Below are 57,671 nucleotides of genomic sequence, written 5' to 3' on the forward strand. Positions count from 1 at the left end.
AATCATTTGAGGTTTTGGCAATTCTGAATTTCTTTGAAATGAAATCTGCTTGAATATCTGCGGAATGTGGGTTATATAGTGCCACAGCCTCTCCGAGATTCAAGCATGATTGCTAATGACAATTGTATGAAAAAAACCCGCACCGGCGGGTTTTGTTTGTGTCGCAACTCGTTTTAAACTGTGGGGATTTGCTCGAAGTTTGCTTAAAGCGATCGATAAACGCGATAGTTGATTTCAGGGAAAATATTGTCAATCTCCTCCACCTTCTCCAACCAACCGGAATCAACTTTTCCTTCTTTGACTTCATCGTACAGCTTGTGAAAGCGCATTAAGTGCGATCGAGTCCGCCGCACTGCATAAGGCACCATCGTTCCTGTACGCATGATAAATGCCCAGTCAGAAGATTGAGCTAGCAGCACTTCCCGCGCCGCCTGGTTCAAAGCCCGCCACTGCAATTCATCCGCAGGTTCCATGCTTCCCAACTCAATCATCCGTTCCGCAGCTTTGTGCAAGTGCGGGTAAATCCAAGCATTGGTATCGTTGAGCCAATACTCGTGGAAACCCCGGAAACCCCAGCTAGACTGAGACGGCCGGCACACTTGCTGAGTCGGATTTGCCCGCAAATAATCGGCTAAGTGCGTCATCTCGTAGGTATTTTGGTCGTACCAACTCTTGCGGAACAGGTAATCTAAGAACCAAGGCCCTTCGTACCACCAGTGACCGAAAAGTTCGGCGTCGTAAGGCGAAACAATAATCGGCGGACGCTGCATAATCCCGTTCAGGTGCTCGACTTGCCGTTCCCGGTTGAAGGCAAAGTTGCTGGCGTGTTCGGCGGCTTTTTCCCTTGCCCAGTAAGGATCGTACAACTGTTTGTCGCCTAAACCCAATCCGCGACCGGTGATTTTGTGATATTTAATCCCGGTATTTTTCCGCTGGCCGTTGGGCATGATGTAGGGCTTAATGTAATCGTAGTCAGCTTCCCAGCCCAAATCTTTGTAGAATTCCCGGTATTCGGCCGCCCCTGGATAGCCAACTTCGGAAGACCACACCTGCTGCGAGGATTCGTGATCCCGGCCGAAGGCGGCTACTCCGCATTCGGTGAAAATCGGGGCGTAGCTGCCGTAGCGGGGGCGCGGGCGGGCGTAGAGGATGCCGTGACCGTCTGTGAGAAAGTAGCGGAGGCCTGCGTCGGCTAACATCCGCTCTAAGCCTTCGTAGTAGGCGCATTCGGGCAGCCAAATGCCTTTTGGTCGGCGGCCGAAGTTTGCTTCGTAGTTGTCGCAGGCTACTTGAATTTGCGCCCAAACTGCCTCGGGGTACATTTTCATCAGCGGTAAATAGCCGTGGGTAGCGCCGCAGGTGATGATTTCGAGGTTGTTGGTGTCTTGGAATTGTTTGAAGGCTTTTACTAAATCTCGATCGTACCTTTCCCAAAAGTTCCGAACTTGAGAGAAGTGGGCGGCGTAATGTTCTGCTAAATAGCGGAGGTGACCGTTTCCGCTGTTGTGTTCGATTTCGAGATCCGCTAGTTCTTCGAGTTTAGCCAAGTGGTCGTCGAAGCGGTCTTGCAGTAAAGGGTCGCGCAGCATTGCCACCAAGGGCGGCGTCATGCTCATGGTAATTTTAAAGTCGATGCCGTCGCGCTTGAGCCCTTCAAAGACTTGCAGCAGCGGAATGTAGGTTTCCGCTATCGCCTCAAACAGCCATTCTTCTTCTAAAACGTAGTCGCTTTCGGGGTGGCGGACAAAAGGCAAGTGGGCGTGGAGAACGAGGGCGAGGTAGCCAATAGTCATAGTGATTTGGATGCCGTAGTTATTAACTGACGCCAGTTAGGGACAGCTTTAAAATATTTTAAGATTTTATGCTGAAACGGGACGCACAAAGTGCCGTGTTTTTTTAATGGCCTTTCTCTAACAAACTAAATGTCAGCAAATTCTGATTTTCTGCTTGCTGTCTGATTAGACTTGCTGCTGTTTGAGAGTCTACTGCCTTTGAAAAAAAGAATCCCTGGGCGTACTCACATTTTAACCCTTTGAGTATAGATAGTTGCGAGGCTTCTTCGACTCCTTCGGCTACTACATCCATGCCTAAATTGTGCGACAAAGTAACGATCGATCGCACAATTTCTGTCGGGTCAATGCCTCCTTTGCTGAAATCGAACTCACCTCCCATCCTGCTAACAAAAGAGCGGTCTATTTTTAAAGTATTTGTGGGGAAGCGGTGCAGGTAGGAGAGCGATGAATAGCCAGTGCCGAAGTCGTCAATGCACAAGTGTATGTTTCGGGCTCTGAGCTGCACCAGCATTGCTGTTACTGATTCGGAATTTTCTATGAGTACGCTTTCAGTAATTTCTAGTTTTAAACTGCTGCCGTCGAGGTGACTTTCTTCGAGAACTTGGTCGATGTATTCGATTAAATCTGGCTGAGAAAACTGTTTGACTGAAAGGTTGACGCTGACACTCAAGGGCGGGTTGCTTGGAAATAGCTGCTGCCACTCGCGGATTTGGTGGCAAGCTGTGCGGAGTACCCACCGGCCCAGGGGTACGATCAAGCCGGTTTCTTCGGCGATTGTGATGAATTCGCCGGGGGAAACTAAGCCGCGTTCTGGATGCTGCCAGCGCACTAGGGCCTCAAAACTGGTAATTGTGCTGTTGGCGATGCTGACTATCGGCTGGTAGTGAAGGATAAACTGGGGCGCTGCGGATAAGGGAGGCAAGCCTGATTGGGCGGATGGGGCCGATTGGGGAGACTCTTCTTCTCTAGCGGGCTCTCTAATTGATTCGATCGCTCGCCGCAGGTCGTTTTCTAGCTGCAACAGCCACAAAGCGTGGGCGTGCATGGAACTATTGAAAACTTCGTGTCGGGCTCTGCCTAGTTCTTTGGCGCGGTACATTGCTGTGTCGGCGTCTCGCAGCAGGTTTGTCGGTTCTAGGTATTCGCCAGAACTCAAAGCAATGCCGATGCTGGCGGTGATAAATACTTCGTGTCCGTCTAGAAGGATGGGGGAAGTAATTTTCTTTTGCAGACGGTTGACAATGTTGGTAGCTTCATTTACGCCCTCGATGTCATCGAGCAAAAGCACGAACTCGTCTCCTCCGAGGCGGGCCACTGTATCTCCTGCCCTCTGACAAGTTTCCAGACGCCGCGCGATCGCTACTAGCAGTTGATCCCCGATGGCGTGGCCGAGGGAATCGTTGACTACTTTAAATCTATCTAAATCGAGAAACAGCACTGCAAACAAGTAGTCTTTGCGCCGTTGTGCCAGCCTCAGAGAGTGTTCCAGCCGATCGGTAAATAGCGCTCGGTTGGGCAATCCGGTGAGGGCGTCGTGAAAAGCGTCGTGCAGCAGTTGTTCCTCCGCGAGTTTGCGCTGAGTGATGTCGTGGCAGTTGATCACGATTCCCTTGACTGCGGGATCGTGCAGCAAGTTGGTGGCTACAGCTTCTACATAACACCACGAACCGTTGCGGTGGCGGACTCGGTACTCAAGAGGGGACTGGCTTCTTTTGGGGTTTTCAATCGCTTTTTGGAGGGTTTGGGCGATCGCGGCGCAGTCGTCGGGGTGAACAGTCCCGAAGGCGTTGCGCCCGATCGCCTGGTGGGGCGAGTATCCCAAAATTCGCTTGACTGAAGGGCTGATGTAGCGGAAGATTCCTTCGGCATCGAGAATAATCGTGATGTCTGTGGCGTTTTCAATCAGCGATCGAAATCGCTGTTCGCTTTGTCTGAGGGCTGATTCAGCTTCTTTGCGATCGCTGATGTCGAGAGCTACTCCGTCTACAATTATGTCCCCGTTTTCGTTCTTGGAAAATCTGGCGCTGTCTTGCACCCACTTGACTTCGCCGGAATTCAACACGATCCGGTACTGGCGGTCGCAGGGCAAAAGACTCGCTCTCGATGCTGCTACGCTGAGGTCACACAAGCTTTTGTCGTCTGGATGGATGATTTCGGTCAAGAGTTCCGGGCGCGCCATTACTTCTTCGGGCCCGATCCCAGTAACTTCGCGCACGCCCGGACTGATGTAGGGCATGGAGGTTGTGCCGTCTGGATGCAGCACCAGGCGGTAGACTGAGCCGGGAATGTTGGCTGCCATCGTGGTTAGCTGCTGCTGAATGCCGCTCACTGCGGCTTCGGCGCGCTTGCGTTCTGCTAGTTCGGTTTGCGCCTGCAGGTATAGTTCAGCTTGGTGGATCGCGATCGCGCACTGATCGGCTATGGCTTTAACTAGCGACTGTTCTTCTGCACTCCAAGTGCGAGCCCGATCGCACTGGTAGAGGCAAATTCCTCCGAAAAATGAGTGCTGGTAGAGTAGGGGTGCGATCGCGATCGCGTGAAACCCTAAAATTTCGGCTGATGTTTGCAGGGACGGATCGAGAGTTGATAATTCCGAGAGCGCGATCGTTTCTCCGCGAGCCAGGGAGGAGCGGTAGTGTTGGGCAAATTCGCAATTTAGCCCGATCGCCCGTTCTCTGCCGACTGCCTTTGAGCTCATGTAGCGAATCCCGATCCCGCCTTCGCTATCTGGCTGCAAAATCGCGCAGCCACTGATTTCTAGAGCTTCATGCAGTTGATCTGCGGTGGTTTGCAGCACTTCGTCGAGTACGAGGGTTTCGCGCATGGCTTGGAGGATGCGGTTGACGATCGCTTCTCGCTGAGCTTGCCGCTGAATTTGAACGATCGCTTCTTGCTGCTGGCGGCGCATTTTGTATTCTTGGAGCGATCGTTCTAAGACGGTTGGCAACCTAAACAGCCGCCCCTTTAATACGTAATCGGTCATTCCGGCTTTGATGCACTCAACTGCCGCTTCTTCTCCCAAACTTCCCGTTACTAAAATAAATGGTATGTCTTGCCCTAATTCCTGCATTAATTTCAACACTTCTAAACCGTTGAATCCTGGCAGGCGGTAATCTGATAGTACAGCATCGTACCTGCAATTTAAGAGTAGTTTTCTGCACTCTTTTGCTGTTTCGGCAGTGTCGCAATTAAACTTTACTCCCCCCGCTTCTAAGGCGAGCATTATTAATTCCATATCTTCTGCCATGTCTTCGACAATCAACAATTTTAATGTTGATTCCGCTACCATTTTTAGTAGATAGTTGGTTTGACTTATATCTAGCATAAGGTATTCGGAAGTTTTTAATTTGTTGTTTTTGTTGTTACTAAATGTCATCTTTTAAATTAAACTTTGTTAATTTGAAGTCGAATATTTTAGTTGTTTTTAGTAAAATTAATTATATACTCTACTCTCCAGACCTTTATTTAGCACCCGGACCCTAGGGCTGACCGAACCGATTGAGGAGCATCCCAATTCTGTTAAAAGCATTTTTTAGGAGTCCGAGCATCTTGCACAGCCTAGATTTTCCGCTGCGATCTCTCAGAGCGAACAGTCCTGTGAAACCAAAATTCGGATGCTCTCACAGATTGTGACTTCTTTAAGTGTATAATAGTTTTAAATTCAAAATTTAAAACTACGATAAAGTTAACTTACGAATCTATATTGGCGTTTGAGATTGTTTGCCCTAGTTTAAAGTAAAACGTGGCTCCTTGACTAGGTACGCTTTCTGCCCAAATCGTGCCGCCGTGACGATGAATAATCCGCTGGACGATCGCCAAACCGATGCCGGTACCTTCAAATTCTCTCTGGGAGTGCAGCCGCTGAAAGGCTCCAAACAGCCGATCGGCATATTCCATCGGAAAACCCACGCCGTTATCTTTGACAAAAATCGTTCCATCCGGTAGCCCATCAATCACTATTGTAGCCGGAGTTCGTCCGCGGCTGAACTTGACGGCGTTGCTAATCAAGTTGCTGAACACCTGTTGCAGCAAGGTTGGATCTCCCGTTACCGTCGGCAAATTGCCGACGGCAAATTCGACGCAGTGGGGAGTTTGGGTTGGATCTGCTACATTTGGGGGTTTAGTCAATTTAATCGCAGTTTGCACCAAACGGGTCAGATCGATCGGAATTTGCATCAACTCGGTGCGAGTCACCCGCGACAGGGCGAGCAAACCGTCAATCAAGAGGCTCATTTTTTGGCTGCTGTCTTCAATTATTTCGATATAGTGAACTATTTTGCGATCGCTCAAAGCCTCTGTTGATTCTAACCGCTGTTTCAAGGCATTCACAAAACCTGAAATGTGTCGCAAAGGTGCGCGCAAGTCGTGGGAAACTGAGTAGGAAAAAGATTCTAATTCTTTATTGGCAGCTTCTAATTGCTCTGTACGTTCTGACAAGGCTTGTTTGGTCTCTACCAACTCAGTAATATCGCGAGCAGTGCCAATTAAAGCATAAACCTCGCCGTCGAGATTTCTCAGCGGAATTTTAAACGTGTCGAAGTAAGAATTGCCGCCGACTCTCACAAATTTTTCCTGGTAGTGCAGAGTTTTTCCAGATTCAAATACTTGGCGATTTTCCCGGCCAAATCGTTCTGATAGGTCGCTGGGGTAGCACTCAAAAATGGTTTTGCCCTCCATCTGCTGCCTGTTGTCGAAGCCCGAAAATTCGGCAAGGGGATGGTTGACAAAAGACAAGCGCATATTGTCCCGTTCTACAACATAAATGTAGTCCGGCAAAGCATCAAAAAAAGTCTCTAATTCTGCGGTACGCTGGGCAACTTGAGCTTCTAAAGTTTCGTTTAGTTCTTTAAGTTCAGCTTCTACTCGTTTGCGTTCGGTGATATCTTGACCGATGCCGATACACCTGCCGTCGGAAAGGCGAACATTTGCCCAAGAAGTGTCGATAGTTCGCCCGTCTCTAATTTTTGTTTTGAAGTCGCTCCAGTTCTGATTTGCTGCTTGAATTTGATCCAAAACGTATTGGCGGTATTCAGGCTGCGGATAAAATTCGGCCCAGATATCGAGCTCTTTAATTTCTGCCAAACTCCAGCCGAGCACTTGTTCCCAGTGGCGGTTTACCCAGTTTACTTCACCGCTGCTTCCCAAAAATCCGAGCATGACCGGCACGTTGTCGAAGATTGTTTGCAGCAGTTCTTTTTGCTGTTTTAATGATTCTTCGGCTTGTTTGCGATCGCTGATGTCGAGTACGGAACCGATAACTTGCTTCATTTGTCCGTCTGGGGTTCTTTTGAAGATTGTAGACCGATCGTGTACCCAGCGCCATTCCCCATTTTTGTGTTTGATTCTATAGTCTATGTCATCGGTTTCATGGGGATTGCTGCTGTGTGTTAGCCGCTCCATACCTGTAATTAGCTTGAACATATCTTCGGGATGAATTAAGTTCACTACAGCATCTGTACCCAAATCTTGCAATTCTTTGGTCGTGTAACCGAGCATGGCTGTGACCGACTCATTTGCATAAATATTTTTGTTTTCTACTGCATCGTAAATGTAGAGAAAGTTGGGGATAGTTTTCATAATGCTTTCTAAAAGTTCTTGATGTTTTTGCAGTTCCAATTCTGCCTGTTTGCGCTCGCTTAAGTCCAGCACAAAACTGACCCCAAACTGCTGCGTTCCTTCTAAAAATGTGCTGCCCAACATTACTGCAACGCGGCTACCATCGGAGCGAATAAATTCTTTTTCAAAGGGAACAACTGTATTCCTATCCTTAAGTTCTGCTACTTTTTCTGTGTCTAAACTTACGTATTCTGGCGGTGTCATTTCTTGCCAGTTAATTCTTCCTGAAAGCAGATCGTCCCGCGTATAGTTTACTGTCTTTAAAAAGGGAGCGTTGGCATCTATAATGCGCCCGTTAATGTCCCAAAATATTATGCCGATCATGTTGGAATCAACTATGGCTCTAAATTTTGATTCGCTTTCTCGCAACTGGGATTCGGCTTGTTTTAGTTCTGTGATATCGCGGGTGATGGATAAAACTGTTTCTACTGAATTGTCTTCAGCAAACTCGGGAATGACTCGACAGTGGTAATATTTTATGCCCTCGGGAGTGGGAAATTCAAATTCTACGGTTTCTTGTTTGCCGGTACCAAAAACTTTCAGAAAAGCCTCGTCCCACAGGTCACACAAGTGCGGTGGTATTTCTGATTCTTGGTTGGTTTTACTAATGAATTCTGCGGGGGGTTTTCCGGTTGCTGATTCTACTGCTTGGTTGACGTACCGGAGGCGCAATTCTCGATCGAACCGCGCTATGATATCGGTAGCATTTTCGGCTAGGGCGCTGAATGCCTGTTCGCGCTGCTGCAGTTCTTCTTGAGTGCGGTGGTGTTCGGTTACGTCTCTGGCAAAAGAGAGAATTGAAACTACTATTCCTGATTCATCGACGAGTGCAGAATTGTACCATTCGCAGTAAATTACCGAGCCATTTTTGGTATAGTTGCGGTTGCGGCAAACGTTGCGGGGTTCTCTGCGGTGTAACAGTTGATTTGCGACGGCGCACACTTGCTCGAAGTCTTCTTGATGAACTATTGACCATTCGTGCCAGTATTTGCCGATTACTTCTGCTGCACTCCAGCCAAATATTTGTTCTGCCATTGGCGACCACCGCACTACCCGCAATTCCCTGTCCCACTCTATAACTGCCATTGGCGAGTTTTCTAGGTGAAATTCCAGTCGCGAGTTGGCTTGTTTTATTTGAGTTTGAAGTTGCTGGCGGAGTTGTTTAGTCCCGGCAAAGCGATGGCTGATTTCCTGTGCGTTTTCTGAGCCAGTTTCGGCAATGTAAGCAATGGTTTCTGCTGTTTGTTTTTCGAGTTCATTCCAAGCTAGTTCGAGGGCTAATTCCGCCTGCTCTAGCTCAGTGATGCTGTTCTGAAACAGTGCGGCACTTTCAACTGGAATTTCAGGCATATTTTTGACACTTACGCAAGTGTTAATTTTAGAATTAAAAATTAAAAGTTAAAAATTAAAAATATGTAATTTCCTGTGAAATTATACATTTTTAACTTTTAATTTGTGGAGAGAGCCGATCGTTAGAGGCGGGCGGTGCTATTAAAGACTCTCAGTAAAAGGGTTTGGGGCGCAGATCCGCAATTGTGGTCGATCGATTTAAAACTATCCTGGGCAAGAGTGCGGGCGGGAGCTGGCGCTAAGTATATTTTTGCACAGGGTTGTTGTTTGGGGGCGATCTCAAGGATATCGGCGTGGGCCGATCGCGAATCTGTAGCAGGGCATTGCGTATGCCGCTCCCCATCGGTCTGAGCTTAAGGCGTCAAACCCACAGTCAGACAGGGGCTTTGACGCCTTAAGTTCAGACCGATGAAACCCCTCCTACCTACAAATAATCTCAAATCGGTTTGGTCAATATACTCCTGGACGCATAAATAGCAAAGAAAGCGGGTTTTTACCAGTGTTAAAGGTCGGGATGCAGTATTTTCGCAATAAAAACAACCCGCTTTCTGACCGCCCGTGCGTAAGTCATACAATAAAAAGCTAAAATAAAATCTAAAGTTATTCAGTCTTTTAGGTCACTTATGACTGCTGCTGCACCAGTTAAAACTCAGTACGAAGCCATTATCGGTCTCGAAACTCATTGTCAATTAAGTACGAATACTAAAATTTTCTCCAGTTCTTCTACAGAATTTGGCAATGCCCCAAATACTAACATTGACCCAATTTGTATGGGAATGCCAGGAGTGTTGCCGGTATTAAATCAAAAAGTGCTGGAGTATGCGGTGAAAGCAGGGCTGGCTCTCAACTGCGAAATCGCACCTTACAGTAAGTTTGACCGCAAGCAATATTTCTATCCCGATTTGCCGAAAAATTATCAAATTTCTCAGTTCGATTTGCCGATCGCTACTAACGGTTGGCTAGAAATTGAACTGGTAGACGAGAGGGGAAATTCTACTAGAAAAAAAATCGGGATCACTCGCTTGCACATGGAAGAAGATGCCGGAAAATTGGTTCACGGCGGCAGCGACCGGCTCAGCGGTTCTACTTATTCGCTGGTGGATTACAACCGCGCCGGTGTGCCTCTAATCGAAATTGTTTCGGAACCGGATTTGCGATCGGGCGCGGAAGCTGCCGAATACGGTCAAGAATTGCGCCGGATCGTGCGCTACATCGGTGTTGGCGACGGGAATATGCAGGAAGGTTCGCTCCGGTGCGACGTGAATATTTCAGTGCGCCCCGTTGGCTCAAAAGAGTTCGGCACGAAGGTGGAAATAAAAAATATGAACTCTTTTAATGCGATCGAACGGGCGATCGATTACGAGATCGAGCGGCAAATTCAAGCCGTGGAAAATGGCGAAACCATCGTCCAAGAAACGCGGCTTTGGGATGAAAACAAGCAGTGTACTTTCAGTATGCGGGTTAAGGAAGGTGCGAGCGATTATCGGTATTTCCCGGAACCGGATTTGCCTCCGATCGAAGTTTCGGCCGAGCAATTGCATGATTGGCAAGCTCAACTGCCGGAATTGCCGGCAATGAAGCGCCATCGCTACGAAACTGAGCTCGCTCTTTCTCCCTACGACGCGCGGGTGCTGACTGACGACAAAGCGGTGGCGGAGTATTTTGAACAATCGATCGCCGCCGGTGCTGTGGCTAAACAAGCTGCGAATTGGGTGATGGGCGATATTACTGCTTATCTGAAAAATGAAAAACTGGCGATCGCAGAAATTCCTTTCCAACCGCAGGATTTAGCCGAACTGCTGGCGCTAATTGATGCCGGTACGATCAGCGGCAAAATCGCTAAGGATATTTTGCCGGAGTTGCTGGCAAACGGCGGTTCGCCTCAGAAGTTCGTTGAGAGCAAGGGTTTGATTCAAATTTCGGATACTGGGGCGATCGATCGGGCCATAGATGCCGTGTTGGCCGCCAATCCCAAGGAGCTCGAACAGTACCGAGCCGGCAAAACTAAGCTGCTGGGCTTTTTTGTCGGTAAGGTGATGAAGGAAACGGGCGGCCGAGCCGATCCGAAATTGACCAACGAGCTGCTGGCGGCAAAGCTTAACTGCCCAGGCTAAGCATTCGTTAAGGGGGTTCTGTAGCGGAGACAGCGGCGGGCGGTTTTTCTCGATTCCGCCGCTGTCTCGCGCTGCCGGCTGGATGGTAACTTTATAATTAATATACATTTCTTTACAACATCTTCACGTTTGGGGGTTTCACCCCTCATCCCGATAGTGCTATATTGTGTTGTGTAGATGCACCCTGATGGCAGAGAGAGTTACTTAGGTAGCTCTCTCTTTTTTTTGTCTATTGTTTGTGGACGCGGACGTGAAAATACGGATGGGGAGAAAGGGAGTGCGTCATATCGCTTACCGATTAACGATTGCCGATTAGCAATTACCGCTGTGAGTCTATTAATATCAACTTTAGTTATTAACTAATTTTGACATGATGAGCGAACAAGCTAGCGAGCTAATCAAGCAGGGGATTTCGCAATATCAGGCGCACCAATTTGAGGCGGCGCTGGATTCTTGGCAGCAAGCGCTGGCGCTATATCGCTCAATGGACGATAAGCGGCGATCGGGTGCGGCGCTGGGTAATATAGGCGTAGCTTACGAAGCGCTGGGAAATTATGCTCAGGCGATCGACTGCTACCAGCAGCATTTGGTGTTAGCGCGGGAAATTGGGGATCGCCGGGGTGAGGCGAATGCTTTGGGAAATTTGGGCAATGCTTGCTGTGCTATGGAGGATTTTTCTGGTGCTATTGATTACCAGAAACAGCGTTTGGCGATCGCGCGGGACACGGGCGACGGGCGGTCTGAGCTCGAAACTTTGGGCAATTTGGCGCTAGCTTACGATGCTAATGGAGATTTGCCTAGTGCGATCGAATGTTATCACCAGCAGTTGTCGATCGCGCGCGCCAGCAAGGACGATCGCATTGAGCGCAATGCTCTCAAGAATTTGAAGCTTGCTTACAAGTATTTAGCAGATTACGAGAAGGCTAACCAGTACCGACAGGAGCAATTGGCGATCTTCCGGGAACTGTTTTTAATTGATAAAAATAAGAGTTTTGTACAACTTGCAGAAACAGTTGGTTTGAATCCGATTGAGGATTTTGCCGGAGCTAACTTAAGCGGTTTTGACTTGCACTACGCTGATTTTAACGGTGCGGATTTGCGCGAAACCAACCTCCGGGGTACAGATTTGACTTTGGCCGATATCAGCGGTGCTTTGCTGAGCGCTGCTATTTTAATTGATGCTAATTTGTGCAATGCTAATTTGCGGGATGCTGAACTCAGCAGCGCCAATTTGAGCGGTGCTGATTTGCGGACAAAGCTGCCCCGTGCCAATTTGAGCCGTGCAAATTTAACCAATGCCAATTTGAGCAGTGCTTATTTACCGAATGCTATTTTAGTTGATGCAAATTTGACTGATGCTAATTTTAAAAATGCTGATTTGAGCGGTGTTGATTTGAGCGGGGCGATTTTAAACGGGGCTGATTTGAGCCGGGCTGATTTAAAAAATGTGGTGGTTAAAAATGCGAACTTTTCTGGTTGTCTGGGAATTTCGGAAGCCGTGAAGGTTGAATTGACCGCACGGGGCGGGATTTTTGAGTAGAATTAATTGGAAAGGTTGGTAATTGTAGAGGGTAACAAAAGCTATGACTGCCGTAACTGCAAAACGATTCTCGATCGCCGAATATCACCGTTTGGGAGAACTCGGTTTTTTCGCTCCCGATGAGCGAGTTGAATTGATTCGCGGAGAAATTATCATTATGGCTGCTAAAGGTAGGCTTCACTCTGTTTGCAACAGTCTTTTACTTGAGGAGTTAGTCATTTTACTGGCAAGACGCGCTCGCTTGCGCGTACAAGAGCCGATTATTTTGTCTGATGATAGCGAACCAGAGCCTGATGTTGTGATTGCTCGCAATCGTGATGACAATTATTTGTCTTCTCACCCGGAGCCGGCTGATATCTTTTTGGTAATTGAGGTTTCAGATTCTACTTTGAAGTACGATCGCACAACCAAGTTGTCTCTCTATGCTGAGACTGGGATTTCTAATTATTGGATATTTAATTTGGTTGATAATCAACTGGAAATGCACAGCGAACCTTATCAGAAACAAAACGGAAGTTATAGTTATCAATTGCAACGAGTTGTTTTGCCAAATCAGACGGTGGTAATTCCTGGTTTTTCAGAGTTGTCTCTGGATTTGTCTTTGGTATTTCCCGCGCAGATTGGCGAGTAAAAAATCTAGCTCGACCGCACATATTTTAACTCATTAATTAGAGAGCGATTGAGCTTTGTTCGATGGATGATATAATGTAAAAGTGCAAAGGAATGAAGCATAAAACTAGCACGATCATTCAAAACAATTTGGTTGATAACCCCTGATTTATTCGCGGGAGAAATCTAAAATCTAAAATCGTTCTCCTCTAGCGATCGCCCCGAAGTCTAAAATCTAAAATCTAAAATCTAAAATCTAAAATCAGATGACTGCTAAAACTCTCGCCCCCCCGGAACAAATTGTCCAGCTATCGGGTATCAGTTGGCAAACCTACGAAACTTTGCTTGCCGAAATCGGCGATCGGCAAATTCGACTGACATATAATCGTGGCAATTTGAAAATTATGGTGCCATCCCCAGAACACGAACGTTTCAAAACAATAATGGGTCGATTTGTTGAAACCTTAGCTGAAGAATTAGATGTGAGAATTGAACCCCTTGGTTCCACAACTTTCAAACGTCCTGAACTTAGCGGTGCAGAACCGGATGAATGTTTTTACATTCAGAATATTAGTGCAGTTAAAGGCAAAAAAAGAATCGACCTGAATCAAGATCCTCCGCCAGATTTAGTGGTGGAAATTGACATTACCAGCCGTTCGGAAAATACCTTGCAGGTTTATGCGGATCTGGGAGTGCCGGAAGTTTGGATTTATAATGGATCGCGACTCAGAATCCACAGATTAGAAAATGGAGAATACGTTGAGGGCGAGATCAGTTTAGCATTTCCCAGCTTACCGATATTAGAGATTGTCAGATTTTTGGAACAATCAGAAACAATGGACTATTTGGAATTAGTAAAAGCATTTCGGAATTGGGTAAAAAGCCAAATTCAGCAAAACCGATGAAGGGCGGATAAAATTAAACAAAATTTCCAGTCTCAATGGATAAAAAAATGCTGTAGTGTGATAGATTAAAAATTAAGCCCTCCTCGAAATCTCCATCACAGTCTGGCAAAGCCAGCACATCTACCGATATGCGATCGCTAGAGTCTCACAACAAATATCCAGATTGCTTGTGGATGCAATTAGAAGCAATTCCAGTTGCATCGGTTGCAGCCCAAACCCAGCAGCTCGACATTCACTTGAGCTTGAATTTTAACGAGCATTGGGAACCCCTGCTAGGTGGTCGCGTCAAATTTGGCCTGCAAGGCGGGACGCTCAAGCTCAATTTAGAAAACTGCGAAATTCCCGTAGCATCGCGTCAGTTAGTCGGTTCTTTCAAGCTTTCGCCAATAGAAGAAACGCAGCTTATTCAAAGCAGTTCAGAAGTTTTATTAACTGAAAATCTGCGGGGAGTTCGAGACAGCCATCATGCGGAAAAAATAAATGAAACGGACTGCACGTTTTGTCACATTTCCACAATAGGCGATGATACAAGGCCCGCTTGGATATTTGCATTAGAACAGGGCAAATCAGTATTAAAAGGTTTGCTAAAAAGTGCTAAACTGGGACAATTTTCCGCCCAACCATTGCGGATGGCAGCAACTTTTGAAGTGGCGAAAGAAGATATTTATATCACCGATGCAGAGGGTTTGTGGCGGCACGATATCACGCCTAATCAACATTCAGTTTTAGAAAGAATCATCACTGTATATCTGCAAAAAAATAAACTCCAACCGGCTATCAGTTGGGCGCTATTGTCCTACAATTTGCCTCCGGTTGAACAGCGCGAGGTGGAAATTGTCCCGGAAGCTGAATCCCAATTGCAGGAAATGGTCGATCGCATTATCTCCGCTGAAACCGACAACTTTGTGGAGTTGGCAAAAATCGCCAATCTCAATCCAGCACAGGATTTCGCGGGTAGCAGCTTGCGCGGAACCACTTTAAGTGCAGTGGATTTTAGCAGCGCAAATCTCGATCGGACAAATTTCCGGGGTGCAAACTTAAGCGATGTCGATTTCAGCGACGCCAACCTGCAAAATGCCAAATTCGGCGGTGCAGATTTGAGTGGCGCTTTCTTAGGAAATGCTGATTTAAGCGGCGCAGATTTGTACAAAGCAAGTCTAGCTTTAGCTAACCTCAGCGGTGCCAATTTGAGCGGCGCAAACCTGCTGGAAGTGAACTTAACAAATACTAATTTCAGCGGTGCGAATGTCGAGTCAGCCAGATTCGGGAACAATTCAGGAATGGATGAGGAGATGCAGGTGAATCTACAGCAGCGAGGCGCAATTTTTGAGGAGGTTTAGCCGGTAAGTGCGAATCCCTTTCATCCATCTGCGTCCATCGTGGCACGGGCGTCTCGCCTGTGCGATGGAATTTCACCTTTAAACTGCCGCCTCTGAAAAAAGTTGCTTCTTAATCTTTAACTCTCTAACTAAATTTATAGAGGGCGATGAACCGTAGCTGTTAAGAGGGCAAACAGGCATTTCTTGCCAACACTGATGGCAAAACCAGTAGACTTGACTTTGGCGAACGTGACGCACCAGTTGATTCGTGCAGCAAGGACAGCTTGTCATAAAAACCTCTTTTTTATCGACGAAAGTGTATTTGTCTTTTGTTGCCAAGTGCTGTAAGTTGGGTTGAAGCAGCAACTTTATGAATGTAGAGGTAAGAAGTAAAGATTTGGTAAAGAATACAAAGTTGTTAAGGAATTGATGCAAATCGAAAGATTTCGTAAAAATAGCAATAACTGAGATAAATTGTATCCAACAATCCCCTGGTTCCCAGAGAGGATACTCAGTCTCAATCCCAACCCAACACCTTCGCAATCTCCACGGCAAGCATAGTTGGATCGAGAGGATTGACGATCGCTGCTGCAAGTTGAGATTCGTGGAACCAACTCTGTTGCAAATCTCACCATTTGGCTTTGAGAGTTAGCAGCAGAACCGGAATCTCTTCGGTTTCGGGTGTGGTTTTTAGTTGTTTTAGAAATAGCAATCCATCTATTTCGCCGATAGAAACCTCCCAAATAATCGCATCGGGCTGATAGAAACTTGCTTGTCGCAAGCCTTCTAAACTCGAACTCGCAGCTTCCACCTTCCCACCTACTATATCAGTCAAGCAAGCCTGAATTACCCTCCGCTACAGTCAGATTTTTGTGAATTAATAAAAGTCTTTTTGTACTCATACCAATAACTTGCAAACCCTTCATTTATTTTTTGAACAGCCTGTCCAATAGTAAGCGTGTCTGGGTTTTTGGCGGGGTTGTCACGCCCCCAGGGTGAGTTTGGGAAGCCTACCAATAGGGATACTAAGATTGTCAAGTCTGAAGAATCCTGGGTCGGCCAGACCGGGGAGTATCAATCATTCCATCCCAATATCTCTGCCACTTTTCCCGGCAGGCTGGTGGCTTCAAATGGTTTGCGAATTACCCCAGCAACACCCATTTCGGCAAATTCAGCGATATCGCTTGACATAACTCTTGCTGTCAGCAGAATCACTGGAATCGATCGAGTTATGGGATCGGATCGGAGATGAGCGTACACAGCAAACCCATCCATTCCCGGCATTGATAAATCCAGCAAAATAGCGTTAGGTCGTTCTGTTTGTAGGAGTTGTAAACATTCTTCTCCTGATTCCGCCACCAGGGTGTTCCATCCCGCGAGGTCTTCCAGGCACAACTGTACCAGTTCGCGGAGGTGTTCTTGGTCATCAACGATGAGAATTTGTTTCCCTTTCATCTTGTTTTCGGGCAGGAGACTGCCATCGTAATTAGCTACTTGCAAAGCGTTCATTTTTTTTGTTGATTATAAATTAATTTTTTGGTTGCCAATTGGGTCTCAAATACACATCTTTGAGCGATTGCTTAAAGATGTGTATTTGAGACTTGAATCCGAACTTGGGATGGCTGAACTCTCAACTCTTTAGCAAGCTGAATTGTTAAACCATCCGAGTGTATTTCCGTTCCATAGGTTTCAGGATGTACGCGGTGGGGCAACGGGATGAGACTTTGAAATCCACTAGGAAGGAAATAACCTTCTACTCCCGCAGCTTCGGTAGGTTGACCTTGGATTAAAACAGTTTCTGGAGTGATTTGGAGATTCAATTTGACAAGATGAATGTCCCAAATGTCAACTTTAAGGATAAGTGTCACATCATGTCCGGTCAATTAACCATGATTCCTGTAGGGGCGGGTTCGCCAAGATATTGAATAGAAACGGGAAAATCTGTAAACCCGCCCCGGCCTTTAATCGCGGTCAATCTATGGGACATGATATCACATCCTTTTCTTGAATTTTAATGCCTGCGATCGGTATTTCCTCTGTATGAGCAATCCAAAGTGTGGATTGCTGACAGGCATTGAGCCAAGCGGAAAATGAACCTGCGAAATCCTGATTTAGATCGTTCAAAGCCTGAAAAGCATTCATTGAGTCTCCTCCTAATGCAAAGAACTTTTAGCTGCATAACAGGAGACTAAATAGCAACGGTAAGGAATTGGTAAAGATGCCGTTATTGTTACAAAACTTCACAAAAATGGTGAAAGTTATTCAACCCATCCCAAAATCTCTGCTACTTCTTCCGTCAGGGTGATGGGTTGGATGGGTTTGGAAATTACTCCAGCTACCGCCATCTGGGCAAATTTAGCCCGATCGCTGGGCAAAACTTTCGCTGTCAGCAGAATCACTGGAATCGATCGGGTAATCGGATCGGACTGGAGGATCTCGTACACAGCAAACCCATCCATTCCCGGCATAGATACATCGAGCAAAATGGCGTTGGGTTGTTCTATTTGCAGTATTTGTAAACATTCCTCTCCCGATCCTGCCCCCACTGTTTCCCATCCGCCTAAATCTTCTAAGCAGGCCTGCACAAGTTCCCGAAGGTGTTCTTCATCGTCAACAACTAGAATTTGTCTGTCAGTCATGGGATTTTGGATTGGAGATTTTGGATTTGGGATTGATGCTACAGATTAATCTAAGGGTTATTCCATGGTGGCTAAGGGTAGGGTAAAGCAAAATGTGCTGCCTTCACCTAAGATACTTTCCGCCCAAATTTTGCCGCCATGCCGCTCAACTATACTGCGACAGATTGCTAAACCTAAACCAGTGCCTCCTTTTTCACGGGAGTCGGAGGCATCAACTTGCTGAAATCGCCCAAAAATGAGTTCTAGTTTATCGGCAGGAATGCCTCGCCCGCGATCGCTAACTTGGAACAGCACAAAGTCTGTCTGGTTTTCGGCACTTAGATGAATTGTGGAATCGGCAGGTGAGAATTTAATCGCATTACTGAGCAAATTTGTTAAGGTTTGGACGATCGCATCTCTTGTTGCCCAGACTTCTGAATCGGTGGGATTAACGATTAATGAGATTTGCTGTTGAGTAGCCAGAGCCTGCATGCTATCTACTGCTTGCTGCATCAAATCGGCAGCTTTGCAAACGGTTTTCTCGACAATTGCCCGCCCGGAGTCTAGGCGCTCCAAATCTAAAATATCATTAACCAGGTTCACTAATCGATTGGTATCGAGGTGGGCAATTTCAATCATGCGTCTAGATTTTTCGGGCTTTTTATCGTAAACCCCACTTTTTATTAGTCCCAATGACATTTGGATTCCTGCCAAAGGAGTGCGAAGTTCATGGCTGACAATACCAATGAACTCATTTTTAATCTGTTCTAGCTTTTGTCGTTCGGTAATATCTTCCCCAATGCTGATAGTTCCAATGATGTTTCCCTCTGAATCTTGCAGCATGGTATTGTTCCAGGCAATAAATCGTTCGTCACCCGATTTGGTTAAGATCAAATTTTGATAATAGGGATGATAGTTATGGGCTAAAACTTCAGAAAAAACCACTTGAATCGATTGTTGATTAGAAGGGGGTAAGAAGTTTTCAAACCAATTTTTTCCTAAAACTTCTGGGTGAGTATATCCTGTAATTTTTAAGAAAAAAGGATTAACATAATTAATATTTCCCCATTGATCGAGTCCGACAACAATCAACTGCACGTTATCCAAGAGCGATCGCCAGCGTCGTTCGGCTTCCCGGATGGTGGCTTCGGCTTGCTGACGTTCTTGCAGTTCTAGCTGAAGTTGTCGGTAGAGTTTGGATTGCTGGATAGCGATCGACAATTGGCTGGCAATCTGTTCAAGTAATTCTATTTCCCAGGATTTCCATTGACGAGGTGCAGTATTTTGGTAGATAGCTAACAAACCCCAGAGATTTTCTCTCAAAAATATCGGAAAAACAGCATAACTTTTTGCTTGCAATTGTTCCACTAGCTCGATATGACAGGGTTGAAGTTCAGCACAGTAAATATTATTAACCACAAAACTTTCATGATTTCGGAATCGACCGCCTTGAGTTTCTTGCAGATAGGTATCTACACAATTTTTTTGAAGATCGCTTCCTATCAGTTTTCTCCAACCCTCACCAACTGACTCGACGACAAAATCACCACTCCAATCAGGATTAAATCGGTAAATGGCAGTGCGATCACTTTGTAATGTCTGCCTGATTTCAGTAACAGCAGTATTTAGGACGGCATTCAGATCCAAAGATTGGCGAATTCCTTGAGTAATCCTCCAGAGCAAATTTTCCTTTCTAGATTTCTGTAGTAAGGCTGCTTCCGCCTCTTGTCGAACTTCTTCGAGGTGCTTCGCTATTGTGATATCTTGATGAACGGCCACCAGAACATCGCCATAGTCGGAATGATTGAATACAGAGCAAGTTGCACTACACCAAAATGGAGTCCCATCTTTCTTGACATTATGAACTTCATAGCTGAATTCACTGTTTTGTAAAACTGCAGACCGAATAGCTTGATTTACATCTTCAGCACTTACCGATTCGCTAGGATAGTTCACTATCGAAACGTGCTGACCGTTAAGTTCACCACACTCATAGCCAAACATCCGCTCAAATTTAGGATTGGCATAGACAATAACTCCATTATCTGCTCTTACTAAACAAATGCCTTCCGCCATATTGCGGGTAATGACAGCCTGAAGCTCAAGCATTTGTTCGGCTTGTTTAAGTTTAGTCAGATCGCGCAGACTGACGATTACCCCTACAATCTTTTCGGCTATATCACGTAAAGGCGTATAGGTAACGCTCAAAAATTGCCTGACTAAAGTGGGAGAGTCAAACCAGTTTTCAGACTGAATTGTTTCGCCAGCCAAACATCTGTCTAACCTAGGTTTTATCAAGTGATCGAATACGTCTGCATCCAGGATATTTCTAACAGAATTTCCGATAACTTCGCTTTCAGATTTGTTGCACCAAGTCAAATAAGCTTGATTAACTATTTGATAAATATAGTTGCTATTCATCAGTACAATCATATCTGTTGTATGGAAGAGGATTCGTTCATATTGGCGGAATGCTTCTTCAGTACGTTTGCGATCGGTGATATCAAATACGCTAGAACGACTCATCATGAAGTTACCTGCTTCATCATAAATTGCTGTAGCATTTAAGTTGATCCAAATGGGTTTTCCGTTTTTGTTCAATAGCTGAAACTCTAAATTGTTGATCCAGCCTTGTTGTTTAAATAATGGAAAGTTTTGATAAAAAGTTTTTTGACTGTCAAGCGTAATTAAATCTACAAATTTCTTTTTATGCACAATTTCATCGCGGGTATAGCCTAACCAATTCAGTTCCGTATCATTAATCATAATTATGGTTCCTGCTGCATCTAGGGAATGATAGCCACAGGGAGAATTATTATAGAGGTCTTCAACTTGATTGATATATTGTTGCAAGCTATGGTTGACTTCAGTGAGTTCTGCTGTCCGTTCTATGACTCGTTGTTCGAGTTCAGTATTGAGTTGTTGTAGGGCAATTTCTGCTTGTTGCCGCTCCCTCAGTTCCGTTTGTACTCGCTCAAATAAATCAGCTTGCTGAATGGCAATTCCAGCTTGAGTTGCTAGCTGTCGCATGAGTTCAATTTCTGATGGTTGCCATTCGCGAGGTGCTGCACACTGATGGGCAATCAATAATCCCCAAAGTTCTTCTCCCTCAAGGATAGGAATAACCAGGTTAGCTCTCACTTGAAAATTTGCCAGGAATTCCCGGTGACAAGTATCAATTCCGGCAGTATAAATATCTGATTTAGAGGTGAATAAGCCTTGTTTGAAGGGTTCGATATAGCTTTCACTCAAGCAAGGATCGTGGATCTGAGTGGATAAGATTGGTGTCCATTCTGAACCAACGGACTCTACCACCACCTTTCCGCTCCAGTCTGGAGCAAATTGGAAGATAATTACGCGATCGCATTGCAGAACGTTTCTGAGGTCAGTTACCGTAGTGTTGAGAATATCTTCTAGTTTGAGGGATGCGGAGAGAGAAAGTGCTGTTTTAGCCAGGATTGGGTGTGGCTGTTGTTGCCATTTCCCATAATCTTCATTAGTATGTTCTATCATTAATCTACCTAATTAATTACATTTTTTATATTGAGGCAGAAACCGGGTTTTTACCCCTCGTGCGTAAGTTCTATTTAAGTATTTTAGGACTTAAGCTGTCGCGCATTTAAATTGTATATTCTCTGCGGGCGGGACGCCCACCCCACAAGACTTTAATTTTTTTTGACAGACAATTTAAATGCCGCAACAGCTTACGAAATCATCCCAGGTATGGGGGCAACCACGGGGGGTTTGCTCCGACAAAACACTATATATTCAGGCTATGGGTAAGTCCTATATTTCTCGGCTTAAGTAAAGGACGAGCGCGCCTGATTCGACTGAGTACCCGCGTCACTAATTCAGGCCCTAGTACCGGCTTGGTAATAAAATCATCGGCTCCCGCTGCAAAGGCTTGTTGGAGAGATTCTGGATCGGTATGGGCTGTCACCACTAAAATCGGTAAATTTTCCCATTGGATATCCTGTCGGACGACTTGACACAATTCTAAGCCGCTGACGATCGGCATTTCTAGATCCAGCACTACTAAATCGGGCTTAGTGCTAATTAACACCTCCCAAAATTGTTGTGGTTCTTTGAGATTTGTCACCTCAATTCCCCAAGGAGTCAGTAACGCTGATAATTGAACCAGCATCACAGGGTCATCATCTACGATTAAGACTTTGGCTTCTGAAGTTTTAGGACTGGGTAGAACACGGGTGATGGCTCGAAAAATTTGCTCGGTGGTTGCAGGTTTGTGGAGAAATTGCTTAGCACCTAAGCGCGATACAGCCAAGCGATCGGCAAGACTATCTCGTCCGGTAAAAACGATTATAGGAAGAGTAGGCGATCGCTCGGTCAATTCTCGCAGTAGCGTCAATCCATCTTCCTCTGTCTCTGCAAAGCTTAAATCTAGTAACATCACATCGGGCATTGACAAAGCAAGACGCGATCGGGCAGCAGTAATATTCGGCGCAATTTTCATCCGAAATCCCCAAGCTTCCGATTCTACTTTCAATCGCTCCGTTAATGCAGCATCATCATCAACTACCAAAACCCGATAGTTAAAATTTGAAATAGTAGAAACTGGTGCAGCCGTTGATGTAATCGGTGTTTTGTCTAATTCCTGATGTAATCCTGTCACCAATTCCGAAAAGCGGGTAATTTCCTCAGCAGTCAAAGAGCGATCGTTTATTAGCAAATTCTCTGCAGAGCGTGCCAATTTCGAGCCTTCGGGATAACCAAAAGATCCCAGAGAGCCTGCCAATTTATGAGCTTCATGTTTTGCCGCTTGCTGTAATTCTGTTGCTAATTTTCCTGCTAATAGAGCAGTTTTTGCCTCAGCCAATACAGCAATTTGTTGGTTGAAGCCTCCCCGAAACCGCTCTAAAACTTTGTCGCTCTCAGACTTATCTATCCCGCGAGATTGAGGTTTTTGGGTGCGCTCAATCCCAGGATTATTTGAACTAGATGACGCAGATTGGGGGTACGGTTTCAGTCGATAGCCCATGCCATAAACTGTTTCGATAATTTCTTCAGTTAAGCCGCCGGCCTTCAGTTTCTTTCTGACATCCTTAATATGAGTGATAATAGCGCGATCGGTTGGTGCGTCGTCAAATCCCCACAGACGATCCAAAATAGCACTGCGGCTAAAGATGCGATCGGGATTTCGCAGTAATAATTCCAGCAGATTATATTCTGTCGCTGTCAGTGAAATTATTTGTTCGCAAAATGTCACTCTACCAGCATCCAAATCTAAACAAAGACCTCCCCAAGTCAATGTATTAGCCGGTGAATTCTGAGTAGAAACTCCTGGGGAAAGTGCTTTACTGCGTCGCAATAAAGTTCGGATTCTTGCCAGTAATACTTCCGTAGCAAAAGGCTTGCTGATGTAATCATCGGCACCCGCATCGAAAAGAGCCACCACCTCCGCATCAGAATCCTTTGCCGTCATTAACAGGATCGGTTTGTGGTAGCCTTGCGATCGCAGTTGCCGACATAGACTAATTCCATCTAGTTTGGGAACCTGCACGTCTAACAAAATCAGGTCATACTCAATTGCTGCTGCCAAGTCTAGGCTCACTTGTCGATCATTTGCCCGATCGAACCCGTAATGATTTGCTTCCAACACATTTGCCAGTGTTGCACTCAGCCCTCCATCGTCCTCTACGAGCAGAATTTTTATCGGAGACTTGTTCATTTTGGCTGTGCGGTTCAATTCCCATGCGATCGACGCACTTTGATGTCAGGCCGAACCGTGGCTTTTAACTAAATCAATGCTACTCATTACTACTGCTTTTATCTTAGCATTTTTGCAGTCAAATCACCTAAAAATTGCTGTCACTTCCGCAGTTTACATAAAACGTATCACCCTTTCATCCATCTGCGTCCATCGTGGCACGGGCGTCTCGCCTGTGCTTCCGAATCGGGTCAAAAAGAGCGAACGCCCCCAAAAAGAGCGATCGCCCTCCCAAACAAATTATCCTTCATCCTCCGACTTTACAGGAGGACGCCCAGAAATCACAATAAATCCCACAGACTCAAGAGTCATGTGCGGGTGGCGAATACCAGCTAAAACCGCTTCACTCAACAAACTTTCGGTATTGATTTCATCAGCCAAAACCGATTCTAAAAGTTGTTCGGATTTAGAAAGTCGATGCAAGCGCAATTGCAATTGATTCACCCGGTTTTCGAGTTGGATAGTAGCAGTGACAGCGAAACTATTGCACATTTCCACAAAAGCCGATCGCCCGCGCAGCAATTCCTCGGATACCACCCGTCCCTTTTGACAAAAATCATCCCATTCTAGCGGATCGACAAAACTGTCAATCAGCGACGTGCGATTTTTCGACAAATTATAATCCCGATTTGGCCCGCCTTTACCCTTATAAGCCCGCTGCAAAATCGCTAGAATTTCTGCATCCTCCACCAAAGACATCTGCTCACTGCGAGCATCTACAAACACAGTTTCAAAAGTTGGGAGGAATAGAGCATCAGCGCGGCGCTGCAAAGCTTTAAAGTTGTAATTTTCGATGTTTTGTGCTTGCAAAATTTGCCGAGCCGGCTGCACATCAGTCTGGATTGAATAATTAAACTGAAAGCCGAACCACTCCTTCCCAGGCGCAGCATCCCAACTTTCATCATGCCGCCACATTGCAAAAGCTTGACCGCGATCGTCCCAGCGAATATAAGAGCTAATTGCATCGATCAATCCCTCACCAATGCGGTAAAGAGCGACATCCGCATTTTGATAAGCAATACGGCGATTGTAACTACCATATTGCTGGCAATAAGGAACCAATCGGGTCATCAAATCGTTCGAGGGAATCAACGTTTTTTGAGTGGGTTTATAGCGCATCAACCCCGATACACTCGGATGTTCGATTTCTTTGAAGTGAAGAGCTTGACACAACCAACCTTCAGTAGCCCGCTGCATTTCTTTATGCTTAGCATCGCAGTTATCGAGAGATTCAAAATACTGAGATGCACTGTCATCAAGAGTATCAATTTCATCGAGAACGTACTGTTCATCAATTTTGATTTTCTCTTGTTCGATTTCAGTTTTAATCGCTTCAATTTCGCTGGATAAGCCCTTGCCTCCCTCAGCAAACAACTTTTCTTCAAGTTTGAGAAGTTTTTCCTCAGCATAAAACTGAAGGCTGGCAATAGATTTGTTGAAGATATCAAACCCATCTTTTAAAACTTGAAACCAAGCTTCGTGGGGACTCTCTGGCATATCCGGGCCTGCAAACAAACAACATTGCACTCCCATTTTGCTGCCAATGCGATCGACTCTGCCGAGTCTTTGTTCTAACTGATGGGGAAACCACGGCAAATCGAAGTGAACTAACCAATCTGTCAATTGCAGATTTACCCCTGCTTCGGCCGATCGATCGCACACTAAGATAAAACAATGGGGTTCAGTCTTAAACCGCTTGAGACTAGCCTCAACATCATCAGCCGATTTGCTCGTGTCATGGCTGGCGATCGCATTTTTACCAAATATTTTAGCTAAATTTTCCGCAATCTCTTTACAAGTTGCCGTAAAACTGGTAAAAATCACAATTTTCGGGAAACGCTCGCCCGGAATCGGCCGTTTAATTTGCTGTTGAATTCTCGACAGCAAATCGCGAGGATTGCTGTGATACTCGCGCGGAACCTTCAAAGCAACTGCCAAAAATCGGAGAATGGCGATTCGCAACAAACTCAGTCGATCGAGTCCTTCCTGGGGCTTTTCCAGGATGTTGAGCAAGGTTTCCAGTATTTCCTTTTCTTCGGGAAACAGCGCAGTTTTGGTCAAAATTGCCGTGTCATTTTGTCCAAATTCGCGATCGAGTTCTGGAGTCGATTTTTTCTGCAAACGAGCTTTGACCACCCGTTCTAAAAGACTCAGCCAAGTACCGGAAGCGCGGAAAAACAGCAGAAAAATTCTCTGATATTCGCTCGACTTGGGAGCGACTGTGCGCCATTTATCGAGTACGGTTTGAATTTCCGACCACTGTTCATCATTAAGATCGTACTCAGTTTTAGGGACAGCATCTCGGTCGAAAATCACATCTTCCACCGCATCGCGGCGGTTGCGAAGGATGCGGCGGTGCAGGCGGTAGGTATCGCTAACATGAGTGCGAATAGTTCGGACAAGGCGAGCCTGTTCTGCTGTTTCTTTAGTTTTCAAACAACTTTCTAACTCTGTTGCTAATCCGATTAAATAATCATCTTTGGCAAAAATAGTGCGGAGTTGAGCGAGTTTTGTTTGCAAAACAGCAGGCTTGGCATTTTCTCGGAAATCCAGCAAAGCGCGACCGATTTCTTGACGGTTTAGCACCTGTTCTTTGAAGCTTTCCAGGTCATCAAGACGGTAAGTTGTGGGATCTAGCAAGTGCAGCATCGTCAGAAAATCTTGCTCGCGGCCGAGAACTGGCGTTGCAGATAATAACAATACATTTTTGCTTTTCTGAGCTAGTTTCTGACAGAGTTCAAACGACTGCTGCTGAACACGATCGCTCGAATTTGCCATTGCCGCCACATCATGCGCTTCATCAACAATTAGAAAATCTAGGTTGGCGTTGCGGCTAATTTGATTGATGTCGCTAACAGCCACAAGCTGCACTCGGTCAGCAAAATGAGACAAATAAAATTTATTTTCTAACTCCTGCCGCCACTGTTCGAGCAGGTATTTGGGAACGAGTACCACAGCGCGTCCGTTGGGTTCATCTAGCAGAAATTGGCGGAGAATTGTGCCGGCTTCTACTGTTTTTCCCAGTCCTGGTTCGTCTGCTAATAAATAGCGCACGATTGGGTCTTCTAGGACGCGCCGGACGACTTCAACTTGGTGCGGATAGAGGTCTATGTTAGCAGAAATTAAACCCGTCATGCCGCGGCTGACTGCCCGCTGTTCGATCGCAGATTGAACGAATGCCAATCGGCGATCGTGAAAATACGGCGTTTCTTGGCCTTTGACTGCTAAAATGTCGATCGGATCGGCGATCGGGATATTGCAGCGAACGTAAAGTTCGGTTTCAACAGCTTGCAAACTTTGGCTGTCGGGGAGGTCAATTTCGTACTCTAATTTATCTTCATCCCAGTCATAAACTCGCCCAATTATCCATCTTTCCTGAGTGGTACTCCAGAGGTAGCAGCGGGTTTGGCGCTGAAGTCTGGCTTCTTGCAGCAAACCCAAGGGTACAGTTTTGCGGATGCGGTTTTTAACTGAGCAAAAATATTCAACTACGGCCTCGGTACGCGATACCTCGACAACTTTTCCGACTCCCAAATCGTTTCTGGGCGATCGAACTAACGAACCAACATCAATCATAATTTCAGCCTGACAATACTTACTAGATTACAATAAATCCTTTCCAGTTAAAACTTTTAGCAAAATGCGATTTTTGCCTGCGTCACTTTTCTAGTCAAATCACAGTCAATCTTGTATTCTGAAAAAAATAAGTTTAGCATGGTAACTCACATCTTGCACCATTCTCAAGAACTGGCTCTCCGGCCCGTTCCACAAAAGATAATTTTTCTCGCTTCACAGGCCGGAAAGCCTGTTCCTAAAAGGCTACCATTTTCTGTCCCAAGAAAACGTAGTGAAACAATCTCAAACCCTTGATTCAACGCCCTTGAGTGCGTAAGTCCTGAATAACTAATTACGAGGAAGGAAAAATCACACCTAGATTACCGGATTCCCATTTCGGATATTTCTGCATAACATTAGCGTAAATTTCTGAGTCTGTAAACCCTGTTAACCAAGCTTGTAGCTGAGGCCAAGGCTGTTGGTTGAACCAACCTTTATCTGTATGAGCGAATTGACGAACAAAAGGTGCGATCGCCATATCAGCCAATGCTATATTGTTACCAAATAAATATTTAGTGGCGCTTAACTGTGAGTTGAGTTTTTCCAGAAATAAAGAACCTTCATAACGATGTACTTGGGCATCCACACCGGGATAGCGATCGGGGTACTTATAACGATCAAGATGATATTTAAACCTATCATCAAATAGAGCGATTAGTTCCAGCATTTCTGCAACAGAACCTTGCTGTGGCATCAACCATTTTTCAGGATCGTGTTGTCTCAATGCCCACAACATGATATCGATACTTTGATCGAGTACCCGCCCGTCAACATCAATCAATATTGGTACTGTACCTTTGGCAGATACTTCCAACATCTCTGGTGGTTTGTCTCGCAAAACAACTTCCCGCAACTCACACACCCGATTGCTAACCATCAAGGCCAAGCGCGCCCGCATAGCATAGGGACAGCGGCGAAAGGAATACAAAATCGGGTATGTTGCTGACATATTATATCAATTCCGGTTGCACCGGAATTATTGTTGACTGTTGACAGTTGACTGTTAACTGGGGGTCGAAAAACTGAATGGTTGAGTGTTAACTGTTGACTCGATTTTATGATTCCGATGGCACCGAAACGATATAATTAGTCGATCGCGCGATCGGATTTTTCGGGTCAGAAACCCGGTTTCTTTCGATATTTCTCGTCGCCAAACAAGATTTTTCGTAGAAACCGGGTTTCTTTAAGCTTAGTGAATAATCATATTAGTCGCAGGTCTCATCTACTTTTTCCTTCGCCTCGTAGCGCGCGCCTATATGTACTTGGTTGCGACGCTTAGCAAGCTCAATCTGACGTTGACGTTCAGATAATCCTTGTTTTTTTGTTTCAGTTTTTGAGTCATAACAATGAGGACAACTCACACCAAGTACAAATAATTCAGAAGCCTTATCTTCCTGACTAATCGGGTGACGACAACCGCGACAAAGTTCATAATTACCCGGCTTTAAGTCCTGACCCACAGAAACCCGTTCATCAAAGACAAAACACTCACCTTCCCAACGACTTTCTGCTTCCGGCACAGTTTCCAAATATTTTAAAATTCCGCCTTCGAGATGATAGACTTCCTCAAAACCTTGACTGCGCAAAAAAGCAGTAGATTTCTCGCAGCGAATACCACCCGTACAAAACATTGCCACCTTGGGTTTATTGCGTAAAGCAGTTTCCCGCAGCACCCATTCAGGTAACTCAGAAAAGCTTTTTGTTTTGGGATTAATAGCGCCTTCAAAAGTACCCATAGATACCTCGAAGTCGTTACGCACATCAACCACGACAACATCGGGATCGTCAAGCAGCTTATTCCACTCATCAGGCTTAACATATTTGCCAGCCATCAGGCGGGGATTAATGTCTGGTACTCCCATCGTGACGATTTCGCGCTTCAAGCGTATTTTCAGGCGGTAAAAAGGTGCTTTTTCCGAGAAAGATTCCTTGTGTACCAGATCCGCAAAACGCGGGTCACTACGCAAGAATGCCAGCACTGCGTGTACGCCCTCGGACGCGCCGGCAATCGTGCCATTGATCCCTTCTTCGGCCAGCAAGATAGTGCCTTTGACGTTGTTGTTGTTGCAACAATCGAGTAGCGGTGCTTTCAGGTCAGCAAAATCAGGTAGTTCAACGAACTTATATAAAGCAGCAGTTAAGAAATAAGCCATAGATTGAATTTATAGCACTAATTAATTTTCATACTTCTATGAAAATTCAGTCAAAGCGGACGGTGGGACTCAAACCCACGACGTTCAGCATGGAAGCAGTAAGTATGACTCAGGGAACCTTATACTGGCAAAGGGTTACATCCTCTGCACAGATTTTTGTCTCCTATTTTGTCTCCAATTTGTCTCCAATTTGCCAAAATTGTCCTGTCCCTTTTGAGATTTTACCATGACCCATCCCTTAGTAGGGCTAAAAAAGGAGCAGTAGTTGTCCAGACTCGCAGTGGTAGGTTGCGCTTGCAGTTGCCCCGCCAGATTTACGGGGGCGATGGTAAATACCTGTACCTGAACCTGTCTGACAGCCCTAAAAACTGGGAACTGGCACAAGCCAAAGCCCAACTGATTGAATCTGATATCAAGTTCGAGCGTTTTGACCCTACCCTCAAAAAATACAAACCGCAAACTCACTTGACTGTTATTGAGACTGTCAAGCTCAAACCCTAACAAATTTTGACTCAGTTGTTTCAGAGTTATTTAGAATTCAAAAAAACCTGCTGTCCAGCCAGAAAATTTCACTATTTAGTGACCAGCATTCAAGCTTATATTGACCGCTGTCCTTATCAAAGTTTGTCCGAGGATGATGCTTGGCAATTGCGCCCGTGGCTGCTTGGCGACACTACTAACAGTATGACTGAGCGAGTATTGACTTACATGAATGCAGCGATTGAATGGCAGGGTAAGCTCATCTAATTTGGTATAAATTGTACTTGACAATAACTCAAATTAGTGTTCTTAAGTCAAGTCGCGATCGCCCATGATAACGCTCCCTTATTACCAATAATTTCAGGGATTTTTATTAAAAATAATCAACCGGACATGATACAATCGGGCAACTATGCCCATAATCAAATCTTGAGTAAAATACTTTATGTCTCAGGGTTTTGAGATTAAACCTGCCTCTGCTAAAAAAAGTTTCCCTTCTCACCCCGAACTCCAAAAAGTAGCAGAAATTCAAGCTATTAAACAGAGCTTAGTCCAGCATTTTGCCGACCTTAAAGACCCGAGAGTTGAGATAACTAAGAAACATCTATTGGTAGTAATAAATATGTAGTGAAGTTTAATTACAGTAATTGAATACATAGGATAATTTGATAAATAACACAATCAAATTTTATGATTTTAATATTTTTTTTACGCGCTCGAATGTAGATTTAGTTACACTTATGCTATCATAAGTAACTCTTGCTGGAATCCTTGATATCTGCCAACATTAGTTTAGTCATGTAATCTGCTATTTTTACGACCAGACTGCCCTGATTGTGGTTCAAATCACATAGTTAAAAATGGTATTATTTATAATAAAAAACCCAAATACAAATGCCAAAGTTGCGGTCGCCAATTTGTCGAAAATTCGACCAAGAAAGTAATGAGCTTCGGAAACAAAAGATTTAATCGATCGACTTCTTTTGGAGAAGATATCTTTGGCTGGTATAGCTAGAAGCACGGGTGTTTCTCAAAAATGGTTACAGGATTACGTAAATAATAAATATGCCTCAATCGAACGCACAGCAAAGGTTAAACCTAAAAAAAAAGTCAGATTGAATGTTGAATGTGATGAACTGTGGTCATTTGTAGATTGCCAAGAAAATAAGCAATGGGTGTGGCGCCGCAATCGATAGAGAAACCAGAGAAATTATTGGTGTTTATATTGGCGATCGTAGCGAAAAAGGAGCAAAACAATTATGTAATTCTTTACCTCCTGTATATCGACAATGTGCTGTTTGCTATACAGATTTTTGGGCTGCCTATGCTTGTATTTTTCCTTCGCTACGCCATCAGCCCGTTGGTAAAGACAGTGGAAAAACTAATCACATTGAAAGATTTAATAATACTTTGCGCCAACGTGTTTCTCGGCTCGTAAGAAAGACTCTTTCATTTTCTAAAAAGTTAGAAAACCATATTGGTGCTATTTGGTATTTTATTCATCATTACAACTATGTTTTGAGCCAATGAATATCTAATCACTACATATTTATCACTACCGTCGGTTATTGTATACAAATGTATACAATAACCGACAACGAGTCAAAGTCAAGTCGTATCGTTCAGGGCTTCCGGTCACTTCTTGAACTGGATAGAAGCCCAGAAGCTAGAGGGTGAGTCGATAAGTCAAGCTGCACAACGCATTCTCAAGGAAATATCAGGCACGTCTACAGCAGTGTCTACATTGTCTGCACCAAGTCACACCAAGGCACAGTCTACAGTGTCTGCAGATTTGTCTGCACGAAGCGATAACAGTGTCATGTCTACAAATGTTGCAGACATTGTAGACAAGGTTGTAAGTTCAAGTCTTGACCCCGTGATGGAGCGTATGGCCGCCATTGAGGAACGGCTGGGAAAATTGAGTGCCCCAGTGATGGCAACGATGAATGGCGAGCGGCAGGAATTGAAAGTGGCCAACAAGCAACTTGCAGAATGGGACGGGGAACTGAATCAGTTACACGAGCGCAACGACGATTTAGGGCTGAAGGTGCAGATGTTGGAGCAAGAGCTCAAGGAAACACGGCGCTCACGGGAAGCAAATACAAACTCGGCTCCGACCGTCGCAGACTTCCCAGAGTCAGCCGACTTGCTCAATCAGTTAAAAGCGCGGCGTAAAAAATCCAGAGCGGACTTAGCAGACGTGGAGACGCTCTTGGAAATGCTTGACTCCCAGAGCTAGCCCGTGTCTATAGAAAGGATGCCGGAATACCACCTGACCCAGATAGGCGGTGTTTCGCATTTGTTGTGCGAAACAAATGCGAAACAAATAAGGTTTGAGCCACTCTCTCCTTTTCGGTAAAGAACGGCTCAAAGCGTTGATGCTATTAGGTTTGCTTGACGGGTACGGCAGGACTTGAACCTGCGGCTCGCTGCTTAGAAGGCAGCTACTCTATCCAACTGAGTTACGCACCCAACTCAAAAATTGCTAACAACATTATTCTATCGGTGCAGTGTGCGATCGAGCAAGTAAATTATCTTAGGACTTACGCAGAAATCGGTTTGAGGTACGAAAATACGGGGTCGAGCGCGATGGGTCGGGGAAAAAAACCAAGGTGATGAGAGAGCCTGTTCCTTCAAGACTGTATCTCACAAAAGCAGGAGGCACTCACCTGAAAACAGCATAGTTGTAAATTTACAATCCAAACTAGGTAGGACGTGAACTCGGGTAAAGTATTTAGAGGTGGAGTTGAAACCCAAATATTTGGTCGATGGGATATCTTCAGAAATTAAGTCCGCGCTCAGACACGACAAGAGTCACAGGTGCTTTTTCGGAGATACCTATTGATTATGTTAATATTCGATAGTGCCAAAGCCTAAAACGCTGACCGCATAACCGAACAACCAGAGATTGCCCCCTGATTTTAGGCATGAGTTGAGCCACAATGACTAATTAGCTGATATTCAGTTATGTTTGCTAATATTCTGCTCGACTTGATATTTGAGAAAAATGTGGTAGAACTAGGATTGAAAGACTCAGGTGAAAATCCCTGATGGTAAGAAGCCTATCTATCAGCTTCCTCTACGGCATCAAAGCAAAACAGTCAATCGCCCGCTCGGCAAGAGCGCGAAAATCAAGCGTTGCCAGTACAGCAGTCGTAAATTGTGCGCGGGGGATTTTCCTTCGTGCATTGATTTATACGCCCAGGCTGAGAGACTATCTCAGCTCAGATATTTGTTAGCATTTGTTAGCAAAAAAGTATCGAAACGCTTGATGAGAGAACCATCTCTGGGTGATCGGGAGCAATCCTGCTAATTTAAGTGGACTCGCTGAATCAAGAATCCCCTCGCCTTTAGGCATGGGGAGTGTCAAAAGCACAGCACCTCGGCCATGACAGGAGTCAAATCGCAGTGTCATGTTTATTCTGAAACGGCAGGATGTTGAAATAACCAATTTTCAACACCCAAAACGGGATCAACAAATTCCCATTCTCAATTATCAGGGGCAGACTTTTCGCCTGATCAGCGCCTTCAACGGCAAGCAAGCAGAAGACGCCAGAGCCTTGTGGCGGGACTTAACCGACAACCGAGGTAAAGCGTGCGTTCTGCTAGAAGAGCCGGATAGATATAGCGTCTGGGGAAAAGTCCGTTTAGACCAGCTTGCGGGTGAAGAACCGGCAAGTAATGAAGCAGCCAAGGCACCGCTGTTCGCGCAGGGTTGTCTGCTGCTTCTCCAAGCAGTTTACTTCGATGTAGAGGACCTTTTAGGCGCAAGGCAAGCCACATCGTTTCAGAAAGATATCGCCAAGGTATTTCAGCAGGGAAACTTCCCCCAGGCAGACTCCCCTGATGCGATCAAAAATTGGCTGACCGTTAGTCCCTTGCAAAATCATAAGGTGCCTCCTTGGCAAGAGCAGCATCTCAAGACCTTATTGCAAGAACTCCACCGTTTGGGCAAATCATATTTTGGCAATACGGACTTCGCTGAGGGAGTAAGCGATGTGCTGCAAGATATGTCAGCACCGGATCGGAATCAGTTTCTAGATTGGCTGAAACAATCAGCCCTCAACAAATTGTGGAGCGCAGGATAGAAAATCTTTGACAATTGCTCAGACAATTGGGCTGAGATAATTGAGCTTAGATAACTGCACTGTAGGGGGTACGGGATATACAGGTTGGATTGCCAACTTGTATTGACCAACCAAATTGTTGATTCGGTTTGGATGCCATCTATGGTCGGGCAACTTAACTGAATTTCGATCGCACTCCCCAACCACAATCATTGATGTGAGTCGGGGAGTGCGAAAGCAAAAAAACAGATACAGCAACATTTGAGGGTATAATTTCATAGATAGATTTGGTACTGTAAAAGCCTTAATGGTGGAACACATACCGTATTTCTATCATTATATTTCCGGGCAAAAGATCGACTAACGACTAATTCCTTGAATTAGTAAATAGATATTTGTCTTGCTTAGTCTTTCTAGAGTGTACGAGGGCAAAAGTCCCGACAACACGCTGAGGACGCCAGTTGTTCCGGGAGCGTCAGACAAAGGTTTTTTGGCGAAAGAATCCTCATCTACAATCAAAAATTGAGATGGGGTGCGTTCAACCGCTAGTTAGGTCTCGTGGAATCCCTATGAGTAGCACTTCAGAAAAGTCATCTACATCTCCATCTTTACTGTCAGCTCAGACCCTAGTGATTGCGGGTATTGTCTGGGCTGTAATGGCGCTGCTGTTCTTTTTGCTGTTCAGCGTCCCCCTCTCAGCAGAAGAGGGTTTACCGCTTTGGTACTCGATCGGCACTTATATTTTTGAATGCGGAGCATTCTTGGGAGCGGCTTTAGTCTGTTTTAGAAACTGGCAAAGCCCGCACATGGTCAGCGGGCGCAACGTCTGGCTGGGCATTGGTCTGGGGATGCTGTTCTATTTCATCGCCAACGTGCTGTTCGGGATTTGGGAACTCTATTTCGGGTTAGACCCGGACGTGTCTCCAGCAGATGCGTTTTATCTGGGCAGCTATGTGGTACTGATCGGGGGCATGGTTCTAGCTGTGACTTCCAAGCGCCTGAATCTAGAAATTTGGCAGTGGGGTTTGTTAGCGGGAATTGCAGCCTTCGGGATTGCTGTAGCTATCTGGGTGGCTGCACCTGACTCTTGGAGGGCGCAGCTAGGAATGGCTCCGGCAGCCACCCAGGAAGTAGTGACAGAATCTGCACCAGCAACCGCTGCCAACGGAAAAGCGCCTGCTTTGGACGCGTCCAAGTTACAGGCAAAAGGAGCAGCAGCTATTGATGCTAAATCCGCACCCGAAGAAGAAGAAGCAGAAGCAGAAGCAACTACAGCTCCGGCATGGGTGATGGCACTGGACAAGCAACTCTCGCCTCACAAAAATGCAATCAATTTGTTTTACATCGTCGGGGACGTTTTTCTGCTGATTATTGCTACTGCACTGCTGCTGGCGTTTTGGGGAGGACGTTTTTCCCAATCTTGGAGGATGATTGCGGCTGCAACTTTTTCGCTTTACATCGCAGATATGTACTTTAAATGGCGCGATACTCAGGCTGAGGGTACTTATCAAAGCGGCAGTTTGCTGGAAGTCTTTTTTGTTTTCAGCGGCATCCTGTTCGCGATTGGAGCTATCTTGGAACATGACATCTCAACCCGTTCTCGCCAGAGCAGGCGCACTCGTCGCGCCGCGTAGCGATTGGAGATTAGGGTTGCTTCGGCAAGTGATGGGGACGCGAAAGCTTTTTTACTCTTGTCGGCATCTCTCAAATTTATTAAATCGAAAAAGAAAAATCACAGTTCGCTGACCGCTAGCCTGCGTCTTTTCACGTCTTTTTGCTGGAAAACTTGGCATGACGCCTACAAAACTCTCCGATTCAGACAAACGGGAACTCCTCAGGCTGTACCGACAGTCGGACGAAAATACTATCACTCTGGCAAAGCGCTACGGAGTGAGCAGTTCGACTGTGAGGCGCATCCTTCAGGGCGCTTTGTCGGAGCCGGAATACGAATTTCTAGTCCACCAAAAACAAAAGCGTTTGTCCGATCGCAGCAGTGTTTCTAAACCGACAGAGGCTACTGCTGAGTCGTCGGAAGCCGATCGCGAAACCGATCCTGTAGCTGTCCCCCTGTCTGAGTCAGTCCCAGCCTCCCAGTCAGCCTCAAATTCGAGGCCGACGATCCGAAAGCGTTCTGCATCGGCCGCTGAACCAATGGGAGAACTCGAAACTCCAGGAACTGTAGAGTCGGATTTGGATGTTTCTGATTTGCCAGAAGCCCAAGCAGCCAATCTTGCCGATCGCAGCCACCGCGCTGTTGTGACTGGTGAACTAAAGGCAATGCTGCCACCCAAAGGGCTGCTGGCAGGTGAAGATTTTAGCGATTTCGATGGGGATGACGATGACGGTGAAGACGATTTAGATGACGACTTCGACGAAGATTTAGAGGATGAAGACTCTCTGTTTGAAGGCGGTATGCTGGGATCGATATCGTCGGGCGAGTCGATCCTCTTCGAGGGCTTCGCTAACGAGCTTCGGGGTACAGGACTGATTCAAGTTTTGCCTTTAAGCGAAGCATCTGTACCCAAAATTTGTTATTTGGTGGTCGATCGGGCAGCGGAGTTAATCACCAGACCTCTAAAAGCTTTTGGCGAACTGGGTCAAATTCCGCCTGCGGAAATTCGCGAGAAAACCCTGGCAGTATTTGACAATCACCGAGTGGCCCGCAGATTTGCTACTCGCAATCAAAGAGTTTTCAAGATTCCTGACGGTAGGCTGCTGCAAAAAGCCGCGCCTTACTTGCTAGCCAAGGGAATTACTCGGCTGCTGATTGACGGTCAAGTGTATTCAATCTAAGGATTCAGCAATTAAGTTAATATTCTGCGGTGTTAGAGTCTTCTGAATTTGTCTGAAATTTAGGACGCGAGTTTGGGGAATCTGAAAGGTTCCACAGAGGTTGCAGCAGCGCACCGCCAATGAGTCCTGCACTAATGCTCATGGCCAATACTACTCCTACGGGTATTTGTATCGATTTAAAGAAGATAAAGTTTAAGGATACTGGGGTGGCGTTCTGCACTGAGATAATGCCGATCGCGCTTGCTAAAATTGCTACTAAAAAACTAATGGCGAGCAGAGGAATTGTTTTCATAAACGGGTTGACAGGCTAATAATTTAACTTATATACTTGTTTTATTATTGAAATATATGTAAAATTTTTATTTTGGCAAACACCCCATTATTTAATAATATACAAGATGATCCGGATAAAAGTCAAGTAGATTCGGAAAAGATTTAGGAAATTTTAAAATTAATTAAAAATTAAAAATAAATAGATAAATTTACAAATCCCAAACTTTAACAAATCCCAGTGTATTGCAAATACAGCATATTCCAGGTTTATGGAGTGTAGGGACACGGCACGGCGCCGTGTCCCTACGGGAATCGAACGATAGGCGGGTGTACTTCATAAACCTGGAATCTGCTGTATATAAATCGCTGACCAGTATCGATGATTAATGTTCAGAGGCTTTGAAAGAGTTATCAAAAATACGTAAGGTGCGCCGAAGCGCACCTCACAATCCCAAGCGCTAGGGGAAAAACCCCCCGTTGGAATAGGTAGAAATTTAAACAGGTTCTAACTGGGAAATTACCTTTTCCATGTGTTGGGCAACTTGGCTTTCTTTTTCCACAGAATTTGTTTCCAGGTAAACGCGCATCAAAGGTTCGGTTCCCGAAGGCCGCAGCAGTACCCAGCCACCGTCTTCAAGATAAAGTTTAATCCCGTCTTTGCGGCCGATTTCCTTAACGCCGATACCTGCTACTTCCGTCGGGGGATTCTTGGTAAAAGATTCCAAAACTGCAGCTTTGTGGGCTTCTTCTAGGTGCAAGTCCAAACGTTTGTTGTACAGGGGGCCGTCGGCTTCTTTAATGGCTTCTTCGACTAACTGAGAAAGCGGTTTGCCTTCATAGGCTATCGCCTCAGCAACTAGCATATCAGCCAAAATCCCGTCTTTTTCGGGGATGTGACCCAAAACGCTCAAACCGCCAGACTCTTCGCCACCGATGAGCACCGCAGTTTCCCGCATTTTTTCGCCGATGTATTTAAAACCGACTGCGGTTTCGTAGATTGTTAAACCGTACTTGGCGGCTAAATTGTCCAGTAAATGAGTAGTTGCGACTGTACGGACGATCGCCCCAGTCAAGCCTTTATTCTTCACCAAGTGACGCGCCAGCAGCAACAGGACGGTATTTGGAGTCAAGACATTTCCCAACTCGTCAACAATACCAAAACGATCGCTGTCGCCATCGGTAGCCAAACCCAAATCCGCCGAATCCTTCTTAACAGCTTCCACCAACTCAACTAACTGTTCCCCCTTGGGTTCGGGCATTCCGCCGCCAAACAGCACGTCGCGGTAGGTGTGAAAACTTTCGACATCGCAGCCGCAGTGTTCCAAAACGCCGTCGAGATAGCCGCGAGAAGTCGAATAAAGGGCGTCGTACTTCACCTTCAACTTAGCAGAGCGAATCCGCTCCACATCTATCAAAGTATAAAGAAACTTCAGATATTCGGGTTTCGGGTCAAAAGTCGAAATTTTATCGTTGTGACTGCCTTTGGCTGGGGCATCAGAAGCACCAGCAATATTTGCCACAATTGTATCGGTAATTTCCGGGGTTGCCGGGCCGGCGTAGTCGGGGATGTATTTGATGCCGCAGTAAGGTGCGGGATTGTGCGAAGCCGTGAACATCAGAGCTCCTGCGGAGTTTAAATGCTTGGCGCTGTAGGCGATGACTGGTGTCGGGCAATCTCGATCGACCACTTTCACAGTCCATCCCAAATCTGCCAATACTTCCGCCGAGGTGCGGGCGAACTCGTCTGCCAGAAAGCGGGTATCGTAGGAGACTAGAACTGGGCGGTCTTTGGTGTAAGCGGTTTCTAGGTAACTGGCGATCGCCCGAGTGACTTTTCGCACGTTGGCAAAAGTAAAGTCATGGGCAATCAGTCCCCGCCACCCATCGGTTCCGAACTTGATTTCTGTTGAATTGCTGCTGGCGCTCATTTTATCCACTTCCTCTCGTCCTATTAATCCTACCCGAAGGCATAGCCTTAAAGAGCTAGTGGCCGTGCTGTTTTTGAGGAGCGATCGCCCGTGGGGCCCAATCAACCCCTTCTTATCGCTATGGGGGCAAGCTCTCTCTGCAGGAGGAGGACTCGAACCAGCCGGAGTTGATAATCTTGAAAAGCGATCGGGCGAGCCTATCTAGATTCCGGTTTTGAAAGGTGGTTTGGCAATTAATAAACGCTTAAATAAACGCTTATCAATTGCGGGCGATTGGAAAAGCTAAAAAAAGCTAAAAAACCGCGATGGCATGGCATTAACGAAACGCACACAAATTTTATTCTAATCTTAAATTTAATTATTTATTGATAAAAGCAGCTTTTTTTATTTATGACGGTTTCCTAACAACCGCAAGGCTAAAAAGAAAATTTTCATTTATCTAGGGAAATAAATTAATCCAAATCACCGCTCGCTGGTGCTTTAGCATAGGTTATTTGAGAAACTAGGGCGAATGACAAAAGCGATATAAAACAAAGATAAAATATTTCAAAGAGCAATTTTTTTGAAACACAATTGACTTGAAGCCGGAAAATTTAAGAAAAATTAAATTTATTTTCTGCGGTTTTGACAGGAAAAAATACGGTGGCGATTCACAGGGTGATGGTGTCCTAGAGCACAATAAATAACCTTATTAAGGCATATCTTATAAAAAATGCAGGCAGTACAGCCAAATGACCTATAGTTTTAAGCACAATGGCCGATGACTGTCAGGGTAAAAAGGCAGAAAACTGTAGTTAGCAACGTTAAAAATTAAGGGAGTGAATCGAGTGCGACTTCATAAAAAAACGAGGTTTGTCATGACGGGTATTTCACAAATATCTTCAAAGTATTTACCAGCAGCAGACGAACTTCCACAGGGCGACAGTCTGGCGTCGCAAGGTATTAGCGGATCGGACATTCACAAACTCCCAGACGCTAAAGGCGCCAACGTTTCTTCCTTAGCAGTTAGCTGGGCAAAAAAATATTACAGTACAGTGGCGGCACGAGAAAACCAAGCCCCGCGACAAATTCCCCCAAGCCCAGAGTCAACCAACTTTGAGGGAAATCGAGCCAAAATAGTTGACAAATTGAAAGATAACCTGAAATTAGCCAGCGAGATAGCTTGGAGTAGAGTAGAAGCTGTTTTAGGGGAACAAATAGAACGGCACGGGATCGATCCGATCTTAATTAATCCTTTAGAAATTGCCGCCAACACTCGCGCGTTATATCTAAAAGCAATAGACGCTTATGCGGATAGAGAATCTGTTTTCCGCTTGTCCGTGTTGGTGGGAAAAGATCTTATCCAAATGAGGCGGAAATACTCAGAGACAGATCCGTTAGCACTGGGATTTGTGGCGGTGGAGTTTCAATACACTAGCAAAATCTTGTTAGGATGTCTTTCAAAGTTAGAGCGATCGCAATTTGCACCATACTTAAAAGTTTTAGAGGACTATGTGCACATTCCCTACGGAGAGATTAACGAAGCTGCGGCGAATCAGCCCCCGAATTCAAGAGCTCTATTAGCCGTTCAGCATTTGTTGCAGCACACGACTCAGATTGCTGGTGCAGTTTACGATCGGGCTAGTTCCCAGCATCAAGGATACCGCAGCAGGAGCGGTTATTTGAGCGATCGGGAGGTAAAAATTTCTGGTATCCGGGATGTCGAGATTTTTCAAAGCTATTTGTGCTGGTGCGTTTTGGAAGGTAGCATTCACCCGGTACAGCAAGAATTGTTTCCAATTTGCGTGATGTTGTACCCCAAACTTCATGTAAGTTGGGAGTTAGTGCAGGATATGCTGCTGATTTTGTTTTGGGAAATCTCCGATCGGCTTCCTGATGAAGATTTAATGGTATTTTTACCTTACTTGCGTACTTTGACAGAGATGTTTTCCAGCGATGTGTTTGATAATTAGGTAATTGGTAATTGGTAATGGGGCATGGGGAATGGGGCATTGGGCATTGGTAATTGCCAATCTCTATTTGAAACTCCAAGCTGCAACTGTCAAACATCCCCAACCGACAATATAAGCAACTCCCCCCAGTGGCGTAATTGCACCCAGCCATTTGATGTCAGTCAAACTCAGCGCGTACAAACTCCCTGAAAAGACGATCGTGCCGGCAATAAAAGCCCATCCAGCCACTGCAAAAAAGGTTTGAGACTCTTGGGCGCGGCTCAAGAGTAAAGCGACGAGTAATAGTGCTAGGGCGTGATACATTTGATAGCGTGCGCCGGTCTCAAAAATTGCTAAAGCCCGATCGGTCAATTGATTTTTCAAAGCGTGGGAGGCAAAAGCACCGCTTGCAACGGATAAACCTCCGAAGAGGGCTGCGGCTGTGAGGAAGATTCGGGTTAAGATTAGTGATGACATAATTTAATGATAATTGAATTTTATTTTATTTAATTTTACGGTTGGGTGGGGATTGTCGATCGGGTTATTGGTGGGTGGGGGCGGGTTTATCAAGATTATCTGTGGGTGGCATAATCGATCGGTTAACCCGCCCTTACAAATTAATCCTAATATTGTACAGGCCTGTAGGGGCGGGTTCGCCTAAATCTTTGACACCCACCAACAAATTATCTAAACCCGCCCCCACCCAACCCAGAAATCAAGAATTAATTCAACAGGAGTTACGCAAAGAAACCGGGTTTCTTAGAAAAATCTCTGATTCTCAACTAAATATCTATGAAGAAACCCGGTTTCTAGCCTCGTGTGCGTAAGTGGGTGACAGAATTGATCGGTTAACCTGCCCCTAAAAAGTTGAAATAATTACTGCTTAAACTCAAATTTGAACCTCCTTGAAGAATGCCAATTAATTCATTTTGAGCCGCCTTGCGATAAATTGCCGTATCAGTTTGATTAACTTGCGAGAAAGGAACTAACAGATAATCATCGGCTGTACCCTGCAATTGGATACTATCTTCACTAGCATTAAAGTCAGTAATCAGCGCGTAGTCGCTATCTAGGTTATCGTAGTAAGTGTTATTGACATCTTCCAAAACGAAAATATCGCTACCACTTCCACCAGTTAAAGTGTCAATTTCCTCAATTCCGGGGTTAATAGCATTGATGTCAACTCCGGTGAGGATATCGTTACCGTTGTCGCCTTTAAGCACGTCATTACCAAGTCCACCAAAAAGGCTATCATTTCCATCTCCACCGATGAGAATATCTTGCCCTTTTTCACCGTCTAAGTAGTCATCATTAAGATTTCCTGATAACACATCTTGACCTGAATTGCCAAAGATTTTATCATTTCCTTGGCGGCCGGAAATAGTATCATCTTCCTGGGTTCCATTGATAATATCATCTTGAACCGTGCCTTGCAAGCCATTATTCGGGTTAGCAAAACCGAAACCTCGGCTACCAAAAACGGCATAACTTTTGCCGGGAGAATCTTGAAATAAACTGCCAGGTGCGCCAATAATTATATCGTCAATGCCGTCGCCGTTAATATCTCCCCCACCGCTGACAGCAGTGCCAACTAAACCATCGGTTTCTACTCCATTTAAAACTAAGGCATTCTTACCGTTAGCTTCTGCTAAGCTGAAATTAGCTGGAAATTCCTTGCTTCCAAAAACAATAAATGTTTTCCCAGCATTATTTTTATCGTCAGAGTTAGCGCTGGAGGCTCCTATTAATAAGTCATCAAACCCATCTTTGTTGATATCTCCGGCATAGCTAACGGCGTTTCCGGCTGAGCCTTCGGCATCGAAACCGAAGATTGTAAAGCCGTTATTGCCGTTCAATTCAGCCGGATTGAGGATGACAGGAAATGCCTCTTTTTTGCCAAAAATTACGTAGGTTTTGCCTGCGTTAATTTGGTCGCCAACTGTTGCACCGGGAGAGCCAATTACGATGTCTTTATTGCCGTCACCGTTGATATCTCCTGTGGCGGTGAGGGCGATTCCAGAACGTTCTTCGGCATTGAGACCGACGATGACAAATCCGGTAGTTCCATTTAATTCTGGGACGTTAATGCTGCCAGAAAATCCTCCTTGCTGACCGAATATAACGTAAGTTTTGCCTGCATTAATGCCGCCGTTGGTAGTACCACCATCTGCACCAATTACAAGGTCGGGGATGCCGTCGCCGTTGATATCGCCGCTGCTGGCAGTACCGCTAGAATTGCCGTCAATGCCGTTAATTACAAAGCCGTTGTTGTTGTTAATTTCAGCTAGGTTGAAGTTAGGAGAAAAACCTGTGGTGCGGCCGTAGATGACGTAGCTTTTACCGGGTGTGCCACCGAGGGGGCCGGGTGCGCTGATGAGTACGTCGTCAATGCGATCGCCATTAATATCGCTAATGCCAGTCGCAAAGAGGCCGGCGTAGTCAAAGGTGTTGGTTCCTGTCACGGCAAAACCGTTATTCCCGTTCAAATTAGCCAGGTTGAAATTAGCAGGAAATCCTTGGTTTGTGCCGAAGACAATGTAAGTTTTTCCGGCATTATTTTGACCGTTGACAGCGGCACCGAAGGCACCAATAATAAAGTCTTTGATGCCGTCGCCGTTGATATCGCCGGCACTGCTGACTGTGCCGCCGCTGAAACCTTCGGCATCGGTGCCGTTGAGGGTGAAACCATTTTGTCCGTTGAGTTGGGAAAGATTGACGCTGGCGGGGAATTTTTGAGTGCCAAAGATGACTTGACTTTTGCCTGCGGCGTTGACGTTATTGGGGTCGGCACCGAACGATCCGACAATGATATCGTCAATTTTGTCGCCGTTGATATCTCCAGTTTTGCTGACAGCAACTCCTGAGAAATTACCTGCTTCTGTGCCGTTGAGAACGAAGCCGTTATTGCCGGAAAGGTCGTCAAGTTTGAGGCTGTTGATGTTGATATTAACGGTGGCGGCTTGTATTTGTTTGCCGTCTGTTAGGAGGTAGTTAAATTTATCGGTGCCGGTGAAGTCTGGGGGTGGGGTGTAGGTGAGTTTGTCGTCGCTTTGATCGTCTGGGGTGTTGTTGTTGTCGAGGGTAATCGTGCCGCCGGCAACTGATTTTGTGTTGAATTCTTTGATGGAGAGGGGGTCTTTGGCGGTGGTATCGTTGGCTAGGATATCTATTGTTGTGGCTGTGTTGACGGTGGTGGTGGTAAAGTCGCTGTTGGCGGTGAATGGGGATGCGATCGCAAGTACGCTATCTGGATCGGGTGCGTTGAGTGCTTCCTCAAGAATGTCAGGATCGAAGTCAGTGAGTACGAGGTCGATGATAGCAGCTTCGCGGGTGGTGGGATTTTTGATGCGATCGCCTATTAGTTGTTCGGCTTTTGCAACATCGGCGGGGGTTAAGTCGGAGATTTTAACTTTCTGGCGGGGGTAATTTTGCAGGGTAAAGGTGTTAGTATTTTCACCTGGTTGGTAGTCGAATAAGGATTCAGCTTGATTGACTCGCCAGCTATCGGCATATTCGCCGTAAAGTTGCTGTTGGGAAACTGGTTCAGGAATTACAGTTCCGTCGGGTTTTGCTAAGTCATCTTTGGGGTTTTTGTTGAAGTTGCCGAGTAGTCCTTTGACTTTGCCTTCGCGTTCATCTTTTAAGTAAACCTCGACATTGACGCGACTTCCTACCTTTGCAACTAATTGATCGCCTGTAGGATAAACAACGGTATAGGTGTTCCCTTCACGATAGATGCGGCCGTCTCCAATGGCAAGTGCATCATCGTTGGCAATTTGGGTTGGTTGGCCATCAATTAAAAGTCCTTGACCTTTGTAAATCCCTATGCGTTTTCCACCCAAAACTGTTGCTACGGCAGTGTTATCGGCGACGTTGCTGCGGGGGTTGTTGTTAATAGGTTGTTGCCGGACTTGGATTTTTAGGTCGCCAGTTGTTGATTCAATTAAAGTGAATTCTCCGGCAGCTTGGAAGTCGTGATATTGTTTGTCGATGGTGACGATGCGGGGATCGTTGTAGGTTTTGCCTCCATTTTTGGGGGGGTTAGGTTTCCCGTCATCATCGATGATAGTGCCTGTTGCCTCAGAAGAGTCTGTGCCTTTACAGTCAGCAAAGAGTTTACCAGATGGATCTTTTACAGTTACAGTAAAAGTCTCATTGTCCTCTGGTGTTGTATCTCCAGTCACGGGAATTTTAATTTCACCACTGGTTTGACCTGTTGCAATTGTGACTGAGCCATTACCTTTAGGTGAGCTATAGGATAGGGTGACTGCCTCTTTTGGTACATCGCGTAGTGTTACTGGGAAAACTAGATCCTTAGTGCCGCTATTCCCTTCCTCTATGCTTGCGTCTGAGACTGAGACAGGTAAGTTGTAAGGGATTTCGTATTCTTTCTCGATAATTAGGTTCTTTGTACCCTCAGATTGAGAGTTATCATCCTGTTCAGTTCCACCAATTTCAGAGGTTTTAATTGTCTTAATCTTACGAGACTCAAGAGTTGGATCGCTAGGCAGAAAAGGGATAGGATCGGGGTCGCTACCCACTAAAGTAAATGGCGGACTTGCAAGACCACCTTCGGGTAGTTTTACTGATAAAGCAGGTCCAAATGAATCTTCAAAAAATTTTGTTCCTACGGCAGTAATACTGCCACCTACTTGAAGTGCTTTACCCTCTATTGAGCCTTGAAGTACAACACCAATATCATTTTTAACTTCACCAACTAGCTCATACTTAACTTTCACTTTCATCACTCCACATCCGTCAGATGGGGCTGTAATTTCAAACGAATCTGCTAGAGATTTTACTTGACTCTGTTTTCCTCCATCTACTAATCCCTCGTCCACGGAAACTGTAACGTTTATTTTCTCAGGGTTAAATGAAAAATCTTGTTGTAGAGCTAGACCTGCATTAGCTTGAATGTCTAAAATATCACCACTCAGGGCAATATTATATCTATCATTGTTAGCAATTTTTTTCGCTTCCTCAGCTTGTGTTTTGGCGGCATCTGCGTCGTTTCTAGCTTGTTCAGATATTTGTCTTAATCTTTCAGATTCTTGTAAAGCTAACTGCTGTCCTTGAGCAGGTATAGTTCTTAAAACATCCAACTGTACTTGGAGGTCTTCTTTTGCTTTATTAGCTCTCTCTTGAGCTTTTTGTGCTTTTCCTTCTTCTTCTCCTGAATTCGGATACTTGACTGAAAAACCAAGACCTTCTAGGTTTATACCAGCAGGGACAAGCGCTGTTTGTAGCGCAAGATAGGCGGGAATTTTGGAAAGGATTATTTTGTCTATATCAAATCCAAAGTTTAATACGTTTTCCGATCTGCCTGTTGCAGCAATAGCTGGCAATTGACCAGTAGCTTCCGGTGGTTTTCCAGGGCTTAGTGATTTGATTTCAGGAGGTTTAGCACTAATTGTACCACCTAAAAAATCAAAATTTATCTGACCCGCCAAAAAGCTTTGTACGTCTAGTTTTAATTCTGCTTTGCCTATATTGTTAGTTGCATCTATTCCAGCTACCCTTATAGGTTCTTGAAATGGTCTTTTAACCTCAATATTTTTGAACTTTGCCTCGCCTACATTTAGTTCAAACTTGAAACCTGCATTGGGTATTTCAAATGCTTTTGAACCACCATCACCAATACCGTTAAATAATGCTCCATTAACTTGAGGACTGCCGAATTTAAGGGGGAAGCTCTGGTTGGCGCTGAGGTTATTTGGTGACTCTACGCTGATATTCACTGGATAAGAAAACTTCGCTTCTCCATAATTGCCCGGAGTTATAAATAATTCACTTTTTATGGTCGATTGAAGTCCGAACTCATATTTTACAAAACCATTGTCAAAATTTTGTTGTATTGGTTCTGCGGGAATTTTATCATCAATTAAAGTAATTGGTGGAATTTCGGCACTGGGATTATCAGTCCAATTTTTAATTTCTCCCGCAAAGAAGCCTAGATTATCTGATTGGCTTCTCTGCTCGATCGCCTTCAATTCCCCATCCAAAACAACGATCGCCGAATCATCCTCACCCTTCAACGCCGCCAATTCCCCCTGACTCAACGCCTTACCTTGAACTAAATCCGAAAAAATCTCCCCCTCATCCCCGATCGCATCTACACTATTAATCTGCGAATCAACAAAATGCCCAAACTCTTCCAGCAAAACACCCGCAACAGCCGTAACATTCCCCGCATTTTTGGCAAGGAATTCCCGCGACAGATAAATCTTCCCAGTCGCAGCGGCAAACGCACCCAAAGCACCATTAATCTCTGCTTCGGAACGAATCTCAATCTCTGGAAAATTGCTAAAATCTCCCTGGGCCCAAGCTGATGCTAACTTGACAGCTTTCTCAACATCAAAGCTGTTGCCGAATGCTTCCTGCATCTTGGCCAGAAAATCTGGACTTGTCGCAAAACTGCTGAGGAAATTCTGCCCGATCGCACTTTCCATTCTCAAAGTACCATCCTCCACCGAATTCACACCCGCATCCACTTCTGTACCGAAAAACTCATCATCTGTTAGCCCTTTCATGATCCAATCTCCTCAAAAAAACTAATTGTTGCCAAAAAACACAAAGAGCCGGATAAGTGACAAATGCGATCGAAGCGATCGCGCTTGCCCTTTCACCAGCCCCGTGAGCATCACACTCATCTCAAGCTAGGTTGTTACCTAATATTTAGTTGTTTTAACAAAGAGACTGTCTGCCCTTTGAGCCGTACAGACTATATCATTGCGGGTACTTTACCCGACGTAAAAATAATCTACACGATTTAATTTAACCTGTCAATACTCCAGTTATCTTTTTTTAGTAAGTTTCATGGTGGGGTGGGGGCGGGTTTATAAAGTTTATCTGTGGGTGACGAAAATCATCGGTAAACCCGCCCATACAAATTTATAGGAATATTTTACCAGACCTCTAGGGGCGGGTTCGCCTAAATCTTTGACACCCATCAACAAATTATAAAAACCCGCCCCCACCCAACCCATCGCACCTATTCCTTTGAATTCCACTCCCGAACATCTTCCTCAGAAATGTGATACCGATAAAAAGTTGAACCCTTCACAGTCACGTGAATTTTACCTTTACCCCTTTCCGCCTTCTCACTCTCAATAGTCACCTTGCCAAACCCTGTTTCTGCCCAAGTTTCACACAAAATCTTCTCAACTCGATTCAAAACCTTATTAATCTGATTCTCTCTGTTTTCTGGCGCTGATGGCATATCTGTTTCCACCTTCTGATTAGACTTCGCTTTGCTGTCGCCCGATCGATCGGCGCGATCGCCTCCTGCATCCTCTGATACAAACCTCATAGCTTTTTACTCCCTAAATTCCAGCCTCTACTTACATTTCGGAAATAGCCCTATGTTTTTACGCATAGTTCCAGCTTTTGTAACAATCATTTACACGATCGCTCCCAGTGTCGCAGACGATGACGCACAGCATCGCACAACAATTAGCAGCGTTGCATCCGCACAATCTCCATCCGCCAGAAACTCCATACTTCTTACCTCCAAAATGGTATTTGCAAAAATTTAATTATTGAATAAATTTTTAACCCGTAACTCAGTGTAAAATCAATAAACATTCAAAACTCACAATTGTGCAGTCACAGGCAGCAGTTGCCAACTTCTGACATGGCGCAGCAAGCGGGCGATCGCACTTAGGAAATCGCACTTTTTGAAACATCCCAGGCGATCGCACCCCCTATATCACCTCGCGATCGCACTTCCACAGGCAAACCACCCATGAATCAAGCAGAATTTACCACCATTTACAACAATTTAGGCAACAAATGCAAGCAAGTTTTGCAGCAAAAACTAGCTGGAACACCCAACAAACAAATCGCCAAAATTCTCGCAATTAAATCAGAAGCAACTGTACGCCAACATTTGACAACAGCATATCAAGCCTTTGGTTTAGGAAACGACAAGCGCTCTAGCTGGTCAGATTTGCAGGCATTATTTTTTCAATTCATGCCAGAATTAATCCCGGCGCAACCTGTAGCAACACAACCATTAAATTCTCGCTGGGTAGAACGGACTTCAGATATTACTAAACTTCAAAAATGGACATCAGAAAATTTCAAAATTTTGATAATAGTAGGAGAAGGCGGCATCGGCAAAACCACCTTAGCACTGCAATATTTAGCAAGTTGCCAATTTGAAAAAATCTTAGATATGAAAATTGCCTTTACTCCAGAAGACTTGCGGAGTGCCGATTCATTTGTTCAGACTTGGCTGCAACAAGATTTTCAGGAAGATGCACCCAGAGATTTTAGCCTTAGTCTAAGCTTGCTAGAAAAAAAGCTGCGTCAATTCAAAGTCGCAATTTTTATAGATAACTTAGAGTCTGCCTTACGTAACGGTATGTTTTTACCTGAGTACCGCAATTATGTAGAATTGCTGCGGGTACTCAGCGATCCAAGAATCCTAGGAGTAACGCTGATTACCTGTAGAGAAAGATTAAGAGAACCCGACCTGCGAGGCTATCAAACTCACGTTTTAACAGGATTAACACCGGAAGCATGGCAGCAATATTTTCAATATCCAGAAACTCCAGAAGATTTAAAAGCTCTCGAAGAAATGCACGCAGTTTACAAAGGCAATGCCCTTGCTATGGAGCTGCTGTACAATAATATTCAAAATAATTATGACGGAAATATTGCAGAATCGTGGCTGCAAAACCGTCAGGAATTACAGCAGCTAGATCCATTTTCATTTCTTATTAATAATCAGTTAAATCGCCTTGATGCCCACTCTCATCAAGCTTACCGCTTGCTATGCCGTTTGGGAGCTTGTCGGTATCAAGAAATTGAATGGTTGCCCGATACTTGCATGAAATCTTTACTGTGGGATGTAACACCAGCCGAACAATTCAAGATAACGCAGCGATTGTGTGACACCTCTCTGCTACAATCACATCGGGGCAAATACCGAATGCACCCAGCAATTCGGGCTGCGACTTTGAATCGCTTGCAAAATAGCAGCGAATGGAAACAAACTCAAAGGGCGATCGCACAACATTGGTTTACCAGTGTAGAACACATTCAATCCCCTCAGTTAGGTTTGCAAGTTTTAGAAGCTTACTATCATTTCCGAGAAATTGAAGATTATGATTCAGCCTGGGATGTATTGTGCCGTCCTGCTATACCTATTTTACCAGAAGAATTGTTTCTATATTTTTTATCGTGGGGATACATCAGCCAAACTTTAGAATTAGCAGAAAAACTGTTAAATCGAGTTTCGCCTAACCGGGAGGCAAGTCTCTATCGCTGCATCGGCGACTGTCACGCCTATCTGCTAGCAGATGGTTTTGAAGTAGCTCTAGAATATCACCGCCAAGCTCAATTGTCTGCTAAGCGTGAAGGCGATAAATGGACAGAATTTAACTCATACAGTGATATGGGTTTGTGCTATATTGCTGCTGGTGAATACGAGTTAGGATTAGCTATTTATCAAGCAAAACTTAATCTAGCTTTATCTCCAGTATCTCCTGCAATTCAATCTCGTCTAAATAGTTGTTACTGCGAAGTTGCTCTGTTGCATTCTTATTTAGGACAACCGAGTGAGGCGAAGGCAGCATTGAAAGAAGCTACAAGACACTTGCAACAACCTTTAGAAAGCGTTCCGCCTTGGCAAGCTTGCTGGGATTTGAATATGGCTGGTTTAGCTCAAAAACATATTGGCGAGTACGAACAAGCTAAGCAAACTTTAGAACAAGTTGTGGCGATCGCGCAAAATTGTAACTTTACATCAGACATCGCCCGTGCCTGGTACATTTTGGGTGATGTTTTTCGGGAAAGTAATGATTTTTCAGCTTCTTTGAAATATCAAAACCAAGCTATTGAATTTTATACCAAAATTGGTGCTAAGTACGAATTGGGCATTAGCAATTATTACATCGGGCTGACTTACCGGGATTTGGGAGAATTAGAAATAGCTCAGAATCACTGGCAGCAAGCTATTAAAATATTTAATCAAATGAAAACGCCGAAACTGGTGAATAAAGTTCAAGATTGTTTCAATATTTAAGGATTAATTTAATTTTCGGGTTTGGTGGGGGCGGGTCGATCGAAATTATTGGTGGGTGGCCCAATCGATCGGTGAACCCGCCCCTGCAAATTTTATTCATATTTTACCAGGAATTTTATCCAACATTTAACCATTGCTGTAGGGGCGGGTTCACCGAAATATATGACACCCATCGACAAATTATAAAAACCCGCCCCCACCCCACCCGTAAATTAAGAATTCATTGAATTTAACCGTGGGGCGAGAATGGTCGATCGGGGTTATCGGTTGGGTGGGGGCGGGTTTACAAAGATTATATGTGGGTGGCACAATCTATCGGTGAACCCGCCCCTACAAATTTGTCCGGGACTTTACCATGTAGGGGCGGGTTGGCGGAAATTTTTGACACCCACCAACAAATTGTATAAACCCGCCCCCACCCGGCAAATAAATGATGTCAACTGACCTCAGAATTTGCAGATATTTTACCCTATTTCCGCACAGCTTCCAGCAAGCGAGAATAGTAAAAGCTAGTGCTAGTCATCGCTGTTCTGTTAATAACAAAACCGTTGTTTTCTAGGATTTTGATAATATCAGCTTCGCGGTGCTGGTAAGCGCGGGTCGTTTTGCTCGGGCCGGGGAAAAGTTCGCCAAATTTTTTGAGGGCGGTGAGTGCTAAAGTTTTTGGGGCAAAACTGATAATTAGTCGCGATTGGGCGATCGAACTTAGGTGTGCGATCATTTCCGCAGCCTTATTTTGAGGATAGTGGATCAATACGTCCAAACATATCACTGTGTGGAATTGGCCCGTTAAAGCTTCCAAATCTTGGGCGGCGAACGAGATGTTGTAGAGCTTGCCGGGAACTGCTGCTGCTCGATCGTAAGCTTCTGCTACCATCTTTTCAGAGATATCGCTAGCGCAAACAATCGCCCCAGCCTCAGCCAGAGGAATGCTCAGAGATCCCACACCGCAGCCGGCATCGCAGACGGATAGCCCGCGCAAATTGCCGTCAGCTTGCAGCCATTCGATGACTGTATCCACCGTTTTCTGGTGCCCGGTGCGGATGTCTAGCTGCACTTTATTGACTTTGCCGTCGCCGTAAATTCGCTGCCAGCGATCGAATCCCGTCGAGTTAAAATACTGTCTAACTATAGTCTTGTCGTCTACCAAATTCATCGATCTGCCTGCTGCTAAGTTATTGCCAACGGTTAAATATTATAAAGCCACAGCGACAGTTATTGTTGACCGAAAGTAATTTAGTCCGGGGCGTCCGGATTTATCGGTGCGTCAGTTCTTCAATTCTAAAATCTAAAATCTAAAATCTAAAATCGCGCAATCGATTGACACTCCCCACCCAATTAAATTGAGTTAGATTTACTTATACGGGCGATCGCAACTCGAACAATCCCGAATTGAGAAACTAATTCAATAAAAACCGAGTTGCAGCCGATCGCCCGTGCGATCGATAATTTTAATCAGCCCTAACTTTTAAAAATATGGTGCTACAAGATCATTTCCGCCCGCCACTGTCGGTGCGCCGTCATTCGATTTTAGATTTTAGATTTTAGATTTTAGATTTGGGATTGATTCCACGGATAAATTCGGGGGCTTGAGGATTTTCGATTTTAGATTTGGGATTGATTCCACGGATAAATCACGTGGCGGGTACCACCTTTGAAAGTCTTGGTCACTGGCACGCCTTTCACAATGCCTGGGCGACTTACATTGCATCCGATTTGAATGCCAAATTACCCGCAAATTACTTTGCCGAGCCCAACGTGCAGTTTGGGATTGAAATTGATGTAGCAGCTTTTGAGGAACCTCTACCGGAGTTTGATTGTCCAGAGACGGTAATTCGTTTGCCAAGAGATTTCCCAAACAATTGGATGTCACCCCCAGCCCAAAGCGTGCCTTTTCTAACTGCGGCTCAAACCGTGCAAGTCAGTATTTTTAACACTGAAGCCGGCCCGGTATTAGCCGGTGCAATTGAACTAGTAAGTCCTGCCAACAAAGATCGTTCTACTCATGGCGGTGCTTTTGTTTCTAAGTGCGAGACGTATTTGCGCCAGGGAATTGGATTGGTAATAGTTGATGTTGTGACAGGAAGGAAGGCAAATCTTCACAATGAATTGTTAGCCCGTCTGGCGGGAGGAAGCGCTTCGCCCTTCGACGCTGACCTCTATGCTACAGCTTATCGACCGATCGAGCGAGACGGCAACCAATGCCTCGATATTTGGCAGGAAAAACTGGCTGTGGGCTGCGCGCTTCCTGCTTTACCGCTGTGGCTGCAGGGCGAGATTTGCTTGGCTGTGGAATTAAATAATATTTACGATCGAACTTGCCGAGAACACCGAATTGCTGTTAGCAGCGCTTAGCATCAGGACTATTCGTCCTCAATACCAACTCTAATGCGCGAGAAACTAATGGCATGGAAACTAAATGGAATCACTTAAAACAACCGATGCCAAGTCAATTCTTTTGTCTGGGCATTTAAATTCCAGCGCAACAATTGAGTTGCCGATTGACCAATAATTCCCGAAATTCCGATCGCACTTCTGGGAGAGTCCGTTGCCAGGGCGATCGCACTTTCGGCATCGCAAATCCCCCACTTCACCAAATTCTGGACTCCCGCCAACAGCGGCAGAGTTGTACCCGCCAAAGTAGCAGATTCCAGGGGCGAGTGGTAATCTAATCTTACCCAAGCCGTACCTTTTCTGACTTCAATTTGTCGGGAATCCCAAGGATAAACACCGTCAGGCAAACCCAAAGGAGCCAAAGCATCGCTCACTAAAAAAACGCCTTTTTCATACCTACCAGCGCGCAGCAAAAAATCAATCATTGTCGGAGAAACGTGCTTTCCGTCAGCAATTAAACCGCATTTTACGCCCGGATAAACGATCGCCGATCCCAACAAACCAGGTTCTCGGTGGTGCAAACTCGGCATCGCATTAAAAGCGTGAGTTACCATTGAAGCTCCCCGCTCAAATGCTTGCTGCGCTTGCTCTGCCGTCGCTTGGGAGTGTCCGAGACTGACGGTAATTCCCAAACTTTGCAGATAGGGAATGACTTCGCCAGTGCTGTCTAACTCCGGTGCTAAAGTAATTATTTTGACAATACCGGCACAATCTCCTAGAACTTGCTTGACATTTTCTATAGTTAGCGGTAGTAAAAACTCAACTGGGTGAGCTCCTCGCTTTTGGGGGTTGAGAAAAGGGCCTTCGAGGTGAACGCCGATAATTTCCGCTGTTTTGGTTTTATTTGTTGCGGGAGCAGCGGTTTTTGCACTCCGCATATAATCAGCTATCGTCGAGAGCGATCGCCGAAATTTATCGAGCGAAGTTGTTACCAAAGTCGGCAAATAAGCATCGACTCCTTGATACCATAAAAATTGACAAATTTTCGGTAAAACTTCAATATGCTTGTTTTCTAAATCTGGAAAAGCAAAACCGAGAGCGCCGTTAATCTGCAAGTCAACACCCCCCAGAGAAAGCCAATCACCTGCTGCATCCAGCACTTGCAAATTGGGAGGAGAAATTCGTTTAAATACGGCGTCCATCGGGAAAACTGCTTGAATGATGCCCGTTTCGTCAACAGCAATCATCTGCAAATCCTTGTAACCGGGGAGGCGAACATTCAGAATATCTGTGGGGGCGGCAGTTGGGGTTGTGGCTTCAGTCATCCGATTTTAGATTTTAGATTTTAGATTTTAGATTTTAGATTTGCTCCGATGGATAAATCTGGGGGCTGGTTATCAGGATGCGGAACTTTTTGCTTTCTGTATGCCGGCTGGTGAGCAAATTGCTTTCGAGCCTGAGTTCTGCTATAAAATATCTAAATTTTAGTTGACGCCATAATTTAAAATTACCATTAATCTGAAATCTCACATCTGAATATTTTATGAATCAACCGACAGTTGGAATTATTATGGGCAGCGATTCGGATTTGCCAACCATGAAAGATGCGATCGCAGTTTGCGAAGAATTCAACATACCTTGCTCAGTGGCGATCGTCTCGGCGCACCGCACGCCGGATCGCATGGTGGAATACGCCCAAACCGCGCACCAACGAGGCTTGAAAGTCATTATCGCAGGTGCCGGGGGAGCGGCACACCTTCCGGGTATGGTAGCATCTTTAACGCCCTTGCCAGTAATTGGGGTGCCGATACCGAGCCGCCACCTGCAAGGCATAGATTCGCTGTACTCGATCGTGCAAATGCCAGCGGGAATACCCGTAGCAACAGTGGGGATCGGCAACGCTAAGAATGCTGCCTTGCTGGCAGTTCAGATACTGGCAGCTCATCAGCCGGAATTGCTAGAGCGAGTCCTGCACTACCGCAAAAATTTGTCCGAATCTGTACTGAAAAAACAAAATCAACTAGAAGAGCTAGGCTATCAAAACTATCTCAATCTGAACAAATAATCTCTAAACTTTTGTAGTAAAATTGGAAAGTTTTCCGAATATTGCTGAGCTTACTAGCCGTAAAGAGGGTAAAAGTGATTAAAATGACTGTCGGAAAGAAAAAGTCGAAACAAGTCAGGCGGGCTGCTTTAAATTTGCCATCCGCTAAATTTTTTACGAAAGTTAACAGGTTGAAAAAGTTACCTCGGGCGATCGCCCGCCTCAGCCCAAGTTGGCAAGCCTGCATCCCAATAGCAGCAATCATCGTCTTGGTGTGGGGATATGCGGCGGTAGCCCAAACCCCTGCCACGCCAACCACCGAGGAACAATTAGCAAGCCTTAAGGTGGGCATGGATACCATGTGGGTAATGGTGGCGGGGATGCTCGTGTTCTTTATGAACGCCGGTTTCGGTATGTTGGAAACCGGGTTTTGCCGCCAAAAAAATGCAGTCAATGTGTTGTCCAAAAACTTGATTGTTTTTGCGCTTTCTACGATCGCATTTTGGGCGATCGGCTTTGCATTAATGTTCAGCGACGGCAACGGTTTTATCGGCACAAGCGGCGGATTTTTCCTGTGGAACGTAGCTGACAATAGCCCCGCCACAGGAGAGGCTTATCAAGGCATTTTCAGCGCATTAAACTGGACGGGAGTCCCCCTCAACGCTAAATTCTTTTTCCAATTAGTTTTTGCGGGAACTGCTGCCACGATCGTTTCGGGAGCCGTTGCAGAGCGAATTAAATTCCTTGAATTCTTAATTTTCAGCTTGCTGTTAGTAGGCATTGCTTACCCAATTACCGGACACTGGATTTGGGGCGGAGGCTGGCTGGCAGACGCAGGCTTCTGGGATTTTGCCGGTTCGACAGTGGTACACTCGGTAGGCGGTTGGGCTGCTTTGATGGGAGCGGCATTGTTGGGGCCGCGGATCGGCAAGTACCGCGACGGCGATACAGTGGCAATGCCGGGACACAATATGAGCATTGCCACCCTGGGCTGTTTGATTTTGTGGTTGGGTTGGTTCGGGTTTAATCCCGGTTCGACAATGGCAGTCGATCCAAATGCGATCGCCCACATTGCGATCACCACCAACACCGGCGGCGCCTTCGGGGGAATTGCTGCAACCATTACTGCTTGGCTGTACCTGGGCAAACCCGACCTTTCGATGATTATCAACGGCATCCTCGCCGGCTTAGTCGGCGTAACAGCTAGCTGTGCTTGGATCAACGTGCCCAACTCTGCTATTATCGGCACGATCGCCGGTATCCTGGTAGTTTTCGCCGTAACTTTCTTCGACAACTTGAAAATTGACGACCCTGTAGGGGCAACTTCAGTTCACTTAGTCTGTGGCATCTGGGGAACTCTGGCAGTTGGGCTGTTTGCTGACGGGCCTGGAACGGGAATTTATACCGCAGGCCCCAAGGCCGGATTGCTTGTGGGCGGAGGTTTCGATCAACTCGGGCCGCAGTTGCTAGGCATTTTCTCTGTAGGCGGGATGACCGTGCTGCTGAGTACGATTTTTTGGATGGCACTCAAAGCTTTGCTGGGTATCCGCGTTTCTGCTTTAGAGGAGGCTGAAGGTTTGGATATCGGCGAACACGGCATGGAAGCTTACACGGGGTTTGTGAAGGAAACGAGCTTGGACAACCGAAGTGAGACCAGCTACGGCGGTTATGCAGAGGGTTCTGGGGGGAGGAGTACCAAATTGTAGAGCGTGCGCTCGATCGACAAATCCAGCTTTTGTACGCTATATTAGCGATTTGTAGGCTAATTCGCGCCTTCATTTAGAACAACCACAATCTAAAACAGTCGCCCACCGATGCAGTCCCGGACGCATTCGCGACCCTCAAAAACCCGGCTTATGCTTCAGAGTCTCTTGCTAAAATCAGGCAATTTCTTTAAGGAACCGGGTTTTTGCGTCCAGGATCGTATTAGGGAAATTTTCGCTCAATTGCTGCTGCTTTGACAAATCAGATTTCTGTGCCAGAAAGTTTAGCAGCCAGATTTTTTATGGTAGAGTAGTGCGAAAAAGCAAAGTTCTGCATCGCCATCGCGCCCAACACAGCACTGTGCTTGATTCTTACCAGAATTGAGGCGAAAATTGAGCGGTAAAACTGGATGCAGCAATGAGTGCCAATTATTCGGTGTGGGGCCTGCAAATCGCTTGAGTTTATGGAGAAGTTTGGAGGAGTTAGCAGAAGTAGAACTCATAAATCCCTCTTAGGGATGGAAGTTAGCCGATCGAAAAGTGTTCCGGTTTGGGCTTTGCTATCTCTGGTAACGAACGGGGTACTGATACTCACAGTCGCTCAATTAGTCCTGCGGGGACACAACTTAACAGAAAGCTCTCCTGCGAGTGCTGCACTGACGGAAGAAGCCGCTGAGGAAGAAATTCGCCAGTCTACAAACTCTGCAAAGGCAATGCTAGACCTGCCC

The 57,671-nt window shown here is 45.5% G+C and carries 41 protein-coding genes, 1 tRNA gene and 1 pseudogene (1 of these 43 running past the window's edge); 20 read left to right on the forward strand and 23 right to left on the reverse strand.

The window, feature by feature from the left end; translation table 11 throughout:
* Positions 1-203: 203 nt before the first annotated feature.
* From QUA99_RS13065 to QUA99_RS13075, 3 genes are all read right to left on the reverse strand, one after another.
* Positions 204-1,793: a glycoside hydrolase family 57 protein gene (locus QUA99_RS13065; protein WP_333237108.1), complete on the reverse strand. Its 1,590-nt coding sequence runs from the start codon at positions 1,791-1,793 to the stop codon at positions 204-206.
* A gap of 103 nt (positions 1,794-1,896) precedes the next feature.
* Complete coding sequence (locus QUA99_RS13070; protein WP_333237110.1) at positions 1,897-5,118, reverse strand: EAL domain-containing protein; 3,222 nt, start codon at positions 5,116-5,118, stop codon at positions 1,897-1,899.
* A 365-nt stretch (positions 5,119-5,483) separates the two neighbouring features.
* Positions 5,484-8,759, reverse strand: a complete 3,276-nt coding sequence (locus QUA99_RS13075) for a PAS domain S-box protein (protein ID WP_333237112.1) — start codon at positions 8,757-8,759, stop codon at positions 5,484-5,486.
* Positions 8,760-9,382: 623 nt separating this feature from the next.
* On the opposite strand from QUA99_RS13075, the gene gatB reads away from it, so the two are divergent.
* The 5 genes from gatB (at position 9,383) to QUA99_RS13100 (ending at position 15,267) form a co-directional block, all read left to right on the forward strand.
* Positions 9,383-10,873: an Asp-tRNA(Asn)/Glu-tRNA(Gln) amidotransferase subunit GatB gene (gene gatB, locus QUA99_RS13080; RefSeq protein WP_333237114.1), complete on the forward strand. Its 1,491-nt coding sequence runs from the start codon at positions 9,383-9,385 to the stop codon at positions 10,871-10,873.
* A gap of 370 nt (positions 10,874-11,243) precedes the next feature.
* Positions 11,244-12,413, forward strand: coding sequence for a pentapeptide repeat-containing protein (locus QUA99_RS13085; RefSeq protein WP_333237116.1), 1,170 nt, complete (start codon positions 11,244-11,246; stop codon positions 12,411-12,413).
* Positions 12,414-12,456: 43 nt separating this feature from the next.
* A complete protein-coding gene (locus QUA99_RS13090; protein ID WP_333237118.1) occupies positions 12,457-13,044 on the forward strand; it encodes a Uma2 family endonuclease in 588 nt (195 codons plus the stop codon).
* Between the two features lie 244 nt (positions 13,045-13,288).
* Complete coding sequence (locus QUA99_RS13095; protein ID WP_333237120.1) at positions 13,289-13,927, forward strand: Uma2 family endonuclease; 639 nt, start codon at positions 13,289-13,291, stop codon at positions 13,925-13,927.
* Positions 13,928-14,055: 128 nt separating this feature from the next.
* Entirely contained in the window at positions 14,056-15,267 is a 1,212-nt protein-coding gene (locus QUA99_RS13100; protein WP_333237122.1) for a pentapeptide repeat-containing protein, read from the forward strand.
* Between the two features lie 78 nt (positions 15,268-15,345).
* Here QUA99_RS13100 and QUA99_RS13105 read toward each other — a convergent pair whose 3' ends face one another.
* The 11 genes from QUA99_RS13105 to trhO form a co-directional block, all read right to left on the reverse strand.
* Positions 15,346-15,537, reverse strand: coding sequence for a hypothetical protein (locus QUA99_RS13105; protein ID WP_333237124.1), 192 nt, complete (start codon positions 15,535-15,537; stop codon positions 15,346-15,348).
* Between the two features lie 337 nt (positions 15,538-15,874).
* A complete protein-coding gene (locus QUA99_RS13110; RefSeq protein ID WP_333237216.1) occupies positions 15,875-16,093 on the reverse strand; it encodes a response regulator in 219 nt (72 codons plus the stop codon).
* 227 nt (positions 16,094-16,320) lie between these two features.
* Complete coding sequence (locus tag QUA99_RS13115; protein ID WP_333237218.1) at positions 16,321-16,701, reverse strand: response regulator; 381 nt, start codon at positions 16,699-16,701, stop codon at positions 16,321-16,323.
* Between the two features lie 125 nt (positions 16,702-16,826).
* Positions 16,827-17,114, reverse strand: a complete 288-nt coding sequence (locus QUA99_RS13120) for a hypothetical protein (RefSeq protein ID WP_333237126.1) — start codon at positions 17,112-17,114, stop codon at positions 16,827-16,829.
* 103 nt (positions 17,115-17,217) lie between these two features.
* On the reverse strand, positions 17,218-17,388 hold the full coding sequence (locus tag QUA99_RS13125; protein WP_333237128.1) for a hypothetical protein: 171 nt from the start codon (positions 17,386-17,388) through the stop codon (positions 17,218-17,220).
* A gap of 116 nt (positions 17,389-17,504) precedes the next feature.
* Complete coding sequence (locus QUA99_RS13130; protein WP_333237129.1) at positions 17,505-17,885, reverse strand: response regulator; 381 nt, start codon at positions 17,883-17,885, stop codon at positions 17,505-17,507.
* 57 nt (positions 17,886-17,942) lie between these two features.
* Positions 17,943-21,377: a PAS domain S-box protein gene (locus QUA99_RS13135; RefSeq protein WP_333237130.1), complete on the reverse strand. Its 3,435-nt coding sequence runs from the start codon at positions 21,375-21,377 to the stop codon at positions 17,943-17,945.
* A gap of 247 nt (positions 21,378-21,624) precedes the next feature.
* Positions 21,625-23,553 carry a response regulator gene (locus QUA99_RS13140; protein ID WP_333237132.1) on the reverse strand — a complete coding sequence of 643 codons (1,929 nt, stop codon included), beginning with the start codon at positions 23,551-23,553 and terminating at the stop codon, positions 21,625-21,627.
* Positions 23,554-23,832: 279 nt separating this feature from the next.
* A complete protein-coding gene (gene dpdE, locus QUA99_RS13145; protein WP_333237134.1) occupies positions 23,833-27,168 on the reverse strand; it encodes a protein DpdE in 3,336 nt (1,111 codons plus the stop codon).
* Positions 27,169-27,499: 331 nt separating this feature from the next.
* Complete coding sequence (locus tag QUA99_RS13150) at positions 27,500-28,156, reverse strand: glutathione S-transferase (protein ID WP_333237136.1); 657 nt, start codon at positions 28,154-28,156, stop codon at positions 27,500-27,502.
* Positions 28,157-28,412: 256 nt separating this feature from the next.
* Positions 28,413-29,360: an oxygen-dependent tRNA uridine(34) hydroxylase TrhO gene (gene trhO, locus QUA99_RS13155; protein WP_333237139.1), complete on the reverse strand. Its 948-nt coding sequence runs from the start codon at positions 29,358-29,360 to the stop codon at positions 28,413-28,415.
* A gap of 213 nt (positions 29,361-29,573) precedes the next feature.
* Here trhO and QUA99_RS13160 point away from each other — a divergent pair, with 213 nt between their 5' ends.
* The 5 genes and pseudogenes from QUA99_RS13160 (at position 29,574) to QUA99_RS13180 (ending at position 32,079) form a co-directional block, all read left to right on the forward strand.
* Positions 29,574-29,861 (forward strand): Arm DNA-binding domain-containing protein, encoded by a 288-nt coding sequence (locus QUA99_RS13160; RefSeq protein ID WP_333237141.1) that lies wholly within the window; start codon positions 29,574-29,576, stop codon positions 29,859-29,861.
* A gap of 78 nt (positions 29,862-29,939) precedes the next feature.
* A complete protein-coding gene (locus tag QUA99_RS13165) occupies positions 29,940-30,107 on the forward strand; it encodes a hypothetical protein (RefSeq protein WP_333237143.1) in 168 nt (55 codons plus the stop codon).
* 178 nt (positions 30,108-30,285) lie between these two features.
* Positions 30,286-30,468, forward strand: a complete 183-nt coding sequence (locus tag QUA99_RS13170; RefSeq protein WP_333237144.1) for a hypothetical protein — start codon at positions 30,286-30,288, stop codon at positions 30,466-30,468.
* A gap of 177 nt (positions 30,469-30,645) precedes the next feature.
* Positions 30,646-31,370: pseudogene (locus tag QUA99_RS13175) on the forward strand (IS1 family transposase).
* A 289-nt stretch (positions 31,371-31,659) separates the two neighbouring features.
* Complete coding sequence (locus tag QUA99_RS13180) at positions 31,660-32,079, forward strand: hypothetical protein (RefSeq protein ID WP_333237146.1); 420 nt, start codon at positions 31,660-31,662, stop codon at positions 32,077-32,079.
* 159 nt (positions 32,080-32,238) lie between these two features.
* Here QUA99_RS13180 and QUA99_RS13185 read toward each other — a convergent pair.
* Positions 32,239-32,312, reverse strand: a tRNA-Arg gene (locus QUA99_RS13185).
* 941 nt (positions 32,313-33,253) lie between these two features.
* Between QUA99_RS13185 and QUA99_RS13190 the strand changes: the two genes are divergently transcribed.
* The gene (locus QUA99_RS13190) at positions 33,254-33,928 is read left to right on the forward strand and encodes an Npun_F0813 family protein (protein ID WP_333237148.1); all 675 of its coding nucleotides are present in this window, start codon (positions 33,254-33,256) and stop codon (positions 33,926-33,928) included.
* An 18-nt stretch (positions 33,929-33,946) separates the two neighbouring features.
* Here the strand turns inward: QUA99_RS13190 and QUA99_RS13195 are convergent, their stop codons facing one another.
* Positions 33,947-34,186, reverse strand: coding sequence for a hypothetical protein (locus QUA99_RS13195; protein WP_333237150.1), 240 nt, complete (start codon positions 34,184-34,186; stop codon positions 33,947-33,949).
* 290 nt (positions 34,187-34,476) lie between these two features.
* On the opposite strand from QUA99_RS13195, the gene QUA99_RS13200 reads away from it, so the two are divergent.
* Positions 34,477-35,541, forward strand: coding sequence for a hypothetical protein (locus tag QUA99_RS13200; protein ID WP_333237152.1), 1,065 nt, complete (start codon positions 34,477-34,479; stop codon positions 35,539-35,541).
* A gap of 157 nt (positions 35,542-35,698) precedes the next feature.
* Positions 35,699-36,700, forward strand: a complete 1,002-nt coding sequence (locus tag QUA99_RS13205) for a hypothetical protein (protein WP_333237155.1) — start codon at positions 35,699-35,701, stop codon at positions 36,698-36,700.
* A 16-nt stretch (positions 36,701-36,716) separates the two neighbouring features.
* On the opposite strand, the gene QUA99_RS13210 is transcribed toward QUA99_RS13205, so the two are convergent.
* Positions 36,717-36,992: a LapA family protein gene (locus QUA99_RS13210; protein WP_333237157.1), complete on the reverse strand. Its 276-nt coding sequence runs from the start codon at positions 36,990-36,992 to the stop codon at positions 36,717-36,719.
* Between the two features lie 475 nt (positions 36,993-37,467).
* A complete protein-coding gene (locus QUA99_RS13215) occupies positions 37,468-38,901 on the reverse strand; it encodes a phosphoglucomutase/phosphomannomutase family protein (RefSeq protein WP_333237159.1) in 1,434 nt (477 codons plus the stop codon).
* Between the two features lie 857 nt (positions 38,902-39,758).
* Between QUA99_RS13215 and QUA99_RS13220 the strand changes: the two genes are divergently transcribed.
* Positions 39,759-40,853: a hypothetical protein gene (locus QUA99_RS13220; RefSeq protein WP_333237162.1), complete on the forward strand. Its 1,095-nt coding sequence runs from the start codon at positions 39,759-39,761 to the stop codon at positions 40,851-40,853.
* A 63-nt stretch (positions 40,854-40,916) separates the two neighbouring features.
* On the opposite strand, the gene QUA99_RS13225 is transcribed toward QUA99_RS13220, so the two are convergent.
* The 3 genes from QUA99_RS13225 to QUA99_RS13235 all read right to left on the reverse strand — a co-directional run bounded on the left by QUA99_RS13225 (position 40,917) and on the right by QUA99_RS13235 (position 48,141).
* Complete coding sequence (locus tag QUA99_RS13225) at positions 40,917-41,309, reverse strand: DUF423 domain-containing protein (RefSeq protein ID WP_333237164.1); 393 nt, start codon at positions 41,307-41,309, stop codon at positions 40,917-40,919.
* A gap of 371 nt (positions 41,310-41,680) precedes the next feature.
* On the reverse strand, positions 41,681-47,362 hold the full coding sequence (locus QUA99_RS13230) for a VWD domain-containing protein (RefSeq protein WP_333237165.1): 5,682 nt from the start codon (positions 47,360-47,362) through the stop codon (positions 41,681-41,683).
* 461 nt (positions 47,363-47,823) lie between these two features.
* Positions 47,824-48,141 carry a hypothetical protein gene (locus QUA99_RS13235; protein ID WP_333237167.1) on the reverse strand — a complete coding sequence of 106 codons (318 nt, stop codon included), beginning with the start codon at positions 48,139-48,141 and terminating at the stop codon, positions 47,824-47,826.
* Positions 48,142-48,193: 52 nt separating this feature from the next.
* Here QUA99_RS13235 and QUA99_RS13240 point away from each other — a divergent pair, with 52 nt between their 5' ends.
* Both QUA99_RS13240 and QUA99_RS13245 read left to right on the forward strand, forming a co-directional pair.
* A complete protein-coding gene (locus tag QUA99_RS13240; protein ID WP_333237171.1) occupies positions 48,194-48,367 on the forward strand; it encodes a hypothetical protein in 174 nt (57 codons plus the stop codon).
* Between the two features lie 209 nt (positions 48,368-48,576).
* Complete coding sequence (locus QUA99_RS13245; protein ID WP_333237173.1) at positions 48,577-50,862, forward strand: tetratricopeptide repeat protein; 2,286 nt, start codon at positions 48,577-48,579, stop codon at positions 50,860-50,862.
* Positions 50,863-51,331: 469 nt separating this feature from the next.
* On the opposite strand, the gene bchM is transcribed toward QUA99_RS13245, so the two are convergent.
* Positions 51,332-52,018: a magnesium protoporphyrin IX methyltransferase gene (gene bchM, locus QUA99_RS13250; protein ID WP_333237176.1), complete on the reverse strand. Its 687-nt coding sequence runs from the start codon at positions 52,016-52,018 to the stop codon at positions 51,332-51,334.
* A gap of 482 nt (positions 52,019-52,500) precedes the next feature.
* Between bchM and QUA99_RS13255 the strand changes: the two genes are divergently transcribed.
* Positions 52,501-53,217, forward strand: a complete 717-nt coding sequence (locus QUA99_RS13255) for a DUF4058 family protein (protein WP_333237178.1) — start codon at positions 52,501-52,503, stop codon at positions 53,215-53,217.
* 74 nt (positions 53,218-53,291) lie between these two features.
* Here QUA99_RS13255 and nagA read toward each other — a convergent pair whose 3' ends face one another.
* Positions 53,292-54,521 carry an N-acetylglucosamine-6-phosphate deacetylase gene (gene nagA / locus QUA99_RS13260; RefSeq protein WP_333237180.1) on the reverse strand — a complete coding sequence of 410 codons (1,230 nt, stop codon included), beginning with the start codon at positions 54,519-54,521 and terminating at the stop codon, positions 53,292-53,294.
* Positions 54,522-54,739: 218 nt separating this feature from the next.
* On the opposite strand from nagA, the gene purE reads away from it, so the two are divergent.
* The 3 genes from purE to QUA99_RS13275 all read left to right on the forward strand — a co-directional run.
* Entirely contained in the window at positions 54,740-55,261 is a 522-nt protein-coding gene (purE, locus tag QUA99_RS13265; protein WP_333237182.1) for a 5-(carboxyamino)imidazole ribonucleotide mutase, read from the forward strand.
* A gap of 83 nt (positions 55,262-55,344) precedes the next feature.
* Positions 55,345-56,946 carry an ammonium transporter gene (locus tag QUA99_RS13270; RefSeq protein WP_333237184.1) on the forward strand — a complete coding sequence of 534 codons (1,602 nt, stop codon included), beginning with the start codon at positions 55,345-55,347 and terminating at the stop codon, positions 56,944-56,946.
* Positions 56,947-57,407: 461 nt separating this feature from the next.
* A protein-coding gene (locus tag QUA99_RS13275; protein ID WP_445251007.1) for an SGNH/GDSL hydrolase family protein crosses the window boundary here: on the forward strand, positions 57,408-57,671 show its start. 654 nt of this gene lie beyond the right edge of the window; the window shows 264 of its 918 coding nt (coding positions 1-264); the start codon lies at positions 57,408-57,410; the stop codon falls past the right edge of the window.

It is taken from the genome of Microcoleus sp. F10-B2 (assembly GCF_036704965.1).
Classification (GTDB): domain Bacteria; phylum Cyanobacteriota; class Cyanobacteriia; order Cyanobacteriales; family Microcoleaceae; genus Microcoleus.

Bases quoted from the DNA above. Each gene is read 5' to 3' on its own strand.
- purE (WP_333237182.1), top strand. From the start codon at position 54,740: ATGAATCAACCGACAGTTGGAATTATTATGGGCAGCGATTCGGATTTG.
- QUA99_RS13245 (WP_333237173.1), top strand. From the start codon at position 48,577: ATGAATCAAGCAGAATTTACCACCATTTACAACAATTTAGGCAACAAA.
- gatB (WP_333237114.1), top strand. From the start codon at position 9,383: ATGACTGCTGCTGCACCAGTTAAAACTCAGTACGAAGCCATTATCGGT.
- bchM (WP_333237176.1), bottom strand. From the start codon at position 52,018: ATGAATTTGGTAGACGACAAGACTATAGTTAGACAGTATTTTAACTCG.
- QUA99_RS13130 (WP_333237129.1), bottom strand. From the start codon at position 17,885: ATGACTGACAGACAAATTCTAGTTGTTGACGATGAAGAACACCTTCGG.
- QUA99_RS13195 (WP_333237150.1), bottom strand. From the start codon at position 34,186: ATGAAATTATACCCTCAAATGTTGCTGTATCTGTTTTTTTGCTTTCGC.
- QUA99_RS13150 (WP_333237136.1), bottom strand. From the start codon at position 28,156: ATGTCAGCAACATACCCGATTTTGTATTCCTTTCGCCGCTGTCCCTAT.
- QUA99_RS13240 (WP_333237171.1), top strand. From the start codon at position 48,194: ATGTTTTTACGCATAGTTCCAGCTTTTGTAACAATCATTTACACGATC.
- QUA99_RS13270 (WP_333237184.1), top strand. From the start codon at position 55,345: ATGACTGTCGGAAAGAAAAAGTCGAAACAAGTCAGGCGGGCTGCTTTA.
- QUA99_RS13210 (WP_333237157.1), bottom strand. From the start codon at position 36,992: ATGAAAACAATTCCTCTGCTCGCCATTAGTTTTTTAGTAGCAATTTTA.
- QUA99_RS13140 (WP_333237132.1), bottom strand. From the start codon at position 23,553: ATGAACAAGTCTCCGATAAAAATTCTGCTCGTAGAGGACGATGGAGGG.
- QUA99_RS13105 (WP_333237124.1), bottom strand. From the start codon at position 15,537: ATGACAAGCTGTCCTTGCTGCACGAATCAACTGGTGCGTCACGTTCGC.
- QUA99_RS13205 (WP_333237155.1), top strand. From the start codon at position 35,699: ATGACGCCTACAAAACTCTCCGATTCAGACAAACGGGAACTCCTCAGG.
- QUA99_RS13135 (WP_333237130.1), bottom strand. From the start codon at position 21,377: ATGATAGAACATACTAATGAAGATTATGGGAAATGGCAACAACAGCCA.
- QUA99_RS13065 (WP_333237108.1), bottom strand. From the start codon at position 1,793: ATGACTATTGGCTACCTCGCCCTCGTTCTCCACGCCCACTTGCCTTTT.
- QUA99_RS13235 (WP_333237167.1), bottom strand. From the start codon at position 48,141: ATGAGGTTTGTATCAGAGGATGCAGGAGGCGATCGCGCCGATCGATCG.
- QUA99_RS13190 (WP_333237148.1), top strand. From the start codon at position 33,254: ATGTTTATTCTGAAACGGCAGGATGTTGAAATAACCAATTTTCAACAC.
- nagA (WP_333237180.1), bottom strand. From the start codon at position 54,521: ATGACTGAAGCCACAACCCCAACTGCCGCCCCCACAGATATTCTGAAT.
- QUA99_RS13070 (WP_333237110.1), bottom strand. From the start codon at position 5,118: ATGCTAGATATAAGTCAAACCAACTATCTACTAAAAATGGTAGCGGAA.
- QUA99_RS13200 (WP_333237152.1), top strand. From the start codon at position 34,477: ATGAGTAGCACTTCAGAAAAGTCATCTACATCTCCATCTTTACTGTCA.
- trhO (WP_333237139.1), bottom strand. From the start codon at position 29,360: ATGGCTTATTTCTTAACTGCTGCTTTATATAAGTTCGTTGAACTACCT.
- QUA99_RS13180 (WP_333237146.1), top strand. From the start codon at position 31,660: ATGTCTACAAATGTTGCAGACATTGTAGACAAGGTTGTAAGTTCAAGT.
- dpdE (WP_333237134.1), bottom strand. From the start codon at position 27,168: ATGATTGATGTTGGTTCGTTAGTTCGATCGCCCAGAAACGATTTGGGA.
- QUA99_RS13075 (WP_333237112.1), bottom strand. From the start codon at position 8,759: ATGCCTGAAATTCCAGTTGAAAGTGCCGCACTGTTTCAGAACAGCATC.
- QUA99_RS13125 (WP_333237128.1), bottom strand. From the start codon at position 17,388: ATGAATGCTTTTCAGGCTTTGAACGATCTAAATCAGGATTTCGCAGGT.
- QUA99_RS13215 (WP_333237159.1), bottom strand. From the start codon at position 38,901: ATGAGCGCCAGCAGCAATTCAACAGAAATCAAGTTCGGAACCGATGGG.
- QUA99_RS13090 (WP_333237118.1), top strand. From the start codon at position 12,457: ATGACTGCCGTAACTGCAAAACGATTCTCGATCGCCGAATATCACCGT.
- QUA99_RS13115 (WP_333237218.1), bottom strand. From the start codon at position 16,701: ATGAAAGGGAAACAAATTCTCATCGTTGATGACCAAGAACACCTCCGC.
- QUA99_RS13220 (WP_333237162.1), top strand. From the start codon at position 39,759: ATGACGGGTATTTCACAAATATCTTCAAAGTATTTACCAGCAGCAGAC.
- QUA99_RS13085 (WP_333237116.1), top strand. From the start codon at position 11,244: ATGATGAGCGAACAAGCTAGCGAGCTAATCAAGCAGGGGATTTCGCAA.
- QUA99_RS13170 (WP_333237144.1), top strand. From the start codon at position 30,286: ATGTCTCAGGGTTTTGAGATTAAACCTGCCTCTGCTAAAAAAAGTTTC.
- QUA99_RS13095 (WP_333237120.1), top strand. From the start codon at position 13,289: ATGACTGCTAAAACTCTCGCCCCCCCGGAACAAATTGTCCAGCTATCG.
- QUA99_RS13100 (WP_333237122.1), top strand. From the start codon at position 14,056: ATGCGATCGCTAGAGTCTCACAACAAATATCCAGATTGCTTGTGGATG.
- QUA99_RS13230 (WP_333237165.1), bottom strand. From the start codon at position 47,362: ATGAAAGGGCTAACAGATGATGAGTTTTTCGGTACAGAAGTGGATGCG.
- QUA99_RS13225 (WP_333237164.1), bottom strand. From the start codon at position 41,309: ATGTCATCACTAATCTTAACCCGAATCTTCCTCACAGCCGCAGCCCTC.